Annotated in this window: 44 protein-coding genes (2 of these 44 cut by a window edge); 22 read left to right on the top strand and 22 right to left on the bottom strand. The window is 67.4% G+C overall.

Annotated features, from left to right (window positions below):
- The 7 genes from V9L21_RS06750 to V9L21_RS06720 form a co-directional block, all read right to left on the bottom strand.
- Positions 1 to 555 carry the start of an FxLYD domain-containing protein gene (locus V9L21_RS06750; protein ID WP_337310277.1) on the bottom strand. 1,128 nt of this gene lie to the left of the window's left edge, so only the first 555 of its 1,683 coding nucleotides appear in the window; its start codon is at positions 553 to 555; the stop codon falls past the left edge of the window.
- Entirely contained in the window at positions 552 to 3,158 is a 2,607-nt protein-coding gene (locus V9L21_RS06745) for a DUF5682 family protein (RefSeq protein ID WP_337310275.1), read from the bottom strand. Before V9L21_RS06745 ends, V9L21_RS06750 begins: the two co-directional genes overlap by 4 nt.
- Entirely contained in the window at positions 3,116 to 4,237 is a 1,122-nt protein-coding gene (locus tag V9L21_RS06740) for an ATP-binding protein (RefSeq protein WP_337310273.1), read from the bottom strand. Before V9L21_RS06740 ends, V9L21_RS06745 begins: the two co-directional genes overlap by 43 nt.
- Before the next feature lie 53 nt (positions 4,238 to 4,290).
- Positions 4,291 to 8,118, bottom strand: coding sequence for a DUF4132 domain-containing protein (locus tag V9L21_RS06735; protein ID WP_337310271.1), 3,828 nt, complete (start codon positions 8,116 to 8,118; stop codon positions 4,291 to 4,293).
- Between the two features lie 94 nt (positions 8,119 to 8,212).
- Entirely contained in the window at positions 8,213 to 10,282 is a 2,070-nt protein-coding gene (locus V9L21_RS06730) for an SWIM zinc finger family protein (RefSeq protein ID WP_337310269.1), read from the bottom strand.
- Positions 10,282 to 11,409, bottom strand: a complete 1,128-nt coding sequence (locus V9L21_RS06725) for a VWA domain-containing protein (RefSeq protein WP_337310267.1) — start codon at positions 11,407 to 11,409, stop codon at positions 10,282 to 10,284. The genes V9L21_RS06730 and V9L21_RS06725 overlap by 1 nt, the downstream gene beginning before the upstream one ends.
- A 299-nt stretch (positions 11,410 to 11,708) precedes the next feature.
- A complete protein-coding gene (locus V9L21_RS06720; protein WP_126748835.1) occupies positions 11,709 to 12,089 on the bottom strand; it encodes a helicase SNF2 in 381 nt (126 codons plus the stop codon).
- 374 nt (positions 12,090 to 12,463) lie between these two features.
- Between V9L21_RS06720 and V9L21_RS06715 the strand changes: the two genes are divergently transcribed.
- Entirely contained in the window at positions 12,464 to 13,177 is a 714-nt protein-coding gene (locus V9L21_RS06715; protein WP_157611670.1) for a YebC/PmpR family DNA-binding transcriptional regulator, read from the top strand.
- Here the strand turns inward: V9L21_RS06715 and V9L21_RS06710 are convergent.
- Positions 13,174 to 15,096: a sensor histidine kinase gene (locus V9L21_RS06710; protein WP_337310555.1), complete on the bottom strand. Its 1,923-nt coding sequence runs from the start codon at positions 15,094 to 15,096 to the stop codon at positions 13,174 to 13,176. The two genes, V9L21_RS06715 and V9L21_RS06710, sit on opposite strands and share 4 nt — an antisense overlap.
- A 363-nt stretch (positions 15,097 to 15,459) precedes the next feature.
- Here V9L21_RS06710 and V9L21_RS06705 point away from each other — a divergent pair, with 363 nt between their 5' ends.
- The 5 genes from V9L21_RS06705 to V9L21_RS06685 all read left to right on the top strand — a co-directional run bounded on the left by V9L21_RS06705 (position 15,460) and on the right by V9L21_RS06685 (position 20,722).
- Positions 15,460 to 15,966: a Csu type fimbrial protein gene (locus V9L21_RS06705; protein ID WP_337310264.1), complete on the top strand. Its 507-nt coding sequence runs from the start codon at positions 15,460 to 15,462 to the stop codon at positions 15,964 to 15,966.
- Positions 15,967 to 15,976: 10 nt separating this feature from the next.
- Positions 15,977 to 16,705: a fimbrial biogenesis chaperone gene (locus V9L21_RS06700; protein WP_337310262.1), complete on the top strand. Its 729-nt coding sequence runs from the start codon at positions 15,977 to 15,979 to the stop codon at positions 16,703 to 16,705.
- A 70-nt stretch (positions 16,706 to 16,775) separates the two neighbouring features.
- Positions 16,776 to 19,064: a fimbria/pilus outer membrane usher protein gene (locus V9L21_RS06695; protein ID WP_337310260.1), complete on the top strand. Its 2,289-nt coding sequence runs from the start codon at positions 16,776 to 16,778 to the stop codon at positions 19,062 to 19,064.
- Positions 19,061 to 20,089 (top strand): Csu type fimbrial protein, encoded by a 1,029-nt coding sequence (locus V9L21_RS06690; protein WP_337310258.1) that lies wholly within the window; start codon positions 19,061 to 19,063, stop codon positions 20,087 to 20,089. The genes V9L21_RS06695 and V9L21_RS06690 overlap by 4 nt, the downstream gene beginning before the upstream one ends.
- A 165-nt stretch (positions 20,090 to 20,254) precedes the next feature.
- A complete protein-coding gene (locus V9L21_RS06685; RefSeq protein WP_337310256.1) occupies positions 20,255 to 20,722 on the top strand; it encodes a hypothetical protein in 468 nt (155 codons plus the stop codon).
- Positions 20,723 to 20,797: 75 nt separating this feature from the next.
- Here V9L21_RS06685 and ssb read toward each other — a convergent pair whose 3' ends face one another.
- Positions 20,798 to 21,361, bottom strand: coding sequence for a single-stranded DNA-binding protein (gene ssb, locus V9L21_RS06680; protein ID WP_337310254.1), 564 nt, complete (start codon positions 21,359 to 21,361; stop codon positions 20,798 to 20,800).
- A 107-nt stretch (positions 21,362 to 21,468) separates the two neighbouring features.
- On the opposite strand from ssb, the gene V9L21_RS06675 reads away from it, so the two are divergent.
- From V9L21_RS06675 to V9L21_RS06665, 3 genes are read left to right on the top strand one after another with little or no spacing between them, the layout of a single operon-like run.
- On the top strand, positions 21,469 to 22,851 hold the full coding sequence (locus V9L21_RS06675) for a chloride channel protein (protein WP_337310252.1): 1,383 nt from the start codon (positions 21,469 to 21,471) through the stop codon (positions 22,849 to 22,851).
- Positions 22,852 to 22,869: 18 nt separating this feature from the next.
- Positions 22,870 to 25,950, top strand: a complete 3,081-nt coding sequence (uvrA, locus tag V9L21_RS06670; RefSeq protein ID WP_337310250.1) for an excinuclease ABC subunit UvrA — start codon at positions 22,870 to 22,872, stop codon at positions 25,948 to 25,950.
- A 50-nt stretch (positions 25,951 to 26,000) separates the two neighbouring features.
- Entirely contained in the window at positions 26,001 to 26,894 is an 894-nt protein-coding gene (locus V9L21_RS06665; protein WP_337310248.1) for a DMT family transporter, read from the top strand.
- A gap of 10 nt (positions 26,895 to 26,904) precedes the next feature.
- Here V9L21_RS06665 and V9L21_RS06660 read toward each other — a convergent pair whose 3' ends face one another.
- Genes V9L21_RS06660 through V9L21_RS06650 form a run of 3 tightly spaced genes read right to left on the bottom strand, consistent with a single transcriptional unit; the run spans position 26,905 to position 30,910 of the window.
- On the bottom strand, positions 26,905 to 27,642 hold the full coding sequence (locus V9L21_RS06660; protein WP_443304515.1) for a GntR family transcriptional regulator: 738 nt from the start codon (positions 27,640 to 27,642) through the stop codon (positions 26,905 to 26,907).
- Positions 27,643 to 27,662: 20 nt separating this feature from the next.
- Positions 27,663 to 29,426, bottom strand: coding sequence for a glycerol-3-phosphate dehydrogenase/oxidase (locus tag V9L21_RS06655; RefSeq protein ID WP_337310244.1), 1,764 nt, complete (start codon positions 29,424 to 29,426; stop codon positions 27,663 to 27,665).
- Complete coding sequence (locus tag V9L21_RS06650; protein WP_337310242.1) at positions 29,423 to 30,910, bottom strand: FGGY family carbohydrate kinase; 1,488 nt, start codon at positions 30,908 to 30,910, stop codon at positions 29,423 to 29,425. The genes V9L21_RS06655 and V9L21_RS06650 overlap by 4 nt, the downstream gene beginning before the upstream one ends.
- Before the next feature lie 180 nt (positions 30,911 to 31,090).
- Here V9L21_RS06650 and V9L21_RS06645 point away from each other — a divergent pair, with 180 nt between their 5' ends.
- The 12 genes from V9L21_RS06645 to V9L21_RS06590 all read left to right on the top strand — a co-directional run bounded on the left by V9L21_RS06645 (position 31,091) and on the right by V9L21_RS06590 (position 46,604).
- Complete coding sequence (locus V9L21_RS06645; protein ID WP_126747754.1) at positions 31,091 to 32,131, top strand: substrate-binding domain-containing protein; 1,041 nt, start codon at positions 31,091 to 31,093, stop codon at positions 32,129 to 32,131.
- Between the two features lie 61 nt (positions 32,132 to 32,192).
- Positions 32,193 to 33,704, top strand: a complete 1,512-nt coding sequence (locus tag V9L21_RS06640; RefSeq protein ID WP_337310240.1) for a sugar ABC transporter ATP-binding protein — start codon at positions 32,193 to 32,195, stop codon at positions 33,702 to 33,704.
- Complete coding sequence (locus tag V9L21_RS06635) at positions 33,701 to 34,717, top strand: ABC transporter permease (protein ID WP_337310238.1); 1,017 nt, start codon at positions 33,701 to 33,703, stop codon at positions 34,715 to 34,717. The genes V9L21_RS06640 and V9L21_RS06635 overlap by 4 nt, the downstream gene beginning before the upstream one ends.
- Positions 34,714 to 35,706 carry an aldo/keto reductase gene (locus tag V9L21_RS06630; RefSeq protein WP_337310236.1) on the top strand — a complete coding sequence of 331 codons (993 nt, stop codon included), beginning with the start codon at positions 34,714 to 34,716 and terminating at the stop codon, positions 35,704 to 35,706. Before V9L21_RS06635 ends, V9L21_RS06630 begins: the two co-directional genes overlap by 4 nt.
- Positions 35,707 to 35,747: 41 nt before the next feature.
- Positions 35,748 to 36,599, top strand: a complete 852-nt coding sequence (locus tag V9L21_RS06625; RefSeq protein ID WP_126747758.1) for a class I fructose-bisphosphate aldolase — start codon at positions 35,748 to 35,750, stop codon at positions 36,597 to 36,599.
- Positions 36,600 to 36,749: 150 nt separating this feature from the next.
- On the top strand, positions 36,750 to 41,471 hold the full coding sequence (locus V9L21_RS06620; protein ID WP_337310233.1) for a LamG-like jellyroll fold domain-containing protein: 4,722 nt from the start codon (positions 36,750 to 36,752) through the stop codon (positions 41,469 to 41,471).
- Between the two features lie 149 nt (positions 41,472 to 41,620).
- Positions 41,621 to 41,860 (top strand): F0F1 ATP synthase subunit C, encoded by a 240-nt coding sequence (gene atpE / locus V9L21_RS06615; RefSeq protein ID WP_157611649.1) that lies wholly within the window; start codon positions 41,621 to 41,623, stop codon positions 41,858 to 41,860.
- Positions 41,861 to 42,031: 171 nt separating this feature from the next.
- Entirely contained in the window at positions 42,032 to 43,237 is a 1,206-nt protein-coding gene (locus V9L21_RS06610; protein WP_337310231.1) for an ABC transporter substrate-binding protein, read from the top strand.
- Entirely contained in the window at positions 43,234 to 44,154 is a 921-nt protein-coding gene (locus V9L21_RS06605) for a branched-chain amino acid ABC transporter permease (RefSeq protein WP_258503584.1), read from the top strand. The genes V9L21_RS06610 and V9L21_RS06605 overlap by 4 nt, the downstream gene beginning before the upstream one ends.
- A 1-nt stretch (position 44,155) precedes the next feature.
- The gene (locus V9L21_RS06600; protein ID WP_337310228.1) at positions 44,156 to 45,136 is read left to right on the top strand and encodes a branched-chain amino acid ABC transporter permease; all 981 of its coding nucleotides are present in this window, start codon (positions 44,156 to 44,158) and stop codon (positions 45,134 to 45,136) included.
- The gene (locus V9L21_RS06595; protein WP_337310226.1) at positions 45,133 to 45,888 is read left to right on the top strand and encodes an ABC transporter ATP-binding protein; all 756 of its coding nucleotides are present in this window, start codon (positions 45,133 to 45,135) and stop codon (positions 45,886 to 45,888) included. Before V9L21_RS06600 ends, V9L21_RS06595 begins: the two co-directional genes overlap by 4 nt.
- Positions 45,885 to 46,604, top strand: coding sequence for an ABC transporter ATP-binding protein (locus V9L21_RS06590; protein WP_258503580.1), 720 nt, complete (start codon positions 45,885 to 45,887; stop codon positions 46,602 to 46,604). The genes V9L21_RS06595 and V9L21_RS06590 overlap by 4 nt, the downstream gene beginning before the upstream one ends.
- A gap of 11 nt (positions 46,605 to 46,615) precedes the next feature.
- On the opposite strand, the gene V9L21_RS06585 is transcribed toward V9L21_RS06590, so the two are convergent.
- The 10 genes from V9L21_RS06585 to gtdA all read right to left on the bottom strand — a co-directional run bounded on the left by V9L21_RS06585 (position 46,616) and on the right by gtdA (position 57,499).
- A complete protein-coding gene (locus tag V9L21_RS06585; RefSeq protein ID WP_337310222.1) occupies positions 46,616 to 47,224 on the bottom strand; it encodes a class I SAM-dependent methyltransferase in 609 nt (202 codons plus the stop codon).
- 28 nt (positions 47,225 to 47,252) lie between these two features.
- Positions 47,253 to 48,713, bottom strand: coding sequence for a SulP family inorganic anion transporter (locus tag V9L21_RS06580; RefSeq protein WP_337310220.1), 1,461 nt, complete (start codon positions 48,711 to 48,713; stop codon positions 47,253 to 47,255).
- A 105-nt stretch (positions 48,714 to 48,818) separates the two neighbouring features.
- Positions 48,819 to 49,532 carry an SDR family oxidoreductase gene (locus V9L21_RS06575; RefSeq protein ID WP_337310218.1) on the bottom strand — a complete coding sequence of 238 codons (714 nt, stop codon included), beginning with the start codon at positions 49,530 to 49,532 and terminating at the stop codon, positions 48,819 to 48,821.
- A gap of 361 nt (positions 49,533 to 49,893) precedes the next feature.
- The gene (locus tag V9L21_RS06570; protein ID WP_337310216.1) at positions 49,894 to 50,772 is read right to left on the bottom strand and encodes an acyl-CoA thioesterase; all 879 of its coding nucleotides are present in this window, start codon (positions 50,770 to 50,772) and stop codon (positions 49,894 to 49,896) included.
- 114 nt (positions 50,773 to 50,886) lie between these two features.
- Entirely contained in the window at positions 50,887 to 52,248 is a 1,362-nt protein-coding gene (locus tag V9L21_RS06565; protein ID WP_337310214.1) for an FAD-dependent oxidoreductase, read from the bottom strand.
- Positions 52,248 to 53,225, bottom strand: coding sequence for a Bug family tripartite tricarboxylate transporter substrate binding protein (locus V9L21_RS06560; protein ID WP_337310212.1), 978 nt, complete (start codon positions 53,223 to 53,225; stop codon positions 52,248 to 52,250). The genes V9L21_RS06565 and V9L21_RS06560 overlap by 1 nt, the downstream gene beginning before the upstream one ends.
- Positions 53,226 to 53,269: 44 nt before the next feature.
- Positions 53,270 to 54,259: a Bug family tripartite tricarboxylate transporter substrate binding protein gene (locus tag V9L21_RS06555; protein ID WP_337310210.1), complete on the bottom strand. Its 990-nt coding sequence runs from the start codon at positions 54,257 to 54,259 to the stop codon at positions 53,270 to 53,272.
- 74 nt (positions 54,260 to 54,333) lie between these two features.
- Positions 54,334 to 55,614 carry a 3-hydroxybenzoate 6-monooxygenase gene (locus tag V9L21_RS06550; protein ID WP_337310208.1) on the bottom strand — a complete coding sequence of 427 codons (1,281 nt, stop codon included), beginning with the start codon at positions 55,612 to 55,614 and terminating at the stop codon, positions 54,334 to 54,336.
- A 28-nt stretch (positions 55,615 to 55,642) separates the two neighbouring features.
- The gene (locus V9L21_RS06545) at positions 55,643 to 56,347 is read right to left on the bottom strand and encodes a fumarylacetoacetate hydrolase family protein (protein WP_337310206.1); all 705 of its coding nucleotides are present in this window, start codon (positions 56,345 to 56,347) and stop codon (positions 55,643 to 55,645) included.
- A 66-nt stretch (positions 56,348 to 56,413) separates the two neighbouring features.
- On the bottom strand, positions 56,414 to 57,499 hold the full coding sequence (gtdA, locus tag V9L21_RS06540; RefSeq protein ID WP_337310204.1) for a gentisate 1,2-dioxygenase: 1,086 nt from the start codon (positions 57,497 to 57,499) through the stop codon (positions 56,414 to 56,416).
- Between the two features lie 148 nt (positions 57,500 to 57,647).
- On the opposite strand from gtdA, the gene V9L21_RS06535 reads away from it, so the two are divergent.
- Positions 57,648 to 57,671, top strand: the start of a protein-coding gene (locus V9L21_RS06535; RefSeq protein WP_337310201.1) for a LysR family transcriptional regulator. 873 nt of this gene lie beyond the right edge of the window; the window shows 24 of its 897 coding nt (coding positions 1-24); it begins with the start codon at positions 57,648 to 57,650; its stop codon lies off the right edge, out of view.

The following is a 57,671-nucleotide window of genomic DNA, read 5'->3' as shown; positions in this document are numbered from 1 at the left end:
CTCGAGCACGGAAATCGGCAGCGTCTCGGTGCGCTCTTCAACGCGGCTGTCGCCGTCGTAGTACACGGCCCTGACGCCCGCGCGCGCGAGCGGCTTGCCGGTTTCGTTGCGCGCCACCACCAGCAGCTTGGGCACGGCCGAGCTGCCGCCGCCCACCAGCACCTGGCGCGGCTCGCCGAGCTTCAGGCCGTCCGTCGGAATGGTGCGGTCGACCGGCGGCGCAACCACGGGCCGCGCGACGGACGCGTTTGTCGATGGCCGCGGGCCGGCCAGTATTCCGATCACTGCGCTCACCAGCAGCACAACCGCCACAACGGCCACGCCGATGCCGGCATTGCGCAGCATGGCCTTGCGCCGCTGCGCCTCGTCGGCTGCGAGCCGGCGCCCAGCCTCGTTCTTGACCTGTTCGAGCACACGGTCGAGCCGGTCGGAAACGTTGTCCTCCACCAGCGTTACCGAGCCGCAATGCTGGCAGGCGTACTGGTTCAGCCCGGTGCGCTTGAGCGCGCTGCTGCCGCACTCACCGCACTTGAGCGTCTGCAGATCGATGGTCATGACGCGCTTTCGATGTTGTTGTTCTTCTTGTGCTCCGGGGCGCCCAGCCAGGCGGCAAGCCCGTCGCGGCGCATGCACTCGGCCAGCGCGAGCTGCAGCTGCGCGCCTTCATGCAGGTCTTGCTCTGTGGTTTCGTAGTGCATCTGGTAGAGCGCCTGGCCCTCTGTTTCGCCCATGCCGTGCAGCGCGGCAACGCGGCCGGCCAGGTCGGAGGTCTCCTGCGGCTTGAGGCGCGTGAAGGCCTGCCGCAGATCGGGCAGATGCGCCACGAAGGCTTCGGCATCCCAGCCCTGCACCAGGCCGTCGAGACCTTCGAGCAGCGCGGGCAGGCGCAGCAGCAGTTCAGGCGCCGCGGCCATCACCCCGTTGAGAAAACGCACCGCTTCGCGCGGCTCTGCGCCCGCACCGAAGCGCTGCCGCACGACGGTGTCGAGCGCGTTCTCGTCCCAGTGCCCGTCGAGGTACAGCAGGGCCGAAGCGGCGCCCGCCACGGCGGGCGCGACCGAGGCACCGGTCGCGAAGCGTTCGAGTTGCGTACGCAGCAGGTCGAGGTCGATGGCACTGTCGCCGGCCTCCCCCAGTCCGCCCTGCAGCGAGGCCAGCAGGCGCCCGAGCTCGCGCAGCGAAAGCAGCTGCTTCACCGCGCCTGCCTCGCCCTCTTCGGGGCATCCGCCCACATCGGGCAGCAGGAACAGCGCCGCGGGCCACACCCGCTCCAGCAGGCTCTGCAGCTGCGGATGCTGCTGCACGCCCAGCGGCTCCCGCGCACGCCAGAGCGTGACGAGCCGGTGCCCGCACTCGACCACCGAGCCGAGCGAGGCATCTTCGTCGAGGTGCGTGGACAGCATCGAGAGCAGCTGCGGCAGGCGCGACTGCAGACCGACCAGGCAGGCGCGCATCAACAGCGCCACGGCCGCGCTGGCGCTGCGGCCGCGGCCCTGGTCTGAGAGCGCGGCCTCTTCCTTGCGCAGCTTGGCCATGCAGACGGCCTCCACGCTTGCGCCTTCGGCCGCCAGCTCGATGAGCCGCGCCTCCACCAGCGGCGACCAGGCGGCGCGCCACTCTTCGAACAGCAGGTGCAAACGGCTGTTGCCAAGAAAATCCGGCCCCGCGAGCCAGGTGCCGAGCCCTGCGTCGAGGTACGCCATGGCATGGAAGAAGCGGCTGCGTTCGCGGTGCGAAGGCTTGCGGTAAAGGTCCAGCCGCGCCACGCGCGCGGTGCTGTCGTCCAGCCGCACGCCGGCCTGGCGGGCGAGCCTCCGCGCGTCTTCGATCAGCGGCGGCGAGCCTGCCGAAGGCGGCACGTCGCCGATGCGCGTGCCGCTCAAAAATTTGCGCAGGTCGGCGGTAAAGCCGCGCGTACCTTCGTCGATGGCGCTTTTGATGAAGCAGGAGCGGATCGCGTCGAGCAGGTCCTGCCGGCCGGGACCGGCATTGCCGCGCAATGCCGCAAGCCGCATGGCCTGTGCGGCGGCGGCCTGCACCAGTGCGGTGGACACCGCATCGGCATGGTCCTGCGCGCGGGTCTGGCGCGCAAAGCGGGTGAGGCTGTCGAGCGCCACCGCGGTGAAGGGGTCGGCGTCGCCGGCCTCGAGGCGTTCCCACACCTGCTGGTAGTAGCCGGGCGACGGCATGCCCGAGGCATAGCCGTTGAGCGCGTCGAGCCGCTCGAAGCTGTAGCGGATCAGCCATGCGTTGTCCGGTGCGTCCTTGCCGGCGGGCGCCTTCGAGGGCTTGGCGTTCTGCCACTGCTCGACCAGTTCGAGCGTGTGGAAGCCGCCGGTAACGACCACGATCGGCCCCTCGACCTCGTTGCGCCAGCGGCGGATGTGCGCCGCCATATGGCGCTCCCGCGGCAGGCTCAGCTCGGCCTCGAGCACCTCGGGCTCGTAGTCGAGCCGCGCCATCGCGCACCAGCTGAACACGTCCGCGAAGAAGGCGCGCCAGTCGCCGAGAGCGGCCGACGTGCGCAGTTCGAACAGCCGGTCCCACAGCTCCTGGTGGTCGACGCAGCCAAGCTGGGCGGCCATGGCGTTCAGGTAGCGGCTGTGCGCGAAATGGCGCTCTTCCATCAGGCTGCGCGCTGCGTCGCGTGCATCGCCCTCGCCCTGGTCGCCTTCCTCGCCTTCGTCGCGCTGCCAGGCCTTGTCACTCCACGGAAGATCGATCAGCCCCAGGCGCGCGCCGAGCGCCGCGCCTTCGCGCACCGCAATCCACTCGGGGCTGTAGTCGCAGAACGGAAAGAACGACGTGCGCGATTCCGTGCGCGTCTTCTCTTCCGAGTCGGGGTCGTCGGCCGGCACCTGCCGGGTGCTCTGGCACAGCCATGCGACGGGAGCGGTGGTTTGGGCATGCTGCAGCAGCGGCAGCAGTGCGTTCAGGTCGTCCGGCCCTTCGACCAGCACAGCCGCGGGCCTGACCTCGCGCAGCAGCGCCCTCAATGCGAATGCACAGGCGGGGCTGTGGTGCCTTACGGGCACGAAGAACACACCGTCCTCGCCGAACAGCCGGCCGCGCGCAGCTTCGAGCCCGGCAGGCAGAACGCTGCCGGCTTCCGCAGCTACTGCCACAGCGCGCGCGCCGCGTCGTGAAAGGTCTTCCATTGCGCGTCGCGCTTGCCGCGTTCGCGCACCACGGTGTCGAAGTAGTGGCGCACGCGCTTCACATCGTCGGTGCTGTCCTTCAGAACCACGCCCTGCAACTGGCCCGCGATCTCGCGCGCAGTGAGCTGGCCGCCATTGAAATGGCGCGCCTGCAGGGCCGCCGCATAAGCCACGTTCACGGCCTCCGCGGTGGACATGACGGCATCGAGGCCCTTGATGGCGGTGCCATCCTGCGTTTGCCCTGCGCGCAGTTCCTGGAAGGTGGTAACCAGCAGCGCCACCACGTCGCGCGGCACATCGACCGGCGATTCGCCGCCGCCGTCGAGTTCGCGCTTCAACTGGGCCATCACCAGCTCGACCTCGAACGCATGGTCGCGGATGGGCTTTACCGTTTCAAAGTTGAAGCGGCGCTTCAGCGCGGACGACATCTCGTGCACGCCACGGTCGCGCAGGTTGGCCGTGGCAATGATGTTGAAGCCGCGCTGTGCATAAAGCCGGGCATCGTCGCCCAGTTCCGGAATCATGAGCTGCTTGTCGCTCATGAGCGAAATCAGCACGTCCTGGATCTCGGGCGGGCAGCGCGTGATTTCCTCGAAGCGCACCAGCTTGCCCGCGCGCATGGCCTGGTAGAGCGGAGAAGGCACCAGCGCGCGTTGGCTCGGCCCCTCGGCCAGCAGCAGCGCGTAGTTCCAGCTGTACTTGATGTGGTCTTCGGTGGTGCCGGCCGTGCCCTGCACCGTAAGCCCCGAATCACCGCTGATGGCAGCCGCGAGCAACTCCGAGAGCAGCGACTTCGCAGTGCCCGGCTCGCCCACGAGCATCAGGCCCTGGTGGCCCATGAGCGTGACGATGGCACGGTCCACCAGCGGATCGTCGCCGTAGAACTTGCGACTCACCTGCAGCTTCTCGTCGCCGAGGATGAAGCGCCGCACCGCGCGCGGCGAGAGCTTCCATCCGGTGGGCCGCGCATCGGTGTCGGCCGCAAGCAGGCGCGCGAGCTCGTCTGCATAGCGCGCCTCGGGGGCGAGGCGCACGGCCTGCGTCGCTGGGGAAGAAGATGGTGGTGTGCCGGTGCTCATGATGGTGTTGCGGGGTCGAGTGTGAGGGCTATGCGTGCCTGGGTTGCCCGCGCCTACCACGGCATCTTCTTTTCCCAGCCCGCGTCGAACCCGGCGCACGCCTGGGCAATGGCCAGGTAGTCGGCATAGGCCTCGGCCAGGAGCACCGGCGGCACGCTCGACAGCGGCAGCGTACGGTCGCTGTAGCCGCGGGTCTTCATGTCCTCGAAGCCCAGTGTCTTGAGCGCTGCGGGCACGTTCTCCTCCGGCAGGGTGTTGCCCGAGAACTCGATGGCCACGCGCACGCCGGCCGACGAGAACTCCTTGGTGTACTGGTAGAAGAAGCCGCCGTCCTCGGCCTGCGCGCGCTGGTAGCCGAGCTTGGCAAAGCTGCCGCGCAGCGTGAAGGTGTCGCTGATCCAGCCCAGCCGGTCGTTGATCTCGCTCACCGGCTGGCCCTTGTCGTCGGTGAACGCCACAGCCGGCGGCTTGCGCGTCATCTGCGCGAAGAGCGGCACCAGCTTGTAGTCCTTGAAGTGCTTGTTCCACGCGGCGGCCGCGGCCTCGTCGACCAGCGAGGCGTGGCCCAGGCGCAGCTGGCTGCCGGGCGCGAGCTCGACCTCGTCGTCCTGCGTGTCGATCAGGCTGCCGTCCTCGGTGGGCCGGAAGCTGCCGCGCACCGCGCCTTCCGCGTCCAGCTCGAGCCACACGAGCCGCTGTATCAGCCGCCCGGCAATCGGGTGCCGGTGCAGGTATTCGCGCCACTCGGCCTGCGGCCAGACGCGGCCGGTGCACATGGCTTCGAACAGGCGCGCGGTCTGCAAATCGATGACCTGCTTGAGCTCTTTCTTGCTGGTCGAGAACTGCGCCTTCGCGTCCTTGATGAGCGCGGGGTCGTCGTTCTGGCGCGGCTCGGGCAGGGTCTTGACGATCTTGCCTTCGGGGTTGCGCAGTTCGGGCTTCATCGCGGCGTCGAGCACCATGGTGAAGATGCGGTCGCCGTACGCAAGTTCGAGCTTGCCGGTGTCGTCCAGTCCCGCGGTGGGAATGGTGCGGTCGGCGAGCTGGTCCTGCGTCCAGCTGTTGCGGTCGGCAATCTGCTGCACCAGGGCACGCGCCTTCTCCTGGACCGAGGCGGTGCGGTAACGGCGCGATATGCCCAGCAGCAGCTGGATCACCACCGGGTCGTTGCCCGGCGCCACGCCTTCGAGCATGGCTTCGATCTGCGAGCGGCGCTGGTAATGGTCGCGCATGTACTGCTGCAGCAGCGTGACGACCTCGTGCCCCGGCGTGTGGGCCGTCAGGGCCAGGATGCCTTTTTCGCCGATCGCGCTGCCGAGGTATTCGCTCATCTTCTCGCGCTTGCACTCCTCGAAGACCTGTTCCTGCGTCTTCTGGAAGTCGGCTTCGTAGTACTGCTTGTGCTCGGCCTTTGCGTTCTGGTAGCGCTGCTGGTTGCCCTGGTAGCGCTGCGGCGCATTGGCGTTTGCATGCGCAATGCCTTCGTCGAGCGTGGGGTGGCGCGTGTCCTGCGCGATGAACTGGCGCAGCACGAGGCTGCCGACGGCCTGGCGGCTGGCTGCGTCGAGCAGGCCGAGGTAGCGCGTGAGCAGCGCGTTGCCGCCCGGCTCCTTGAGCTTGCATGCGAGCACCACCCACCAGCGCACGATTTCGGGCTCTACCGCGCTGCCGTCCAGCCATTTGCAGGCGGGCAGCGCGTCCAGAGAAAACCACGCAAGGCCCGCCGGGGGCTTGGCCTTCAGGCCCTTCTTTGCTTCAGCAAGAAGAATGGCGGGCGCAAGGCGCGCGGAGATGTCGTCGCCCAGCGCCTCGAGCGCCGTGAGATAGGCCGCACGCACGGTCTCGCGGGTTTCCTTCTCGAGCGCCTTGGTAATCGCAGGCACGGCATCGGCGTACTTGAGCTCGGCCAGCCAGTTGGCGGCCTCGATGCGCACCTCGCTCTTGGTGGAGCCGAGCGACTCGACCACGCGCCGGCCGATGTCGGGCAGCATCGACAGCGCCTTCTGCGCGGCTGCGCGGTGCGTCTTGCCTTCGCCGAGCGCCAGTTCCATCACGCGCGGCAGCCAGCGCGCCTGCACGGTCGGAAAGATGGCCAGCGTGCGCAGCGTCGCGTTCAGGTCGAGCTGGGTCTGGCGGCCTTCGCGCTTTGGCGGCGCGACGAGGCCCAGGCCTTCGTCGATGTACTCGGGGTGCTCCGCAAAGAAGGGCCACACGCGGTCGGCCGGCAACACCTCGACCGCCGTGGGCTGGTTCCAGTACTGGTAGAGCGCGGTGTGGGCCACATCGTCGATCGGCATGCCTGAACGCTTGAGCAACTCGGCCAGCGCGCGCAGATCGACCGAGCCCACGGGCTGGCGCCCGAGCCACTTGTGAAAGCCGTCGTCGAACCAGAAGCTGCTCCAGTGGCGCGACACGGCCAGCCAGCGGATCAGGTGCGGCATGCCGAATCCGGGCATTGCCTGCAGGCGATTGCCGAAACCCACCACCTGGTGCAGCTGGCCGTTCTTCACGCGGTTCTGGTCGTGCTTGCTGCCCTGCCCGTTGAGCACGCGCACGGCCACGCGCATGTCCTCGTCGGTGAGCTTCTTGTGGGCGGCGTAGTTGTCCTGGCGCCACTTGTACCTGTAGGTCTGCTTGGAGGCCTTGTTCTCCTCGATCTCGGCCTCGGCCGCAACGCGGTTCTTCTCGAGCAGCTCGATGCGGTTGGCGATGAGCAGTTGCACCGCCTCTTCACCGAGCGGAATGTCCTCGAAGGGCTGCCAGGCCGGCGGCTCGGGCAATTCGAGCTCGCCCGCATCGCCCGCCGCGTCGAGCCGCGACATGGCCGATCGGATGGCCTGCTGCACGGCCTTGCTGGTCTCGGTCTCGGCGGCCGCGGCAAGCAGCGCGCGCGCCGCGTCGCCCGGCAAGCGCGCAAGCAGTTCGGCGGCCTGCGTGCGCTGGGTGGTGTCGCCGTCTTTCAGCAGCTGCCCGAGGAGTTCGAGCCGCTGCGTCTCGGCAATGCCCTCCAGGTGCGGCGTCGCCTCGGCGCGCACCGTCTTGCTGCCGTCGATCGCCAGGCGCACGAACAGCGGTGCAAAGTCGTTCAGCAGGGCCTTGTCCTTGCCGATGCGCCTGGCCAGCAGAACGCGGCCCGCGGCCGACAGCTTCGCGGGTAACGCCTCGGTGGCATCGCGCTGGCTGCGCATGTAGTCGGCCACGGCGGAGGCTTCGACCAAGCCATCGAGCCGGTCGTGGTACCAGCTGTCCAGGCCCTTGCGCTCGAAGACCTCTTGCAGCGCGAGATGCCGATCGAGCCCTTCGTGCGCCAGCAGGGCCGCAATGAGATGCACGTTCCACGCGGGCCGGTGCTTGACAAGATCGCGGTCGGCGGCGTTGCTGGAGCCGCTTTTGTTGAAGCTCGCGAACACCGCGTCGTTGACGAGGTACTGGAGCCAGTCGGGCACAGCCGCGCCCGGATGCTCGAGCGACTGCCCGCCATCGGCCGCCGCAAGCAGCTTGCCCAGCCGCACCAGCACATCGAGCGGTGGCGCGTCGGCGTTCACGCTGGCGTAGAAGCGGCCGCGCTGCTCGAGGCTCTGGTTGCCGATCTTCTCCAGCGGCTTGTTCTGGTAGTTGCTGTAACCCCAGCGCAGGCGGCCAGGGGCTCCGAGCAATTGCCCGGGCTCGAAGGACCTGGCAGCCTGCAGATCGAGCAGCACGGTTTCCTGCGTGCCATCGACCAGGAACGCGGCGGCCTTGTGGGGCAGCTCCTTGCCTGCTTTTTCGAGCGGTTCGAAGGCCTGCTTCAACAGCTGCGCCTGCTCGCGCGTCAGGCCGTTGGCGGCCGCGGGGCCGGCGCCGCCCGTGACGGCGCCCAAGATCTTGTCCAGAAATCCCATGCGTTCTCCTCGTTCTCCTGGGCGCTGATTTTGGCAGTTGGACGTGACGCTTTGGCCAACTCGCGGCCTGCGGAAACAACCGAAGCCAAAGGTTCTAAGCCGGCTGCGCTTTCCTGCTCGCCGGCAAACCGTCGAGCTCGCCGAGCAACTGGCACAGAAAGCCCAGCTTCAGCAGCGGCACCGCGGCGGGCGCAGCAAGGTGTGCGCGCAGCGCACCCGACAGCACCTCCAGGCCGACCGAACCCGCGCGGTCGAGTGCATCGTGCAGGCGCTGCCGCTGCGCCACGGTCAATGCCATGCGCCCGGTGGCGGCCTGTGTCTCGGCCACCTCTGTCACGGGCGCGAGCAGGCGCGCCGCCAGCGTGGGCGCACCCACGGGCGCCGCCTGCCGTTGCTGCTGCCGCGCCTCGAACATGCGCAGGATGCGGCTGGCCAGCGACGTCGTGCGCGCGGCCTCGTCGGCAAAGTCGAGCGACACCGCCTGCAGCGCCTTCTTCGCATTGCTGGTCAGCACGGCAATGGGCATGAGTTCGGTGCTCGCGGCGGAGCGCTCGATGCGCACCAGCACCCCGTGCACCGGTGCGCGGCGGGCGGTGAGGCGGTCCAGGTTGTCGACGCGCTGCCGATGCTCCGGACCGACGGGAATGCCCAGCCGCAGCCATTGGCCCGCGTCGTCCTGCACCAGCCAGTCGAGGCGCTGCTGTGCTTCGTCGAGCACCGGCGGACGCGTATCGGAAGGCCGCAGCAGCACTGCATCGAAAGGCTCGGCCGCAAGGCCGGTGGCGCCGCGCAGGCGCTCGCCGAGTTCGGACCAGTTGCCGCAGCCGATCGACTTCAGGCGCGGATCGTCGGCCGCCCACGCAGGCAAGGGCTGCGCACGCGTGGCGCCGCCGAGCGCCAGGCGGCCGTCTTCGGCAAGGCGGGGTTGCTCGAGACGCAGGGCAGCTTCGCACACGCTCTGCGCGGCGCCCACGCCGGACCACAGTGCGTTCGCGGACCATGCGCCGCTGCGCGTGAAGGCGGTGTCGCTGCCGTCGGGCCGGGCGAGCGAGGCCTGCAGCACGCGCGCGCCGGCCAGGTCCCAGAACGCCACGGTGAGCCCGCGCGCGCCGCCGCGCGTCTGCCACCAATGGGCACCGAGCGGCAGCAGGTCGAGGGCGGCGGATTCGTCGAAGTCGCGCTTCAGCCGGCCGCGCAAGGCCACGGCGAGGTCGCCCTCAGCACGCGCAAGCGCAGCGCACAGCGCATGGATGCGCGCCATGAGCGCGAAGGCATCGCGCTCCTCGGCGCGGTGGTCGCGCCGCACCAGCAGGTCGACCGTGCCGCCAAGATTGCGCAGCAAGGCCGCCAGGCGCGGCAAGCCCTCGCCGCGCGCGGACATGTTGAGTGCCAGAAGGCGCGCCGACGTCAGCTCGCTCACGTGCGAGAGGCCGCCCGTGAGCAGTTCTTCCAGCATCGACTCGACCTGCAGCAGGAACGCGCGCTCCCGCTCGCCGAGGCGCGCGGTGTCTTCGACCGGTGCGGGCCGCGCGCCCCCGGGCCATGCAAGGGGCTGCGCGTGCGCGCTGCGCAGCGCGGCAATGGCGATCAGGTGCACCGCCTTGCGCTCCGCGGCGGGTACCTCGGACACCATGCCTGCATAGCCCGCGCCCGCCACCCAGCGGCATGAGGCGCCGAGCTCGGGCAAGTCCATGACGAGCGCGCCGCCCTGCACCCGCCATTCGACGACGCTGCTGGCAGCCGCCGCGGCGCGCCGCACGGCCGCCGCGCCCGCGGCCTTGAAGAGTGCCGCGGCATCGAGCGCAAGGATTTCCGCGAGCGGGTCGGCAACGGCCGGCGCCTGCGTCTCTTGCGGCCCGGCCGAGGCCGCGCCGGCTGCGCTGCCCGATGCGGGCGGCTCCAACGCGCGCAGCCACAGCGCCGCGCCGAGTATGTGTTTGCAGATGCCCGGTGCCGGGCAATCGCAGCGCGCCTGCTGCGGGCCGCGCGCATCGAGCTGCACGCGCTGGCCGTCGGCCGCCACCACGCCGCTCTTGGCGCCCTGCTCCGCCCATGCGACCTTGCCCGCCTCCACATCCTTTGCGGCGCGCCGCAGCAGGCCGGGGTTGGCGAGCGTGGCCAGCGTGTCGTCGTCGTAGGCGCGGTAGCCGTCGTACCAGGCCATCAGTTCATCACTTCCGCGAGCCACTGCGCAAAATGCGTAGGCGTAAGGGCCGCCACGTGCATGCCCTTGTCGGCCAGGCGCTGCGCCATTTGCCGGTCGTACACGGGGTTGGCCGATTCGTCGAGCGCGGCCAGCCCTAGCAGCTTGACGCGCGCCTGTGCCATGCGTTGCACAGCGGCCAGGAGCGGTCCGGGCGCGGCGCCTTCCATGAAGTCGCTGATGAGCGCGAACACCGTGCGCTGCGGGTTGCCCACCAGCGACTCGCAATACGCCACCGCACGGCCGATGTCGGTGCCGCCGCCGAGCTGCACCGTGAGCAGCACCTCGACCGGATCGTGCGCCAGGTGCGTGAGATCGACCACGCTGGTGTCGAACACCACCAGCTTCACACGCACCGCGGGCAGCGAGCTCATGATGCCGGCGATGACGGCGCTGTAGATCACCGAATCCATCATCGAGCCGCTCTGGTCGACGCAAAGCACCACGTCCCAGGGCAGGTTGCGCTTCACGCGCGCGTTGAAGCGCGGATGCTCGATGACGAGTTGCTTGCGCTCCACGTCGTAGTGCTTCAGGTTGGCCGCGATGGTGGCGCGCGCATCGAAGTTCTGCGCGCTCTTGATGTGCGAGCGCCGCATGCGGTTGCGCCGGCCGACGAGCGCGTTGACGAAGTCGTTCCTGAGCTTGCGGGTGATCTCGTCGACGGTCTTCTGGATCACCTCGCGCACCGCGTCGCGCATCTGGCCCGACAGCCGCCCGCGCATGCCGAGCAGCGCCTTGGCAAGGCCGGGCGTGGCGTCGAGCGAGCGCAGCACCGCCGGGTCGGAGAGCAGATCGGTCAGCCGGTAACGATCGATCGCCTGCGTCTGCATGCGTTCGAATACTTCTTGCGGAAACAGGCTGCGCGAACGGTTGAGCCAGTCGACCGCTCGCAACTGGCTCGGGTCGAGCGAGCCCGGGCCGCCGCTGGATCTGGCGAGGCCGCGGCCTTCGTATTCGCGGCCGTAGAGGTATTCGAGGGCCTGGTCGAGCTTCCAGTCGCCCGCCGAGAACTGCGTCTGCGACAGGGGTTGCGCCGCATAGCGGCCGAGGATCAGGCGCCAGCGGCGCAGGGTTTCTTCGGACGACATGCGCAATGCGTTCGCAAGGACAGGTGGAAGGAACGGGTCGGGGGAGAAGAGCGCCGGCAGCTTATCAGACGCCTGTGCATGGCATGCTCGGCGCCTTGCTCGCCTCTTCTTCATGACCCAGCTTCATCCGTCTGTTGCACTGACCCTGGAAGACACGCCGGCGGACTTCTGGTCGCCCTGGCCCGACCCGATATTGGCCGAGCTGCGGCCGGCCGCCGAGCGCTGACGGCAAGACAGAAAAAGAAAAAGCCGGCCACGCTTTCGCATGGCCGGCTTCTGGAGCGAGCGCTCGCCGAGGATTACAGCGGCAGCGAGTCGCCGCGAGCGGCAGCGCGGGCTGCTGCGCGGACCGTGGCGCGGTCCACCGTGCTGGCGACGATAGGTGCGACGCCGGCGGAAGCGCCTTCAGCGTACGGATCAGCGCTGCGGGCGGCTGCAACGGCGTCGGCGCGCACTGCATCGCGGCTGGTCGACGAAACGAACACTTGGGCCGGGCCTGCGTTGGCGCCGGTGGCATAGGGGTTGGCGCTGTGCGCGGCAACCACGGCCTGACTGGCGACTTCGGCGCGGCTGGCGGCCGAGGTCAGTTGATGCACGCCTTCATAGGTTTCGGCGTGGGCGGCACCGGCAACGGCCATGAGGGCAACAGCAACGGCGGAGAGGATCTTCGAGGCGTTCATTTTGATTTCCTTCAATTCAGTTCAGTTTTGACTTTGGATGATTTCGAACCGGTCTTGGGTGGGTCACCGTCCCTTCGGGGGGCGGCCACCTCGCTCGGGGCCCTGTTCACCCAGATCGGCTTGGGGGCCGGTCTGTGAGATGAATTGTGCGCCGCTCTCTAAGTAAAAACCCTCATCAAAAGGAACCTCGGCGTTCACAGAACGGAAACAATGGCAATGCCAAGAGGCCGAAGACCTGAGCTACCTGGAAGAAAATCGCTGCCTGCGGGCTCCGGCTAAAGTAGTCGCCCCAAACCGGCTCTCCAGCCCCTCGGCCCTCCTCCAGGCAGGCCAGGCAAGGCAACGCCGTACACACAACACACAGGAACATCAGCATGGGCGCACAGTGGAAAGCAAAGCACAAGGACCTGGCCGCCAATGCCAAGGGCCGGCTGTTCGGAAAGCTGGCCAAGGAAATCATGATCGCCGCGCGCAGCGGCGCCGATCCGGCCTCGAATGCACGGCTGCGGCTGGTGGTCGAGCAGGCCCGCAAGGTCTCGATGCCCAAGGACACGCTGGACCGCGCCATCAAGAAGGGCGCCGGGCTCACGGGCGAGGCGGTGAATTTCGAGCACGTGATCTACGAAGGCTTTGCGCCGCATCAGGTGCCCGTGATGGTCGAGTGCCTCACCGACAACGTGAACCGTACCGCGCCTGAAATGCGCGTGCTGTTCCGCAAGGGCCAACTGGGCACCTCGGGCTCGGTGTCCTGGGATTTCGACCACCTGGGCATGATCGAGGCCGAGCCCTCGCGGCCGGACGCCGACGCCGAGGTGGCCGCGATCGAGGCCGGTGCGCAAGATTTCGAGCCGGCCGGCGAGAACGGTGCCACGGTGTTCCTGACCGACCCCACCGATCTCGACCTTGTGAGCCGCGCGCTGCCGGCCCAGGGCTTTACCGTGCTCTCGGCCAAGCTGGGCTACAAGCCCAAGAACCCGGTCGATCCCGCCAGCCTCAGCGCCGAACACCTGGAAGAGGTCGAAGTCTTTCTTGCGGCCATCGACGCGAACGACGACGTGCAGAACGTGTTCGTGGGCTTGGCCGGCTAGGCCCCGAGCGGGGCCGCGGACCCTGCGCCGGCCGGCTGCCCGCCGCGCTTGAGCGGCAGCCACAGCGTGAAAAGCGTGCCCTCTGCCCCCGAGCGCCAGGAGACGGCGCCTCCGACCACCAGGGCCCGGCGCTGCTGGTTCTGCATGCCGCGGCCTCCGGCCTCGCGCATTGCCTTTTCGACATCGAACCCGTGGCCGTTGTCTTCAATGGTGACCTGCACGCCTGAGGCATCCGCCGCGGTGCCCACTCGGATCTCGGTGGCGCGGGTGTGGCGCAGGATGTTGGCAATGCTCTCCTGGACGATGCGCAAGATGTGCAGCGCGCTGGTCGGGTCGAGCCATTCCAGCGCGGGGAGCTCCTGCACGTTCCACTGCAGGGCGACGCCCGAGCTCTCGAGCCGGGGGCCCAGCCGGTAGCGCAGCGTGGCCAGCAACAGCAGCAGGTCATCTTCGAGCGGCTCCATCGAGTCGATGGTCAGCTTCAGGTCGTCCAGGCAGCTCTTGAGTACCTGCGACACCTTGTCGTCGCTCATGCCGCCGCTCTCCACCGAGCGGATGGCGCTGATCAGCGACGAGCCCAGGCCGTCGTGCATGTCCTGCATCAGGCGCTGGCGCTCGTCGCTGATGGTCTGCAGCTTCTCGACCTCGCGCAGCCGCTGGTGGCTGAGCTCAAGCTCGGCTTCTCGCGCGCGCAGGCGCTCGGCCAGGCCGGCGTTGACCCGCTCCACCTCGGCAATGGCGTTGACGTAGCGCCGGTACATCAGCACTCCGAACACGCTGAACGTCACTGCGTTGGTGTATGCGCCGAGGTACCAGCCCTCGGGGCTGACGAAGTTGTTCTGCAGCAGCCAGTCGGACACGCCCAGCAGCACGCAAGCGCCGATGCCGACCGCCACCAGCCGCCCTTCGCTGGAACGCTTCCAGGCGCTGATGCCGCCCACCAGCGCCACGGTCACGCCCATCAATGCGGCCCCGATGTAGATCAGCGGCGTGACTTGCGGGGTGTTTCTCAATATGGCCGGCCCCGGCAGCGTCAGCACGCCGATCAGCACGGTCCACGCCACCACCGCAAAGGTCAGCCACCCGAGCCGCCGGCCGTGCAGCTGGCGCAACGCGAAGTGCACCACTGCCACCAGCCAGAACAGCGAATTGACGGTCAGCCAGGCGAACCAGTCGTTGGCAATCGGCACGGCAACGTAGAAATGCAGGCTTCGCAGGAACGATGTGATGGCCAGGTTGAAGAAGAGCAGGTAGCCGGTTTCGTGGCTGCGCTTGAACCACACGAACAGGGCGAACACGCCCACCGCCATGAAGGCGGCACTGAGCATGGCCGGCAGGTCTTGCTGGAGCCACTGCCGCATGCGATGCCGGACTTCCAGCGCCTCGACGGGGCCCAGCCACAGCGATGAAACCGCCACCTGCACGGATTGCCTGTGCTCGATTCGAAGCAGGATTTCCTCCAGCGGCGCGCCGTCGGGCGTCTTGCCCAGCAGCACCCATAGCGGCGTGCGGGTGCTGTTCCACAGCAGGCCTTGCACTTGCGCGCGGTAGGCCAGCCGCCCGTTGGCATACACCGCAATGGGACCGTCCGTCTTGATTCGCGCGCCATACAGCGCGAGCGGCGCCGACGTGGTGGGCAGTTCGCGCGCTGAAAGCCGCAGCCAGGTGATGCGGCTCGCGCCCGCGGATGCGCTGCCCTCGGCTTGGCGCAGCAAGGCAACTGGCAGCGCCCGGGGCAACTCGACGGGTTGCCAGGCGTGCGGAAGGGCCTTGCTGTCCACGGCGAGCGGCAACGGGCTGAAGCGCGGGGCGTCCGCGTCTTCTTCCTGCCAGTCGGCCCGCACCATGTGCAGGACCGCGGATTCGTGCTCGGCGTCGGTCGCGCTGAAGTAGGCCACCATCGCCACCAGCAGCGCCATGGAAACGACCAGCAGCGCGTTCGCCCAGAACGACGCGAAACGGTATCTGGAGAGATGCGCCAGCAGGCGCTCATGCAGCCGGCGCGCGAACGTGGAACTCATTTGCGCATGGCCTGCACGGTCCGGTTCTCAGAGTCGTATTCGCAACATTTTCTCTTTGTTTGAGATTGTTGTTTACGTTTTTCGGACTGGATCTCTTAGCCGCCACCCGCCGTACAGGTGTAACTGCGAATGTTAATAGCTTCGATCCCATTGCAACAAAATGTGCAATTGTGTGAACTATTCTACTATTCAGACAGGGTGATTGTTGGCACTATCGGCGCCGTTCTTTCACCGTTTTCTTTACAACTGTTGGCATTTGACATGAAAAAACCCTCTTTCCTCCTCGCGGCCGTTCTTGCAGTCACCGCAACCAGCGCCGCCATGGCCGACATCAAGACCTCGACGTTCCAAGTCCTGATCAATGTCGCCAAGGCCTGCTCGGTCACCGCAGGCAACGCCTCCAACATCAACTTCGGCACGGTTGAATCGTCTGCCACCGGCCTGATTGCCTCCAGCAACATCAGCGTTACGTGTTCCAAGACGACGCCCTACAACGTCGGCCTGACGCCTTCGAACAGCGACACCACCGGCGCCGGCGTGATGAAACCAGATGCGGCAGGTCCTGACACCGTTCCCTACCAACTCCGGTCGGTGAGCGCCACGGGTCCAATCTGGGGCAACACCGCCACCCCCACCGCGGTGGGCAACGGCGTGGCCGGCACGGGTACGGGCGCGGCTCAAACAATCCCGGTGTTCGCCACGGTCGCGAGTGCCAACGTGACCCCTGGTGTATACCGCGACACCGTGACGGTCACGGTCAACTACTGATCGACTGCCCGTGCGCCACTTGCTTCGTTACACCGCCGTCCTCGCGCTCGCCTTGGCGCATGCGCTCGCATCGGCGAGCGGACTGCAGGTTTCCCCGGTCACGCTGACACTCCAGGCCTCGCAAAACGCCGATGGCCTGTGGCTCAGCAACACCGGCGACACAGTGGTGCACGCCCAGGTGCGGGTCTATCAATGGAGCCAGGAGAACGGCACCGAAAAACTGACGCCTTCGCGCGAGCTCCTCGTGAGTCCGCCGATGGTGCAGCTGGGCACCTCCGAGCGGCAGTTGATCCGCGTCATCCGCACCGGCGTTCCCGCCGGGACGGTCGAAGGCTCGTACCGGGTCATCATCGATGAGCTGCCGGTCGAGATGAAGGAAAAGAAGGGCCTGCAGCTGGTGCTGCGCTACTCGGTGCCTATCTTCATCGCAACCGCAGGCGCCCAGTCGCCCGCACCCCAACTCACATGGTCCCTTCGCAGGGAAGAAGGCCAGGCCGTGCTCGAAGTCGCCAACACCGGCGGCATGCACGCCCAACTGGCCGATCTGGATTTTGTAGATACCGTCGGCCGCCGCACGCCGGTGCACGCCGGCCTGATGGGCTACGTCTTGCCCGGCGCGCGCATGCGTTGGCCACTGAAGACATCCGCAGAAACATTCGCCCTCGGGGGCGTTCTGGAAACGAAGATCAATGGCAACGCGACGCAGGAAAACATCCCGCCGCTCCCACGCGTCCGCTAAGCGCCTGCTGCCACTGTTGCTTCTTTCCAGTCTGACGTCCTTGGCCGCTCAGGCCCAGAACGTTGCAGCCGTGTCCAGTTCGCTGGTGGCCGCGTCCGCGGAGGAAAACCTCGCCGGAAACGGCGGCAGCGACCTTTACCTGGAACTGAGCCTCAACGGCAATCCCCAGGGACTGGTTCACTTTGGCCTGCGCGGCAAAGAGCTCTGGGCCGCCGCCGCAACGCTGCGGCAGCTGGGCTTCGTGCTGCCGCCGGACGTGGCCGACCCCGTGCCGCTCAAGAGCCTCCCGGGCGTAAAGGTCGACTACGACGCCGCCAGCCAGCGTGTCTCGATCAACGCCTCGGCCGACGTGCTGCGCCTGCCCACGACCGTGGTCGACACGTCGACCCTCGTCGCACAAAAGGCCAGTGCTTCGCCCGGCTTGCTGCTCAACTACGATCTTTACGGCACCCAGGGCCGGGGCAACACGTCCAGCTTCAACGCGCTGACCGAACTGCGCGCATTCAGCGGCAGCGCCGTGTTCAGCAACACCCTGATGTCGCGCGCAGCCCGCCTCGACGGCGAGGGCTGGCAGCATGACTCCGTGCGGCTCGACACCACCTGGAGCAAGTCGTTCCCCGATGAGATGCTGACGCTTCGCGTGGGCGACACCACCACGGCTTCGCTGCCGTGGTCGCGCTCCACCCGCATCGGCGGCATCCAGCTTTCGCGCAACTTTGCACTGCAACCCTATCGCACCACCACGCCGCTGCCGGCGTTCCTGGGGTCGGCCACGCTGCCGTCGCAGGTGGAGCTCTATATCAATGGCCTGCGCCAGTACTCGGGCCAGGTGCCGGCGGGGCCTTTCCAGCTCAAGACGGTGCCGAGCATCAACGGCGCCGGCAATGCCCAGGTGGTGCTCACCGACGCGTTCGGCCGGGCCACGACACTCGATTTTTCGCTGTACGACACCCAGCGGCTGCTGCAGGCCGGCCTGTCCGACTGGTCCGTCGACCTCGGCATGGTGCGCAAGAGCTACGGCCTGCGTTCTTTCGACTACGGCAGCGATGCCGCCGCAACCGGCACCTGGCGCTACGGTGTGAGCAACAGCTTCACGCTCGAGGCGCATGGCGAGGCGACCCGGGGCCTGGTCAAGGGCGGCGTCGGCGGTGCATGGCTGCTCGGCCAAAGCGGCGTGGTGTCGGGCGCCGTGGCGCACAGCACCTACGGCGGAGAGCAAGGTTCGCTGGTCAACCTGGGCTACAGCTGGCGCGACAACCGTTTCAACTTCCTGGTCGAAGGCACGCGAACGCGCGGCGAGTACCGCGACATCCCTTCGCTCTACGGCAGCCCGCCGCCGCGCGGCTCGGGCCGGGCCTCCATCGGCTACAGCACCGACAACTTCGGCAGCTTCGGCCTCAGCTACCTTTACCTGCGCTACCCCGCGCAACAAGCGACACGCCTGGCGAGCGTCTATTGGTTCAGGTCGATCGGGCGCAGCGCTTCGGTGAATGTGAGCGTCAACCAGAATCTCGACGACCGCCGGGAACGCAGTCTCTTCGTCGGCTTTACCTGGGCGCTGGACGGCAATGTCACGGCGACCGCGGGGCTCCAGCGCGAACGCGACCGCACCGTCTACACCGCCGACGCGCAGAGCTCCACGCCGGGCGACGGCGGCATCGGCTGGCGCGCCGGCTTGCGCCAGGGCGCAGGCCAGAACGGCGGGCAGGCCGAGATCGACTACCTGGGCCGCTACGGCCGCGCCATGGCCGGCATCAGCGTGCTCGGCGACAGCCGCTACGCCTATGCGGGCGCCACCGGCTCGGTCGTGTTCATGGGCGGCCAGCCGTTCGCAGCCCGGCGCATCGACGATGCGTTCGCGGTGGTCTCGACCGACGGCATCGCCGGCGTGCCGGTGAAGCTGGAGAACCGCGACATCGGCACCACCGACGGCAACGGCATGTTGCTGGTGGCACCGCTCAGTGCCTACCAGAACAACCAGCTTTCGATCGACCCGATGCAATTGCCCGCCGACGTGAGGATCGAACGCGTGAAGACCGTGGCCACGCCGAGCGACCGCGCCGGCACGCTGGTGCGCTTCGGCATCACGCCGGTCAGCGCGGCCGCGCTGCTCCTGGTGGACGAGGCGGGCAAGCCCCTGCCGCTGGGCAGCCGCGTGCGCGCCAACGCGCAGGGCGGCGAGCCCACCCTGGTCGGCTTCGACGGTGCTGTGTACCTCGAGGCGCTGCAGCCCCGCAACACGCTCGACGTGCAGACGCCCTCCGGCCGCTGCCGCGCCAGCTTCGACTATCGCAAGGACGGCACCGGGATTCCGCAGATCGGCCCGCTGCGCTGCGCCAAGGAAACCAAGACGCCATGAGCCTTCTGACCCGCTCCTTGAAGGCCCTCGGCCTGCCCCTGCTCTTTGCGCTGCTCTGGTGGCTGCCGGCCGGCCCCGCCCAGGCGGCGGTCAGCTGCACCGCGACGATGACGAACCTGGCCTTCGGCACGGTCGAGCTGGTCAACGGGGGCACGCCGACGCCCGCGACAGCGACCCTGAACTACACCTGCACCAATGACGGCAACGCCACGGAGAACGCCAGGGTCTGCTTCAACATCGGCGACGGCAACGAAGGCCTCGGGAACTTCAATCCGCGCGTGATGGAGACCACCGCCGGCACTCAATTGAGGTTCCAGCTCTATCAGGCAACGGGCGGCACGATCTGGGGCTCGAATGGCAACGCGCAGGTACCGAACCCCTTCGTCGCCACGATGAGCATTCCCCGCCGTACGACGGCGGGCGGCCTGGGACGCGTGACCGGAAGCGCCACCATGCGCGGAGAACTGCTCCCGCTGCAGGGCACAGTGCCTCCAGGTTCGTACCAGGACAACTTCGTCGGGGACCACACCTCGATCACGCTGTCGAGGAGCACTTCCGGCATGCCGGCGACCTGCGACACCATACAGCCGGGCAGGTTCGCCTTCCTGGTCACCGCAACCGTCGCCAAGAGTTGCCTGGTCACCGCCGATCCGCTGAACTTCGGCACCGTCAACGGCCTGCCGGGCCAGGCCGACAGGGACCAGACCAGCACGATCAACGTTACCTGCACGACGCCCACGCCGTACACGGTTGCGCTGACGCCATCCAACGGCGCGACCACCGGCGCAGGAACGATGACGCCGACAGGCGGCGTGCCCGGCAACGCCGACACGGTGCCCTACCGTCTTTATCGCAACGCGGCCCGCACCAACGTCTGGGGCAGCGTCACCGGCACCAACACCGTTGCCGGCACCGGCAACGGCGCGGCCCAGGCCCTGACCTTGTATGGCCGCGTTCTCGGCGCCAGCGCCAACGTGCGGCCGGACAGCTACCGCGACGTCGTGACGGTCAGCGTGACCTACTGAACTCCGCCGGCACGCAAGCCGGCGCGGAAAAACCTGCTAGCCAATAGCAGGTTATGGGTAAAGAATGGCGCGACGGCCTTCATTTTCCCGCGACTCTGCCGATAAACCAGGACGGGGCGTCAAAGCGATGCCCTCCACCCGGTTGCGACGAGAGGAGGAGTTCCAATGTCCGGAAGCATGTCCGCTGCAGGTGCTGCTACTGCCCTGCGTCCGACGCGAATAGCGCCGCCGCTGGCTGCCGCCGGCATGCTGCTGCTCTTGCTGCCGCTGCGGCTCAGTTCCGCGGAGCCCACGCACGGCATCAACAGTTCCACGGCCCGGTTCACCGTCTCGATGGTCGTTCTGCCGACCTTCAAGGTGCTCGAGGTCACGCCGGTCAAGGGTGGGCATGAATACCGCGTCTGGACCAACATGAAGTCGGTGGCCATCAAGGGCCGCGAGTACCGGTTCGACAAGATCGGCGAGACGACGCTCATGGTGGCCGGAAACGATGCCGATGGCCGCGACAGCCTCGGGTCCGCTTGGCAAGGCGTCATCGGTGCCATGGCGGCGACCACAGGCTCCGCCCCGTCGCAAGCCGCCGCGCCGGCAGGCGACGGCAGCAATGCGATGCGGGTGACGGTGACCTACTGACTGACCGTGCTCCAGAAAAAAAGCCTGCAGCGGTGAGCTGCAGGCTTTCGATCGGCAGATTCCGGCGGATCGATTTCAGAACGGAATATCGTCGTCCATGTCGTCGAAGCCCGACGAAGACTTGGCCGGAGCCTGGCGCGGCGCCGCCGCCGGAGCGCGCGGTGCCGCGGCGGGTGCACGGGGGGCGTAACCGCCGCCACCGCCACCGCCACCACCGCCGCCGCCTTGCGAGTAGCCGCCACCGCCGCCACCCTGCGAATAACCGCCGTCGTCCTCCGGACCGCCCGACGGGCCGCCCTGGCCCTGGCGGCTGCCCAGCATCTGCATCTGGTCGGCGCGGATCTCGGTGGTGTACTTTTCGATGCCGTCCTTGTCGGTCCACTTGCGCGTGCGCAGGCTGCCTTCGACATACACCTGCGAGCCCTTGCGCAGGTATTGGCCGGCAATTTCGGCCAGGCGGCCGTTGAAAACGATGCGGTGCCACTCGGTGGCTTCGCGCATTTCGCCGCTTTGCTTGTCTTTCCAGCGATCGGTGGTGGCCACGGTGACGTTCGCGACCTGGTCGCCGCTTGGGAAGGTACGCATTTCGGGGTCGCGCCCCAGGTTGCCGACGACGATGACTTTATTGACCGATGCCATATGCACTGCCCCTGATAAGTAGATGGAGGAGGAGGTTGAAAGGAACCCTCGATTGTGCCCCAGGCGGCCGCCGGCATCCCCGCCGGATGCCAGAATGAGCGTTCCGCATGAACAGAGAACCCGACTTCCTCGAGCACCTGCGCGCCGAACTGCGCGGTGGCCGCGTCTGGCTCGACCGGGCCGTCGTGCTCGGCTACGCCATTGCAGCCGGGCTCTTCGTGGTGGGCTTCACGGTCGCCAGCGACTGGGTCTTCGACCAGTTTCACCGCTTCTACCGGGCCTGGCCCTGGGCGGTGCTGCTGACCACGCCGCTCATCACCGCTGCCATCGTGTGGTTCACGTTGCGTTTTTTCCCCGGTGCGGGCGGTTCGGGCATTCCGCAGATCAAGGCCGCGCTGCATCCGGCGCTGCCGGAAGAGCGGCGCTTCGTCTTCGCATCGCTGCGGCTGACCATCGCCAAGATCGGGCTGGGCGTCGCGGGCTTTGCGGCCGGGCTGTCGATCGGGCGCGAAGGCCCCTCGGTGCAGGTTGCGGCGGGCGTGATGCAGCATGCGCGGCGCTGGCTGTCGCCCAACACCACCATCGACTCCCGTGCGCTGCTGGTGGCGGGCGGGGCGGCCGGCATTGCGGCGGCCTTCAATGCGCCGCTGGCGGGCGTGGTGTTCGCCATCGAAGAACTTTCGGGCCGGCTGGAGGCGCGCTCCAGCGGCCTGATCATCACGGCCATCGTGCTGGCGGGCCTGGTGGCGGTTTCGGCGTTCGGCAATACCAGTTACTTCGGCGTGATCCGCGTGCCACGGCTGGGCTGGGACGCGCTCGGGCCCGGGCTGCTGGTCGCGCTGCTGAGCGGCGTGGCGGGCGGGCTGTTCGCGCGCCTGCTGATTGCCTCGCTGACCGGCACGGCCGGGCGCCTCAACCGCTGGCGGGCGCGCTTTCCGGTGCGCTTCGCGGCCGGCGGCGGGCTGGCGGTGGCCGTCATCGGGCTGGTGACGGGCGGGGTCACCTTCGGCGCCGGGTCCGAAGCGGTCAAGCAGATGCTGCAGGGCCATGACGAACTGACACCGCTCTACACCGCGCTCAAGTTCATTGCCACTTGGCTCACCGCCTGGTGCGGCGTGCCCGGCGGCATCTTCGCGCCGTCGCTGTCCATTGGCGCGGGCATCGGCGATGCGGTGGCCGAGCTGGCGGGCAGTGACCTCGGGCCCGCACTCATCGCCATGGGCATGGCGGGCTTCCTGGCCGCGGTCACGCAGGCGCCGCTCACCGCCTTCATCATCGTGATGGAAATGGTCGACGGCCATTCCATGGTGCTGAGCCTCATGGCTTCGGCCATGCTGGCCAGCCTGGTCTCCCGCATGATCAGCCGGCCGCTCTACGAAACACTGGCCGAGCACATGGTCGGCCGGGCCATCGGCAGCACCGCGCCGGTGCACCGGCCAGAGCCCGAAGCCCCCGCCGAGAAACCTTCTCAACCCGCCCCCTCGCCATGAAATGCAGGGCGGACTATCATGCTCGGTTGCCCTCGGACGATCGAACCCTTGAAATCCCCCGCCACTGACAACCCGGAACGCGACGCCTACCTGGGCGCCGTACTCGCGCAGCAGCGCATCAGCATCCGCGGTGCGCGCACCCACAACCTGAAAAACGTCGACCTCGACATTCCGCGCAACAAGCTCGTGGTCATCACCGGCCTGTCGGGCTCGGGCAAGTCGAGCCTGGCGTTCGACACACTGTATGCCGAAGGGCAGCGGCGCTACGTGGAAAGCCTCTCGGCCTATGCGCGGCAGTTTCTGCAGCTCATGGACAAGCCCGACGTCGACGTGATCGAGGGCCTCTCGCCCGCCATCAGCATCGAGCAGAAGGCCACCAGCCACAACCCGCGCTCCACCGTGGGCACGGTGACCGAGATCCACGACTACCTGCGCCTGCTCTATGCACGCGCCGGCACGCCCTACTGCCCCGAGCACCACCTGCCGCTGCAGGCGCAGACGGTGTCGCAAATGGTCGACGCCACGCTCGCCATTCCCAATGAGCCGCGCCTGATGATCCTCGCGCCCGTGGCGCGCGAGAAGAAAGGCGAGTTCCTCGAACTCTTCGCCGAGATGCAGGCCGCCGGCTACGTGCGCTTCCGCGTCGACGGGCAGACCTACGAATACAACGACCTGCCCAAGCTCAAGAAGACCGAGAAGCACGACATCGACGTGGTTATCGACCGGCTGCGCGCGCGCCCCGACATGCAGCAGCGCCTGGCCGAGAGTTTCGAGGCCGCGCTGCGCCTTGCAGAAGGCCGCGCCATTGCGCTGGAGCTGGGCGCCGAGGGAGCGCCCGACAAGGAGCACCTGTTCAATGCCAAGTTCGCCTGCCCCATCTGCCATTACTCGCTGTCGGAGCTGGAGCCGCGGCTTTTCTCGTTCAATTCGCCCGTAGGCGCCTGCCCGAGCTGCGACGGCCTCGGCCACCGCGAGGTGTTCGACCCGGCGCGCGTGGTGGCCTTCCCTTCGCTCTCGCTGGCCAGTGGCGCCATCAAGGGTTGGGACCGCCGCAACAGCTACTACTTCAGCATGATCGAGAGCGTCGCCAAGCACTACAAGTTCGACGTCGACGCGCCCTTTGAGTCCTTGCCCGCCTCGGTGCAGCAGGTGCTGCTGCACGGCTCGGCGGCCGAAGAGATCAAGTTCAACTACACCGTGGAATCGGGCAACTTCGCGGGCAAGAAGCTCACGAAGAAGCACCCCTTCGAGGGCATCATTCCGAACATGACGCGGCGCTACCGCGAGACCGACTCGGTGATGGTGCGCGAAGACCTTGCGCGCTTTCGCAACCTGCAGCCCTGCCCCGACTGCGGCGGCTCGCGCCTCAGGCCCGAGGCGCGCAATGTGTTTTTGGTGGACGAGGCCAATCGACCGGCCGACGGTGGCGAGCCGCCGCGCATGGCGATCTTCGAACTGAGCCACCTCACGCTGCGCGATTCGTTCGCCTGGTTCCAGAACCTGAAGCTGCGCGGCGCCAAGGCCGAGATTGCCGACAAGGTGGTGCGCGAGATCGGCCTGCGCCTCAAGTTCCTGAACGACGTGGGCCTGAACTACCTGAGCCTGGACCGCAGCGCCGAGACGCTTTCGGGCGGCGAGGCGCAGCGCATTCGCCTGGCCTCGCAAATCGGCTCCGGCCTTACGGGCGTGATGTACGTGCTCGACGAGCCCAGCATCGGCCTGCACCAGCGCGACAACGATCGCCTTATCGGCACGCTGAAGCACCTGCGCGATATCGGCAACAGCGTGATCGTGGTCGAGCACGACGAAGACATGATCCATGCCGCCGACCACGTGATCGACATGGGCCCCGGTGCGGGCGTGCACGGCGGCCGCGTGATGGCGCAGGGCACCTATGCAGAGGTGTCGGCCAACCCCGATTCGCTCACCGGCCAGTACCTTTCGGGCACGAAGAAGATCGAAGTGCCCAAGCACCGCACCGCCTGGCTGCCTGTCGTGAAGAAACCCGCCTTCAACGAAGGCAAGAAGGCCTCGCGCTTTCCGCCGAGCCCCGCGGCCGAACGGCGCGCGGCGCGCGAAGCGGCGCACCTTGCCTCGCAGACCGACCTTCAGGAAATCCGCGTGGTCGGTGCCACCGGCAACAACCTGAAGAACGTGAGCGTGGCCTTTCCGGTCGGCCTGCTCACCTGCGTTACAGGCGTTTCGGGCTCGGGCAAGTCGACGCTGGTGAACGACACGCTCTACACCGCGGTGGCGCGCACGCTGTACCGCGCGCACGAAGAGCCGGCCGCGCATGAATCGATCGAGGGCATCGAGTATTTCGACAAGGTCATCAACGTCGACCAATCGCCCATCGGCCGCACGCCGCGCAGCAACCCGGCCACCTACACGGGCCTGTTCACGCCCATTCGCGAGCTGATGGCCGAGACCAACACCGCGCGCGAACGCGGCTACGGCCCGGGCCGATTCAGCTTCAACGTGGCGGGCGGCCGCTGCGAAGCTTGCCAGGGCGACGGCGTGGTGAAGGTCGAGATGCACTTTCTGCCTGACGTGTACGTGCCCTGCGAGGTGTGCCACGGCCAGCGCTACAACCGCGAGACGCTCGAGGTCCAGTACAAGGGCAAGAACATCGCGCAGATCCTCGAGATGACGGTCGAGGTGGCGCACGAGTTTTTGAAGGCCGTGCCGACCATCGAGCGCAAGCTGCGCACGCTGCTCGACGTGGGCCTGTCGTACATCAAGCTCGGCCAGTCGGCCACCACGCTCTCGGGCGGCGAGGCGCAGCGCGTGAAGCTTGCGCTGGAGCTCAGCAAGCGCGACACCGGCCGCACGCTCTACATCCTGGACGAGCCGACGACCGGCCTGCACTTTGCCGACATCGAACTGCTGCTGAAGGTGCTGCACCAACTGCGCGACGCGGGCAACACCATCGTGGTGATCGAGCACAACCTGGACGTCATCAAGACGGCCGACTGGCTCATCGACATGGGCCCGGAGGGCGGCGCGGGCGGCGGCACGGTGGTGGGCGAAGGCACGCCTGAAGACATCGCGGCCAATGAGGCCAGCCACACGGGGCGCTACCTCAAGCGGCTGCTGTAGCCGCGCGAGCGTTCTGCACGAATGCGCAAGCCGCGCCACAATCGCGGCCCATGCCTTCCTTCACGCCGCGCCAGTTCGTCCTGCTTGTTCTCCTCACCCTTGCATGGGGCCTCAACTGGCCCGTGATGAAGCTCGGCGTGGCGGACTATCCGCCGCTCGCGTTCCGCGCCATCTCCATCTGGCTCGGGCTGCCGGTGCTGGGCCTGGCGCTGGTGTGGATGAAGGTGCCCTTTCGCGTGCCGCGAAGCGCATGGCCCGAGCTGGTGTGGCTGGGCGCCACCAACATGTTCGTCTGGCATGCCTGCATTATTCTTGCGGTGAAGGCGCTCTCGGGCGGGCGCGCGGCAATCCTCGGCTACACGATGCCGGTGTTCTCGGCGGTGATCGGCGCCGTGCTGTTCTCTGCCGTGCTCACGCGGCGCGCGTGGATCGGCGTGGGTGCCTGCGCGGTGGGCGTGGGCCTGCTGCTCTGGCACGAGCTCACCGACTTTGCGGGGCGGCCCGGCTACGTCGCGCTCGCGCTGGCGGCCGCCGCAACATGGGCGCTGGGCACGCAGTTGCTGCGGCACACGCGCATCGGGCTCCCCACGCTCACGCTCTCGTTCTGGATGACGGCGATGACGGCCGTCGTGATGACGGTGCTCACGCTGCTCTTCGAGCGCGACCAGTGGCGCTGGCCGGGCTCCGTGACCTGGGGTTCGATTCTCTACAACGCGGTGCTGATCTTCGGCTTTGCGCACGCGGCGTGGTTCTACCTGGCGCGCGGCCTTCCGCCGGTGGCGTCGACGCTGAGCGTGATGTTCATTCCAGTGCTGGGCGTGTTCAGCGGCGCGGTGTGGCTCGGCGAGGTCGTGCACTGGCAGGACTGGGTGGCCGTCGCGCTGATGATGGTGGCCATTGCCTCGGTGCTCTGGCCTTCGCGCAGCGCCGCCGCCACGGGCTGACGAGGAAGACTCAGGTCGTCGTCTGCACGTGCAGGCGGCTCGTCTTGCAGCGGTGCAGCGCGCGGTAGTGCTCCAGCGGCCGGCCGTTGGCGCCGTAGGCAATCGACTCGATGCGCAGCAGCGGCTCGGGCTGCGGCAGGTCGAGCAGCTTGCAGGTTTCAGCATCGGGCAGCACCGCATCGATCCAGCGCTCGGCGCGCACCAGGCGCAGGCCGTATTGCCGGCGCAGCACGTCGTACAGCGACCGGTCTTCCAGGCGTGCACGGTGCAGCCCGGGTGCCAGGTCGGCCGGCACCACGGTCTCGACCAGCAGGCGCAGTTCGCCGTCCACGCTGCGCAGGCGCTTGAGCGCCACCACCTGCGTGTCGTCGGCCAGGCCCAGCGACGCGGCCTCTTGCGCAGTGGGCGCGCGCAGTTCCTGCGTGAGGATTTGCGTGCGCACCGAGCGGCCCTTGCGCTCCATCTCGTCGGAGAAGCCCAGCACGGTGGAAACAAAGTCTTCGTCGCGCTCGCGCGCCGACACAAAGGCGCCGCGCCCCTTGATCTTGTAGATGAGGTTGTTGCGCACCAGGTCGGCCAAGGCCTCGCGCACCACGATGCGCGAAATGCCGAACTGCTCGCCCAGCTCCGCCTCTGAGGGCAGCTTGGCGCCGATGGGCAGCACGCCTTGCAGGATCTGCAGGCGAATGGTGTCGCGGAACTGCGCCCACAGCGGCGATTCGGAATTGCGGTCGAGCACGGTCGACATGTCGTTGGGACTGTTCACTTTTAGGCTTGGCCAAGCACTGGGTTGGCCATCAATGATGCATCGAAAGAAGGTTGTTCGCCTGCCGGCACGGCATGAAGGCGTACGTTGTGCCGCTCGCGCAGCGCCGTGGCGCAGGCGCACAGCTCGTTATGGGCATGCACGGCGTCCCAGCCCAGCGCCTCGGCCGCAACACCCGCAATCTCGGCCAGGGCTGCGTCGGTGACCAGGCCGCGAATGGCCAGCAGCGTGCGGCGAATCACCAGGTCGTCCAGGTGCACCACGCCGGTTTCAAGGCACAGGTACGACAGCTCGGCGGCCGAATAATCCGGAGCGTGTTGCAGCGGCACATCGCCCGACGCCGCAAGGCGCTGCGCCAGCGGCAGCGCCTTGGAGCCGTAGCGCGCCAACAGGTTCAGCGCGCGCGTGCGGCCCATGCCGGAGGCCGCCATCATCTTCTCGATGAAACGGTCGGTCGCCGCTGCATCGGTTGGCAGTTCCGCACCGCCGCCGATGGGCAGCAGCTCGGTCGATGCGGTGCGCGAGCGGCCCAGCAGCTGCAGCACCTCGTTGGTGGCTTCTTCGGCCAACGAGCGAAAGGTGGTCCACTTGCCGCCGACCAGGCCGACGATGGCAATGTCGCGCGTTGCATTGGGCGGATCGACCACCACCGAATGGTCGCGCGAAATCTGGCCCGGCTTGTCGGCATCGGAGCGCGCGAGCGGTCGCACGCCAACGTAGGTGTAGACCACGTCGCCGCGGCCGAAGGCCATGTTCGGAAAAACCTCGCGCAGCACTTCGATCAGGTAGTCGACCTCGGCAGGCTCGGTCACGATCTGGTCCGGGTCTTCCACCGGGATGTCGGTGGAGCCCACCAGCACGCGGTCCAGAAACGGGTAGACGATGCACACGCGCCCATCCACCGCCTCGAAGTAGGCCATGCGGCCGTCGAGTGCATCGCGCAGCGCCGGGTGGTCGAGCACCAGGTGCGAGCCCTTGGTGCCCATCACGCGCGGGCCGGCACCGCCGAGCACCGCCGCGCTGCGGTCGAGCCACGCGCCGGTGGCGTTCACCACGGTATCGGCCGTCACGCGCACCAGCTCGCCGGTGATCTCGTCGCGCAGCGTGAGGATGTTGCCCGCGCAGCCCATCACGCGGCAGTAGTTCGCGGCCGCGGAGCGCGGCTGGTCGCGGCAGGCATCGCCGATGAGTTCGAGGATGAGCCATTCGGGATGGCTGATCCACGCATCGAAAAAAGTCGCGGTCCAGCGGATGGCCGCACGGAACAGGCCGCGGTCTGCCGAGGGCACGCGGCTGATGCGGTGCCCCGGCATCACGCGCTGGCGGCGCCCCAGCAGGTCATAGAGCCGCAGGCCCAGCGCCACGGCCAGGAGCCCGCGGGTGCGCTGCGGCGGTGTGCGGCCGAAGAACTTGAGCGCGCTGCTCATCAGCCCGCCGAAGAAGTTGGCAAGTGGCACCACCGTCTTGAGCGGCCGCACCAGGTGCGGCGCATTGCGCAGCAGCAGGTTGCGCTCGCGCGTGGCTTCGGCCACCAGAGAGAAGCTGCCGCTCTCCAGGTAACGCAAGCCGCCGTGGATCATGCGCGAAGGCGCGCTGCTGGCGCCGGCGCCGAAGTCGCCCTTGTCGACAATGAGGCAATCGACGCGCTGCAGCGACAGGTCGCGAAACACGCCGACGCCGTTGATGCCGGCGCCCACGATCACGGTGGAGAAATGCCGCCCCGCCAGCGAGGCCGGGCGTACGAAGGGAAGTTGCCAGGCGCTCATCTCTCGCTTCCCGAGATGTGGGTGAATACAGGTGACATGCTGTCGATCAGTTCGTTGAAACCGGCGTTGAAATCCGCATGAGCGCTGGCGTCCCGTGCATCGGGTTCGACCACTTCGCAGGGCGCGAGCAATGGGCTGCCTTGGCGCGCGTCGTCGAGACCTTGCGACATGGCCGCGTAGATTGCGGCGCCGCGCGCGCCGGTCTCGTCGTCGGCGCAGCGCTCGACCGGGCGGCCAAGAAAAGACGCCAGCAGGCGCACCAGGCGCGCATCGCCCGCGCCGCCGCCGAGCACCGTCGTCTCGCCAACCGCGAGGCCGGCCGCGGCAAGGCGCGCCGTGTGCCGCGCATGCAGGGCCGCAACGGCATCGACCACGGCGCGCGCCATGTCGGCGCGTGTGTGATGGCTCTTGAGGCCCACGAAGCCGGCGGTCACGCCGCCTCCGCCGTTGACGAAAGGAAGAAAGCGCAAGCCGCCGGCGCCCAGCGGCACCGTCATGGCCAAGTCGACCACCGCGCGCGAATCGGGCAGTGCGAGCACGCCGGCCAGCCAGGCAATATTGGCCATCGAAGAGGGGCTGTTCTCCATGTAGAGCCGCTCGTTGGTGCGGCCGAAATTCACGATGGCTGCGACGGCGGGCCTGGGCTCCAGCACCGGCCCGACCACGGCGTTGACGCACCAGGTGCCGAACACCGATACCGCGCGGCCGCGCGCTTCCGCGCCAATCGCCGTCATCGAGGCGAGCAGGTCGATGGCGCCCATTGCCACCGGAATGCCCGCCGGCAACCCGCACAGCGCCGCCTCCGAAGGCCACAGTTTTCCGATGACAGTGCCGCTCGGCACGACGGGGCCGAAGGCATGTGCGCCAAGCTCCGCAATGCCCGATGCATCGAAGGCCGCCCGCGACCAGCTGCCGGTGGCGAGCGACACCAGCCCGGCGGTGCTCGCATCGCTCGCATCGGTGGCAATTTCGCCGGTGAGCAGAAAGCCGAGGTAGTCCTTGGCGAACAGCAAACGGCGCAGTTCGCCGCGCAGCACGGCGTCCGTGCCCAGCAACTCGGCGGCGATCACCGTCGGCTGCCCGGGCCAGGGGCTGCAGCCCACCTCTTCGAACAACTGCGCACCGTGGCTTGCCGCCAGGGCGCGCGCTCGCGCATCGGCGCGCTGGTCGGTGGAGGCGACGGCGCGCCCGCCGACGAGCTGGCCCTCGGCATCGAGCGCATAGAGGCCGGCGCCGTGGCCGGTGCAGGCCATGGCGCGAACCTCGGCCGTGCGCGGGCCGAGTTGCTGGGCGACATCTCGCAGCACGTGCGTCAGTGCCGCGCGTATCGCCGCAGCACCCACCTCGCAGCCGCCGCCGGCCAGCCGGTCGTGCGGCAGGGGCATGCGGGACAACGCAACGGTGCGGCCGCTCGCAGCTTCGAGGGCCAGCGCCTTCAGGCTGCTCGAGCCCATGTCGACGCCGATCAATATATTTGGCTTCATGTCATAACAGCTTCTGCGACTTGAAAGCGGCTTGCCAGTAGCGTTTCCCCTAGTTATCGCGGCAAACAACCCGCGATTACATTCTACCTGTCATAACAACTGTCGTGACAACGAGGTCCCAAAGATCTGCTCTCCAAAGGCAGGTCGCAAGCTCTGCCAGTCAACGCGAGGAGACACAAGATGAGGCGAAATTTCCTGAAGTCCGCTGCGGCCGCCGGTATCGGCCTGGCCGGCACCAGCGCATTTGCGCAGTCCACCCCCACGGCCGCCGCCACCGGTTTGCGCGGCAACGCCAGCGACGTCTACGTGATGAACGTGATGGTGTCGGGCGTCGAATACTGGTTTCCGGTCTACGAAATGATGAAGCAGCTCGGCCGCACGCTGGGCGTGCGCACGCGCTACACCGGCACGCCCGAGTACGACGTGAACAAGCAGCTGGCCTCGTTCGAGCAGGAACTGGCGCGCAAGCCCGCGGGCATCCTGCTGCACCCGATGAACCCCGACCCGTTCATCGAGCCGATCAACCGGGCGGTGGCCATGGGCATCCCGGTCGTGACCTTCGCGGCCGACTCGCCCAACTCCAAGCGCGCATCGTTCGTCACCTCGGACAACGACCGCGAAGGCACGCAGGCGGCCGACGCGATTGCCGCAGCGTTGGGCGGCAAGGGCGAGTACGCGGTGCTCGAGAACCCCGGCCAGGACAACCACGACCGCCGCATCGCGGCCTTCATCAACCGCATGAAGACCAAGCACGCGGGCATGAAGCTGGTGGGCCGCGCCGCCAGCAACCAGGACCCGAGCAAGGCCTACCAGGCGGTGCTGAGCCTGGCGCAGGCCAACCCGAACCTGGGTGCGCTGTTCATGCCCGAAGCCAACTCGGCATTGGGCGCGGCTCAGGCCAAGATCGAATCGAAGAAGAACATCCGCGTGATGTGCTGCGACGTGAACGCCAAGATCCTCGACATGATCAAGGCCGGCGACGTGTTCGGTGCCATCAACCCCAACCAGGGCATGCAGGGCTACATGGGCATGATGATGCTGTTCCTGGCCAAGAACCCCTCGCTCATCGACCCGATGAACGACGCCAAGCGCAACGGCACCAACCCGATGTCGGTGCCGTTCCTGGACAACGGCCTGTCGGTGGTCAGCAAGGCCAATGCTGACGACTTCTACTGGGACAAATACCTCGCTCGCCGCGGCACCAAGGGAATCGGCGAATGAGCGCAGCGCCGGGCCGCCCCAAGCAAGCTCGCACCGCAGCGCATGGCGCGGAGGTTGCCGAGTGACCACGTTGCTCGAACTGCGCGGCATCAGCAAGCGCTTCGGCGCCTCGCGCGCGCTCTCGGGCGTGGACTTCTCGCTGCACGCGGGCGAGATCCACGCCCTGTGCGGCGAAAACGGCGCGGGCAAGTCGACGCTGATGAACATCATCGACGGCATTCACCGCCCCGACGAAGGCGACATCGTTCTCAACGGCGAGAAGGTGGCCATCGACGGCCCGGCGCATGCCATGCGCCTGGGCATCGGCCTGGTGCACCAGGAGATCGCGCTGTGCGGCGACGCCACCGTGGCCGAGAACATCTTCATGCCCGAGATCAACGCGGGCAAGCAGGCCTGGATGAACTACGCCAGCCTGAACGCGCGCGCCGCCGAAGTGCTGGCGCGGCTCGGGCAAGACATCGACCCTGCCGCGCCGGTAAGCGAACTCAGCATTTCAAGCCAGCAGCTGGTGGAGATTGCCAAGGCGCTCACGCTCGACTGCAAGGTGCTGATCCTCGACGAACCCACGGCCGCGCTCACCGACAACGAATCGGCCGCGCTCTTTCGTGTGCTGCACGACCTGAAGGCGCAGGGCATCGGCATCATCTACATCAGCCACCGCATGGCTGAAATATTCACGCACTGCGACCGCGTCACGGTGCTGCGCGACGGGCGCAACGTGCATTGCGGGCCGCTGGCCGGGCTGACGGCCGACGAGCTGGTGCGCCGCATGGTCGGCCGCGAGCTCGGCAACTACTACCCGCCCAAGCAAGCCGGCGTCGAGCCCTCAGGCCCCGTACTGGAGGTGGCCAACATCGGCGACGGTGAGCGCGTACACGGCATTTCGTTTGCACTGAAGCGCGGCGAGATCCTCGGCATTGCAGGCCTGATGGGCGCCGGCCGCAGCGAACTGGCCGAAACGCTGTGCGGCCTGCGCGCCGCCACGCAAGGCACGGTGCGCCTGAACGGCAAGGCGCTTGCAATCCGCAAGTACAGCGACGCGCTGCGCGAAGGCATTGCCTACCTCAGCGAAGACCGCAAGGCGGCGGGCGTGTACCTCGACCTGCCGATTGCGCAGAACATCTCCTCGATGGCGCTGCGGCGCGTGAGCTCCGCCTGGGGCCTCTTGCAGCGTTCGGCCGAACACCGCCTGGCACGCGAGCTGGGCGCCAAGCTCAACCTCAAGTCGGACGGCGTGGCCATCGAGGTGTCGAGCCTTTCGGGCGGCAACCAGCAGAAGGTGGCCATTGCCAAGCTGCTGGCCACCAACCCGTCGGTGCTGCTGATGGACGAGCCCACGCGCGGCGTGGACGTGGGCGCGAAATCCGAGATTCACCACATCCTGCGCGAGCTCGCGAACCAGGGTGTGGGCGTGATCGTGATTTCTTCCGAGCTGCCCGAGATCATCGGCCTGTGCGACCGGGCGCTGGTGATCCGCGACGGTCGATTGGCCGGCGAATTGAATTCCAACGAAATGACGGAGGAAGCCCTGCTGCGGCTCGCCTCCGGACTCTGCGAACAGGAGATGGCATGAACTACCCGGCACAACTCGATTCGGGCATCGCACCCAGGCAGTCAGGGGGCGGGCCCGCAAAACCCACCAACAAGCTCACCAGCATGCGCGAGATGGGCCTGCTGCTGATCATTGCGGTGCTGTGCGTGGCAATGAGCTTTGCGTCGCCCTACTTCCTTACCTGGGAGAACGTGCGCGCGATGCTGCTGTCGTTTTCCATCGAAGGCATCGTGGTGGTCGGCATGACCATTTTGCTGATCGTCGGGGGCATCGATCTTTCGGTGGGCTCGGTGGTCTGCTTTGCGATGGTGGTCACGGGCAAGCTCTTCCTGATGGGCGTGGACCCTTGGCTCGCGAGCCTGGTGGCCATCGGCGCAAGCGGGCTCATCGGCGCGATGATCGGCGGCTGCGTCACGCGCATCGGGCTCAACCACTTCATCGCATCGCTGGCCTTCATGGTCATCGTGCGCGGGCTGTGCCTTGCGCTCACGCAGGGCACGCCGCAGTCGCTGTTCTCGCTGCCGGCCGAATTCAAGTTCATCGGGCAGGGCACGCTGTTCGGAGTTCCCGCGGTCATCCTGATCTTCATTGCCATCGTCGTCGTGAGCGACTTCGTGCTGCGCCGTTCGACCCTGCTGCGCCGCGTGTTCTACACCGGCAGCAACGAGAAGGCGGCGCTGTATTCGGGCATTCGCGTGGGGCGCGTGAAGTTCTGGGTCACGGTGCTGTGCGCTGCTTCGGCGGGCCTTGCGGGCGTGATCTACACGGCGCGCTTCGGCGCGGCCACGCCCACCTTCGGCGTGGGCATGGAGCTCAACGTGATCGCCGCCGCGGTGATCGGCGGGGCCAGCCTCAAGGGCGGCTCCGGCACGGTGCTGGGCGCGGTGCTGGGCTTGGCGCTGCTGTCGGTGGTGACCAGCTCGCTGATCCTGCTGGATGTTTCGCCTTACTGGCAAGACGTGATCAAGGGCCTGATCCTGCTCGCGGCCGTGACCATCGACCACCTGTTGAACACGAGAAAGAAGACCAGATGAAGAGCGAAATGAAGCAGACCACGCTGGGCCCGTCGGGCATCGAATGCTCGGCCATCGGCCTGGGCACCTGGGCCATGGGCGGATGGATGTGGGGCGGCGGCGACAACGCGGCGGCCATGGTGGCCATCCAGGCTTCGCTGGATGCGGGCGTGAACCTGATCGACACCGCACCGGCCTACGGGCTCGGGCGCTCGGAAAGCATCGTGGGCACCGCGCTCAAGGGGCGCCGCCACGAAGCCGTCATTGCGACCAAGTGCGGTTTGGTCTGGCACACCCAGCAGGGCACACACTTCTTCGAGGAAGACGGCCACCCGGTGTATCGCTTCCTCGGTCGCGAATCGATCTTCCATGAATGCGAAGAGAGCCTGAAGCGCCTGCAGACCGACTACATCGACCTGTACATCACGCACTGGCAGGACAGCACCACGCCCGTGGCCGAGACCATGGACGCGCTGCTCGAGCTCAAGAAGCAGGGAAAGATCCGCGCCATCGGCGTGAGCAACGTGAGCCCCGAGACGCTTGCCGAGTACCTGCGCCATGGCCCGGTCGATGCGGCGCAGGAGCGTTACAGCCTGATCGACCGCGAGATCGAAACCACGCTCGCACCCTTGTGCAGCGAGCACAACGTGGCGGTGCTGGGCTATTCGTCGCTCGCGCTCGGCCTGCTTGCCGGCCCGATCGATCCGGCGCGCGAGTTCAAGGGCGACGACCAGCGTGCAAGCAATCCGCGCTTCAGCGAAGCCAACCGTTCGAAGCTCAAGGCATTCTTCGAAGAACTCGAGCCCGCGCGTGCAAGGCTCGGCTGCTCGTTCGGCCAGATGATGATCGCGTGGACCGTCGCGCGAGGCACCGTGGCCGTCGCGCTGTGCGGTGCGCGCGTGCGCCAGCAGGCCATCGAGAACGCCGGCGCCGGCGCGGTCGAGCTGGGCGACGACGCCCTGCGGCTCATCGACGCCGCGGCGAAGCGCCACCTGGGCGCGCTCGCCTGACCTTTCCCTTCTTTTTCCGACCCCCACAAGGAGTTCTTTCCATGTCGAAAGACAAGACAGCGCGGCTCAACCGGCTGCTGACCAACGGTCGATGCCTGGACATTGCCCTGGACCACGGCGTGTGCAACGAGCCCTCGTTCCTCGACGGCCTGGAAGACATGCCCCAGGTCATGGACAAGCTCCTGGCCGCCGGGCCCGACGCGATCCAGCTCAACTACGGCCAATCCGACCTGCTGCAGGACCGCCCGGGCCGCAACAAGCCCGCACTGGTGATGCGCATCGACATGGGCAACCCCTACAACGCCACGTTGCACCGCGTGATGTGGGCCCAGCTGCAGAACGAGCATGACCCGGTGCTGCCGGCTGTGCAGCGCGATGCGGCCTGCGTGGTGGTCAACCTCTTCATGCTGCCGAACGAGCCCGACCTGTTTCGCCAGTGCGTGCAGAACATCGCACGCGTGCGCGCCGACTGCGACCGCTACGGCATGCCGCTGATGATCGAGCCGCTGGTGATGCAGTCGCCCACGCCGGGCAGCCGCTACCAGGTCGATGGCGACGCCGAGAAGATCGTCACGCTGGTGCGCCTTGCGCGCGAGATGGGTGCCGACATCGTCAAGGCCGACCCGACCAGCGACCCTGCCGACTTCCATCGCGTGGTGCAGGCGGCGCGCTGCCCTGTGCTCGTGCGCGGCGGCGGCCGCGAAGACCTGCAGCAGGTGTTCGCGCGCTCGCGCGCACTGCTGGATCAGGGCGCCGTCGGCATGGTGTACGGGCGCAATGTGTACCAGCACGCCAACCCCTCCGCGGTGGTGAGCGCGCTGATGGCCATGATCCACCGCGGCGCGAGCGCCAAGGAGGCCTGGGCTCTCTACGAGTCGGGCGGCGCCAAGTAAGACAAAGAGCGAGCGCCGGCGCAAGAACCAAGAAGAAATCAGCACGGCAGGCGATGCACCCGTCGCCTGCCGGGGTGCGTCCTGCGCGCGCACTGGAGAGGGGTCGAGCAACGGGTTGCCCTGCGAACTTCTAACAATCTGGAGGCGACGATGAAGATCCGGTATTTCTTGATGGCGTTCCTGGCCCCGCTCGTCACATTGCTGACGCATGCGGCCATCACCGGGGTCAACCCGATGACCACCCTCGACAACATGGCGACGGCCGTCGCCGAAGCCATGGCCGATCCGCTCCCGCTGCAGGGGCCGGGCCTCGGCAATCTCACCTACACGTCGGCCGAGCTGTTCAAGCCGGTGTCGGTGATCACCAGCCCCAACCACCCGCTCGATCCGGCGCACAGCAGCGCCTACGAATCGCGCGAGGTGCCCGCCACGTACCCGGGCCGCAAGGACTACGGCATGAACGCGGGCATCATGATCAACGGCTACTTCCTCACCTCGTTCGCGCCGGACAGCGGCCTCGGCCCGGGCGGCTTCCTGCTGTACGACGTGTCGAATCCGCGCCAGATCCAGCTGGTCAAGAAGATCTACGAGCCCGAGGCCCGCACCAAGGAGTTCCGCGAAACGCATTCCTTCGGCACCGCGAAGATCGGCGGCAAGACCTACGTGGTGCTGCCCAGCATCAACGGTGTGGAGTTCTGGGACTTCACCGACATCAATGACATCAAGCAGGTGAAGAAGCTGGCGCTGCCCGGCGTCAACTCCGGCGACTATGAGAACGTCGCCTGGCAGCTCTGGTGGCAGGCGCCCTACCTGTACGTGGCCTCGGCGGGCCGCGGCATGTTCATCGTCGACGCCACCGACCCCGCGAACGCCGTGGTTGCGAACCGCGGCGCCGGCAAGCCCAACCCGGTGCCCACGGGCGAACTCGGCAACTTCCGGATCGGCCCGATTTTCACCATGGGCAACCACATGGTGCTGACGGCGATGGAAAGCAACGGCGGGTTCGCGAGCCTGGACATTTCCGACCCGCTCAACCCCAAGGTGCTCGATTCCATCGTGGGCACCACGCCGTTCTACTACGCCACCTGTTTCGACGGCAAGAGCCTGCACGTCTCGACGCGCGGCGGCGGCGCCAAGATGTACAGCTACGACCTGGGCGACCGCTCGCGCTTCGTGGCCGAGGACAACCGGCTGGTCATCGACGAGCAGCTGTACTGCGCCACGCAGGACAACTACGTCATCCAGGGCGCGCAGACGCGCATCCACAAGGTCGACGTGAGCAACCCGCTGAACCACGTGGAGGTGGGCCGCGGCAGCATCCTTCGCGAGGACGACCCGAACTTCTCGCATTCGGACAACGGCCAGGTCGCGATGTTCGGCAACCTCGTCTTCGTGGGCAACGACCACGGCTCGGGCAGCGGCTTCATCGTGCATGCGGTGGACCCCGACATCACCAAGCCTGAAGTGAAACAGGTGTCGCCGGCCAACGGCGCGAAGCAGCAGGCGCTCACCTCGCGCATCGGCGTCGGCATGACCGACAGCATCCGCCCCGAGAGCGTCAACGCCAACACCTTCGTCGTGCGCGCGGTGGGCGGCAACACGCTCGCGGGCACCTACAGCGTGCAGCTTGGCATCATCAACTTCCACCCCGAGCAGCCGCTGCAACCGGGCACCAGCTACGAGGTGTTCCTGCCCGCCAATGGCGTGAAGGACTATGCGGGCAACGCCATCGGCGTCGACTTCAAGTCGGTCTTCAACACCGGCAACGCGACCGACATCAACCTGCAGCACTACTGGACGCTGGCCGGCAACCTCTCCGACCAGATCGGCAGCAACAACGGCACGCCGGCCTCGGGCGATGCGTTCGAGAGCATCGGCATGAACTTTGCGGCGCGCACCGCCGGCGTGCCGCTGAAGAACGACACCGTGGCCACCGTGCTCGGCGGCACCGCCTCGCTGAGCTTCTACATGAAGACCACGCAGGCCGGCAGTGCCAACCCGTGGACCGCGCCCGGCATCTTCGGGCGCGACCAGGCCAGCGGTGCGGACGACGTGTTCTGGGGCTGGATCGACGGCAGCGGCTTCATGAACCTCTCGGTGGCCAACAAGGCCACCAACAACCCCGGCACCCGCTCGCAGGCGGCCGTGAACGACGGCAACTGGCATCACGTGGTGATGACCCGCGACGCGGCATCGGGCGCGCAGACCATGTACGTGGACGGCGTGAAGACCACCTCCACCGGCCTCACCGGCACCAAGGGGCTCGCGAACAAGTTCCAGGTCATGGGCCAGATCCAGGGCAACACCGATCTGTTCAAGGGCACGCTGGCGGAGGTGCGCGTGTACAGCCGCGTGCTCACCGACAGCGAGGTGACCACGCTGCGCGGCCAGGCCGTCATCGGCGACCCGGGCATCGGCGGCGGGCCGAAGATCGTCAACGGCCAGTTGGTGTTCGACCCCGCCACGCTCGGCAGCAGCGGTGCGCAGTTCCGCTGGAACTTCGGCGACGGCACGCAGACGGCCTACTCCACCCAGCCGCGCTACACCTACACCTACACGCGGCCGGGCCACTACACCGTGACGCTGACGGTGCGCGACGCGAGCGGACGCGAGACCTTCTACACCTACAACCTCACGGTGATCGTCCCGGTCACGGCGCGGGCGCCCACGCACACCACCAACATCGCGGGCGATGCGAATTCGGTCTACTCGGTCAACCCCGACAGCGGAACGGTCGCCGCCATCGACGCGCAGACCCTGGCCAAGCGCTGGGAAGTGCGCGTGGGCGACGAGCCGAAGACGCTGGCCGTGGGCCCCGATGGGCGCATCTGGGTCACGGTGCAGGGCGAGGACAAGCTGGTGGCGCTCAGCGCGGCCGACGGCAGCCTCGCGGCCACCGTGCCGCTGGCCTACGGCAGCGGCCCCTACGGCGTGGCCTTCACGCCCGACGGCACGAAGGGCCTGCTGACGCTGGAGAGCAAGTCGGTGCTGATGAGCTTCGACCCGAGCAACGGCGCCACCACCGGCGCGGTTGCGCTCGAAGGCAGCCTGCGCGGCATCGCGGTGAGTTCGGACGCACAGGTGGCGTATGTCACGCGCTTCAAGTCGAAGATGACCGGCGGCCAGCTGCACAAGGTGAACCTGCAGAGCATGAGCGCCATGACCGCCATCGCGCTGCCGGTGGACACCACCACGGTGGACACCGAGAGCCGTGCGCGCGGCGTGGCCAACTACCTGAGCCAGGTGGTGATCTCGCCCGACGGCCGACGCGCGGTGCTGCCTTCGAAGAAGGACAACATCGTGCGCGGCAAGTTCAGGGACGGCAACAACCTGCTGCACGACCAGACGGTGCGCTCCATCCTCTCGCAGGTCAACTTGCAGAGCGCCGCGGAAGTGTTCGACGAGCAGATCGACTTCGACGACCGCGCACCCGCGCGCGCCGCGCTGTTCTCTCCATCGGGCGACTACCTGTTCGTGGCGCAGATGGAAGGCAACCGCGTGGCCATCGTCGACCCCTACAGCCGCGCGGTTCGCGGCGAGATCAACGCCAGCAGCGCGCCGCACGGCCTGTACCTGGACGCGGCACGCAAGCGGCTGTTCGTCAACAACTTCCTGGCGCGCTCGGTGTCGGTGCACGACGTGGCCCTGGTGCTGAGCTCGGAGACCAATGCCGCAACCTTCCTGCAGAACGTGTCGACCGTGGCGCAGGAGCCGATGGCGGCCGCGGCCTTGCGCGGCAAGCAGGTGTTCTACAACGCCTCCGACCGGCGCATGAGCAAGGACAACTACATCTCGTGCGCGAGCTGCCATGCCGATGGCGGCGACGACGGCATGGTGTGGGACTTCACGCAGCGCGGCGAAGGCCTCCGACGCACCATCAGCCTCATGGGCAAGCGCGGCGCGGGCCACGGCAAGATGCACTGGACCGCCAACTTCGACGAGGTGCAGGATTTCGAGAACGACATCCGCAACGAGTTCGGCGGAACGGGCTTCCTGAGCAATGCCGACTTCGCGGCCACGTCCGATCCGTTGGGCACGCCCAAGGCCGGCAAGAACGCGCAGCTGGACGACCTTGCGGCCTACCTGAGTTCGCTGAACAAGTACATGCGCAGCCCGGCGCGCGCGGCGGACGGCAGCCTGAGCGTGGAGGCGGTGCGGGGCCAGACCGTGTTCAACACGGCGCAGTGCGCCACCTGCCACACCGGCGGCACCTTCCGCGACGGGCTCAGGCATGACGTGGGCACGATCCAGCTTTCCTCCGGCAAGGGCATCAACCAGCCGCTGGCAGGCCTGGGGTTCGACACGCCCACGCTCTCGGGCACCTGGAACACCACGGCTTTCTTCCACAACGGGCAGGCGGCCACCTTGCAGGACGTGCTGAGCGGCGGCCACGGCAACGCGTCGAGCTTGCCGGCAACGGATGTGGTGGCGCTGCGCGAGTACGTGCGATCGCTGGACACGGCCCCGGCCGTGGTCACGCGCCTGCGCTCGGACCTGAACCCCACGATGTGCGTGAACATCAAGGGAGCGCTCACTACCAGCGGCACCACGGCTGTGCAGTGGCCCTGCGGCAACGCGGCCAACGAGAAGTTCACGGTGAACAGCGTCACCGGCGGCTACGTGCAGTTCGTGGCCGAGCACAGCGGGCTGTGCCTGGCGCAGAACGGCACGGCGACCACCAATGCGCCCGTGGTGCAGGTGGCCTGCTCGGCCGGCAACACGGCGCAGTGGAGCCTGGTGGGCGGAAGCATCCGCAACCGCGCCTCGGGCTCGTGCCTGGACGTGCCGGGCGGCGCGACGGCGCAGGACACCGCGCTCATCACCTGGACCTGCAACGGCGGCACGAACCAGAACTGGACCCAACTCCCCTGACGCCCTGACGCGCTGACGCTCCCCTGAAAAGCCGGCCGCCTTTCGCGGCCGGCTTTTTTTCGCTTTGCCGATGACCTCCGGCGTCATGGACCGCACGCACCCGCTTTGAGAAAGTACCTCCATCGATCAACCAACCAGGAGAAAACACCATGACCGGCTTCAACATTCTTCCGCTTGCAGTGGCCCTGCTGATCGGCATCGCGGCGCTCGGTTCCTGCCTGGGCATTGCGCTCGTCGGCCAGAAGTTTCTCGAAAGCAGTGCGCGCCAGCCCGAGATGATCGACGCGCTGCAGACCAAGTTCTTTCTGGTGGCGGGCGTGACCGACGGCGCGTTCATCATTGCAACCGGCATCGGCCTGTGGTTTGCCACGGCCAGCCCCTTCGGCTGAGGCGAGCCGCGCACCAGGAAGTGACACGATTCACTGGCACCATTCGTGCTAGCACCGTTGACACCGAATTGTTTATGGTTAAAGTATTTAGCTATCAACGGTTCGATGTTCCTGGCACCGCATGGCGCGGTGCCGGTGCATCGTTTCACCCTTCCTTTGCCCGGAGAACCCATGAGCCACCCGTCCCCGAAGTTGCCCGCGCTGCCGCGCACCCTGCTTTCGTTGCTGCTCTGCGGTGCAGCCCTTGGCGGTGCGGCCTCCGCCATGGCCGCGCCCGTCAAGGTGGGCCTGGCACTCGACATTTCGGGCCCCTTTGCGGCGTTGGGCGCCGAGGCGCGCGACGGCTTTGCGCTCGGCATCAAGCAACTGGGCGGCAAGCTCGGCGGACAAGACGTGGAGTTTGTGCAGGCCGACATGGCCGGCAGCCCCGACCAGGCCAAGCAGCTGGTCGACCGCATGGTCCAGCGCGACAAGATCGATATTTTCAGCGGTCCCATCGGCTCGAACGTGGCGCTGGCCGTCGGCCCGACGCTGTTCAACGCCAAGGTGCCGTACCTTTCGGCCAATGCCGGCCCGAGCCAGTTTGCGGGCGCCCAGTGCAATGCGTTCTTCTTCGGCACCGCCTACCAGAACGACCAGTTCCATGAGGCTGCCGGCAAGTTCGCGCAGGACCGCGGCTTCAAGAAGACGGTGCTGATTGCGCCGAACTATCCCGCCGGCAAGGACGCACTCGGCGGCTTCAAGCGCCAGTTCAAGGGCCAGGTGGCCGACGAGCTCTACACCAAGCTCGGCCAGATCGACTACGCGGCCGAGCTCGCGCAGCTGCGCGCGGCCAAGCCCGACTCCATCTACTTCTTCCTGCCCGGCGCAATGGGCATCAACTTCATCAAGCAGTTCGTGGGCGCGGGCCTTTCGAAGGACATCACGCTCGTGACCAGCGGCTTCTCGGCCGACGAAGATGTGATCGGCGCCGTGGGCGAACCGATGCTCGGCCTGTTCAACACCTCGCACTGGGCGCACGACCTGGACAACGCGGCCAACAAGGCCTTCGTGGCCGCCTTCCGCAAGGAATACAACGGCCGCTATCCGTCGGTGTATGCGGCGCAGGCGTATGACGCCATTCTTGCAATGGACGCCGCCGTGAAGCAGGCCGGCGGCAACGCGCAGAACCGCGAAGCCGTGGTGGCCGCACTGAAGAAGGCCAACTACGCCTCGACGCGCGGCAACTTCAAATATGCGAACAATCACTTTCCGATCGAGAACTTCTATCTGCGCGTGATCGGCAAGGATGCACAGGGCAAGATCACGAACAAGCTGATCAACACCGTTCTCACGAACTACGGCGACTCGTACGCCGACAAGTGCCCCCTCAAGTGAGCGGCATTCTTGTTCTCGAGCAGCTGCTCAATGGCCTCGGCTATGGGCTGATGCTGTTCCTGCTGGCGGCGGGGCTCACGCTGGTGTTCGGCATCATGGACGTGCTGAACCTGGCGCACGGCTCGCTCTTCATGTCGGGCGCGTATGTGGCGGCAGAGGCGCACACGCGCACCGGTTCGTTCACCGCGGCCATCGTCATTGCGGTGGCGGTGACGGTGGTGGTGGCGCTGCTGCTCGAAGTGCTGCTGATGCGGCGCCTCTACACACGCGACCACCTGGCGCAAGTGCTCGCGACCTTCGGCGTGATCCTGGTGGCGGACGACATCGTCAAGATGGCGTGGGGGCCGTCTCCCGTGATGGCACCGACGCCGGCCGCGCTGTCGGGGCCGATCGAGCTGGTAGACGGCCTGCCCTACCCCGCGTATCGCCTCGTGATCCTGGCCGGCGGGCTGCTGGTGGCGCTCGCGCTCTATCTGCTGGTCAACCACACGCGCATCGGCATGCGGGTGCGCGCGGGCGCTTCCGACCGGCCGATGGCCGAGTTGATGGGCGTGCGCGTGGGCCGCATCTTCAACGGCGTGTTCCTGCTCGGCGCGGCGTTGGCTGCACTGGCCGGCGCGCTGATGGGCCCCATCGTCGCGGTGCAGGTGGGCATGGGCGAAGCCATCCTGATTCCGGCGCTGGTGGTGCTGGTGATCGGCGGCATCGGCTCGGTGCGCGGCGCCTTCGTGGCCGCATTGCTGGTGGGCGTGGTCGACACCATCGGCCGCGCCTTCGTGCCGATGCTTCTGCGCGCCACGCTGCCGCCAGCCACCGCGGCCGACCTGGGGCCGCTGTTCGCCGAAGTCGCGATGTACGCGCTGATGGTGGTCGTCCTCATCTTCCGGCCCTCCGGCCTTTTCTCGGCGCGGTCGTGAAATGAAGTCTTCCTCACGCTATATCGGACTCGGGCTGCTCTTTGTGCTGCTCGCGGCGTTTCCGCTGGTCGCACCGCTGCTCGGGCTCGACTTCTACATCGGCTTTGTGCGGCGCGTGCTCGTGGTGGCGCTCGCGGCCGCGAGCCTCAATTTCATCCTCGGCTTCGGCGGCATGGTGGCGCTCGGGCATGCGGGCTTCATCGGCATGGGCGCATACACGGTGGTGGCGCTCAGCGATGCGGGCGTGATGTCGGCCTGGGTGATGTGGCCGCTGGCAGCGCTGGTCGCCGGTGTGGTTGCGGCGCTGATCGGCACGGTCGCGCTGCGCACGCGCGGCGTGTACTTCATCATGACCACGCTGGCCTTTGCGCAGATGCTGTACTTCGTGGTGGTGTCGCTGCGGCGCTATGGCGGCGACGACGGCTACACGCTGATGAGCCGGCCTACGCTGCTGCCCGGGCTCGACCTGGGCAACGAGTCGAACTTCTATTGGGTGGTGCTGGTCATCGTGGCGCTGGCGCTCTGGTGGCTGCAGCGCGCAACGCAGTCGCGCTTCGGCCATGCGCTCATGGGCATTCGCGACAACGAGACGCGCATGCGGGCGCTGGGCTACCCGGTGTTCCGGCTGCAGCTGGTGGCCTTCACGATTGCCGGCGCCATTGCGGGGCTGGCGGGCGCGCTGCTTGCGGGCGGCAACGGGTTCGTGAGCCCGGCGACGATGCACTGGACGCAGTCGGCCACGCTGCTCGTCATGGTGGTGATCGGCGGGCTGGGGCGCAGCTGGGGCGGGCCCGTGGGTGCCATCGTGTGGCTGCTGCTCGAAGAATTTTTGAAGCAGCACACGGAGCATTGGCACATGCCGCTTGGGTTGCTGTTGATTGCTGTTGCGCTGTGGGCGCCTAAAGGGCTTGCTGCACTCTACAAGCGCCGCTTGCCCCTCACCCCAACCCTCTCCCCAGAGGGGCGAGGGAGTAAAGCATGAGCCTTTTCAGAATCGAAGGGTTGGTCAAGCGCTTTGGCGGCTTGCTCGCAACCGACCATGTGAACCTGACCGTAGAGCGCGGCGAAGTGCATGCGCTCATCGGGCCCAACGGCGCCGGCAAGACCACGCTGGTCAACCTGATCACCGGACTGCTCAAGGCCGATGCCGGGCGCATCCTGCTCGACGAGAAGGACATCACCGGCTTCAAGGACCACCAGCGCGTGGCGGCCGGCATGTCGCGCTGCTTCCAGGTAACGCGGGTGTTTGCCAAGGAAACCGTGCACGACAACCTGATGCTCGCGGCGCAGGCCCATGCGGGCAGCAGCCTGCGCTTCATGGCACCGCGTGCGAACGAGCGCGCCCTGGTGGAACGCGCCGTAACGCTTGCCGAACGCGTCGGCCTTGGCGCCGAACGCCAACGCATCGCGGGCACCCTGCCGCACGGCGCGCAGCGCGCGCTCGACGTGGCGCTGGCGCTTGCGGCCGAGCCCAAGCTGCTGCTGCTCGACGAGCCGATGGCCGGCATGGGCCCTGACGAATCGGCACGCATGGTGGAGCTGATCGAATCGCTTCGCGAGTCGATGGCCATCCTGCTGATCGAGCACGACATGGATGCGGTGTTCCGCCTGGCCGACCGGCTCACGGTGCTGGTGCAAGGCCGGGTGCTGATGAGCGGCACCGCCGACGAAGTGCGCGGGCACCCCGACGTGCAGGCGGTGTATCTCGGTACGGAAGCGGAGGGACACGCATGAACGCGGCCACCACATTGCTCGACGCGAAATCCGTCGAGGCCGGCTACGGTGCCAGCCAGGTGCTGTTCGGTATCGACCTGAAGATCGGCGCGGGCGAAGTGCTCGCGCTGCTCGGCCGCAACGGCATGGGCAAGAGCACGCTGCTGAAGGTGCTGACGGGCACGCTCGCGCCGATGCGCGGCAGCGTGCACTTCGGCGGCGATGCCATCGGCGGCCACAAGCCAGACGCCATCGCCCGGCGCGGCGTGGCCATCGTGCCCGAGGGGCGGCATGTGTTTCCGAACCTCAGCGTCGACGAGCACCTGCGCGCCTTCGCACGCCCCCGGCCGGGCAGCGCACCGCGCTGGACGGTCGATGCGCTGTACGCCCTGTTTCCGCGTCTCGCGGAGCGCAAGGCCAATGCGGGCAACCAGCTTTCGGGCGGCGAGCAGCAGATGCTGGCAATTGCCCGCGCGCTCTCCACGCATCCGCGCCTGTTGATCCTCGACGAGGCCACCGAGGGCCTTGCACCGGTGATCCGCGAGGAAATCTGGCACTGCATTGCCACGCTCAAGGCCGAAGGCGAGGCGATCCTGGTGGTCGACAAGTACGTGCAGCGCCTGCTGCCGCTGGCCGACCGCCATGTGATCCTGGAGCGCGGACGCGTGGTGTGGCAGGGCGACTCGGCCGCGCTCGACGCCGACCGTTCGCTCTGGACGCGCTACCTGGGCGTGTAGATTTCGGTTCGCTACAGCGGACGGCGCGCCAGGAAGTTGGCCCACGTCACGTTGTCGCGGCCGATCCACTGGCTGCTCCACTGCGTGTGCAAGCCCGCCGCTGCAAGCGCTTCGGCGAACCGGTCCTTCGCCCAGTACACGGTGTGATAGTCGTCGTTCGTCTCGCCTTCGCCGATGCGCATGGCCACCAGGAAGACGCCGCCGGGCTCGAGTGCGTTGAACACCTTGCGCAGGACTGGCGCGATCTGCTCGCGATCGACATGGATCAGCACGCACATCGCGACGACTGCGCTATACGGCCCGCCCAGCGCATCCGTGACGACATTTAGCAGCTCGCCCTTCTTGCCGCGTTCCGCCTGCAGGTCGAGAAACGCCTGGACCGCATCGGTGCGCCTGACGACACCGCCCAGTGCCTCGACGAAGTCGGCGTCCTGCCCCGATCCGGAACCGATCTCGAGCACGGCGCCGCCGGCGGGTATGAGCTGCATCATCCGGCGGAGCGCATCCTCGATTTCGGGCGGCCGGTGGCCTGCCACGATCGCGTTGTATTCGCGGGCCGCCCCTTCGTAGGACTCGATGGTGCGGCGCATGTTCTTCAGCGCAGGGTCGGGAATGGTCATGGGAGCCTTTCCGCGCGGCGGTTGCTGCTCATTCGGGCGCCGCGTCGAGCCTCAGGATAAGGTCTCGGCTGGCCTGGTTGAGCCCGGTCACGTTCACCACGCTGCCATGCTTGCGCAGTCGCTCGACCACCTTGTTGAGCGCGGCCACAGCGGTCACGTCCCAGAAGTGCGCTTGCGACACATCGATGTGCACGGGTGCGCCGTCGATCTCGCGCACGTCGAAGGCATCGACCAGCATGTCGGCCGAGGCAAAGAACACCTGGCCGCTCACGCGATAGACGCGCGGGCCGCCTTCATCGACGTCTTCTGCATGCACGTGCAGCAGGCGCGCGACCTTGAAGGTGAAGAACACGCCGCTCAGCATCACGCCGGTGGCCACGCCCGCGGCCAGGTTGTCGGTGGCGACAGTGACCGCCACCGTCGCGAGCATGACGGCGCTGGACATGCGCGGGTGGCGCACCAGCGTGCGCAGAGAACCCCAATCGAAGGTGGAGGCCGACACCATGACCATGATGGCCACCAGCGCCGCCACCGGCACTTGCGACACCCAGGGCTTGAGCAGCACCATGAGGATCAGCAGGAAGACGCCCGCGAACAGCGTGGACAACCGGCCGCGCCCACCGTAGCGCACGTTGCTCACGGTCTGGCCGATCATTCCGCAGCCTGCGATGCCGCCGAAGAAGCTTGCCGCGACATTGGCAACGCCCAGGCCGCTGCATTCGCGGTTCTTGGAGCTCGGCGTGTCGGTAAGGTCGTCCACCACGCTGGCGGTCATCATCGATTCGAGCAGCCCGACCATCGCGATAGCAAAGGCCGGCAGCGCGATGATGCGCAGCGTATCGAGCGACATGGGCACCGAGAGCCACGCAAAGGCGGGCAGCGCGTCGGGCAACTGGCCGAGGTCCGCCACGGTCTTGAGCGGCAAACCCAGCCAGTGGCCCACGAGCGTGACCACCACGATGCACACCAGCGGCGAGGGCACGGCGGTGGTGATACGCGGCAGCAGGTAGATGATGGCAAGCCCCAGCCCCACCATGGCCCAGGTGGCCGTGTTGGCGCCGATGAAGTGCGGCATTTGCGCCGCGAAGATCAGGATGGCCAACGCGTTGACGAAGCCCGTGCGCACCGACGTGGAAACGAAGCGCATCAGCACGCCGAGCCGCAGCAGGCCGAACACGATCTGCATGGCCCCGGCCAGCACGCCGGCGGCCAGCAGGTAGGGCAGGCCGTGCGCATGCACCAGCGGTGCGGCCACAAGCGCCACCGACCCTGCCGCAGCAGAGACCATGGCGGGCCGGCCTCCGGTAAAGGCAATGACGATGCTGATGATGAACGAAGCAAACAGCCCGACGGCCGGATCGACCCCGGCAACGAACGAAAAAGCGATGACTTCGGGAATGAGGGCGAAGGTGGCGACGGCACCGGCCATCAGTTCGCGCGGAATGCTCGGGAACCATTCGGCTCGCAAGCGGCTGTGTGGAGAAGACATGAGTGGAGAGCGGCCCGCGCGCGGCGACAAGAAAGGCCGCGCCACGCCTCACGGGCAGATGCTCTCGATTGTAGGTAGCGCCTCGGGCGCCCGCCCCCAGGGCGCTTACACCGAGCGCGTGATGCCGCCGTCTACGCGCAGGTTCTGCCCGGTGATGTAGCCCGCACCTTCCGATGCGAGAAAGCCGATGACGGCGGCAATCTCGCTGCTCTTGCCGTAGCGGCCCATTGGAATGCGCGAGCGGAACTCGGGCTTCTCGGGCAAGCTGTCGATGAAGCCCGGCAGCACGTTGTTCATGCGCACATTTTGTGCGGCGTATTTATCGGCAAAGAGCTTGGTAAAGGCCGCGAGGCCCGCGCGGAACACGCCCGAGGTCGGAAACACGGGGTCGGGCTCGAAGGCGGCGAAGGTCGAGATGTTGATGATGGTGCCGCCGCCCTGCTTGACCATGAGCGGCGCGACAAGGCGGCTCGGGCGCACCGCGCTCAGCAGGTAGACATCCATTCCCCTGTGCCAGTCTTCATCGGTGATGTCGAGAATGGGCGCGCGGGGACCGTGGCCCGCGCTGTTGACCAGCACATCGACGCGGCCCCATTCTTCAGTGACCTTGTCGACCAATCGCTTCAGGTCGTCGTTCGACTGGTTGGAGCCAGTCACGCCAATGCCACCAAGCTCTGCGGCAAGCGCCTCGCCCTTTCCCGATGATGAGAGGATGGCGACGCGAAAGCCGTCGTCCGCAAGTTTGCGCGCTGCGGCGGCGCCCATGCCGCTGCCGCCGGCGGTGACTATGGCTACTTTTTTGAGTGCTTCGGGAGACATGCTGGGTCCTTGGTTCGTTTCTTTTGAGAGGCGTATTTAGCCAAGGATTCGGGGCATTTGCATGGGCTGGGTTCTTTGTTCAGGACGCTGTTGTTCAGGGCTTGTGCAAAGGCCACCGGGTACTCCCCTCCGCGAATGTCCCCCGGGCTTCGCCCTCCTCCTTTATTTCGCTGCGCGGAGCACCCGATGCCCTGTGCACTTGGGCACGCTCGTGGTGTACCGCTGATCAACCACCGCTCTGGATGACGCACCCGCTGGCGGGGTGCCTTGCGCAGCGAAATAAAGGAGGAGGCCGCAGGCCGGGGGACATTCGCGGAGAAAGGTACCCCGTCGGCGGGTGCGCGCCCTGAACAACAGCGTCTCAGCGCTTGACCCGCAGCATCCCCTCTTGCGCCGTAGAAGCCACAAGCCGTCCGTCCCGGGAATACAAGCTGCCGCGGCACAAGCCCCGCGCGCCGCTGGCGCTCGGCGAGTCGAGTACGTAGAGCAGCCAGTCGTCCATGCGGAAATCGCGGTGGAACCACATGGCGTGGTCGAGGCTTGCGGGGCGTACCTGGCCGCTCATGAAACTCAGGCCGTGCGGCAGCATGGCGGCGCGCAGCAGGCCGTGGTCGGAGGCATAGGCGAGCAGCGCGCGGTGCACCACGGGGTTGTCGGGCAGCGGTGCAATGGCGCGCATCCAGATCGCGCTTTCGGACGGGCGAACTTCCGGCGTCAGCAGGTCGTCGGCCTCCACGCGGCGGTATTCGATGCCGTGCGGCTCCAGGCCCTTGATGCGCCAGCGCTCGGGCAACCGGTCGCCGAGCGCGATGCGCCGGTCGAGCTCGCTCACCAGGCCTTCGGGGCCTTGCACCGTTGGCATGGTGAACTGGTGTTCGACGCCGTCGTCCACCGTCTGGAATGACGCCGACATCTCGAAAATGATGCGCTCCTGCTGTCGCGCCACCACGTGCCGCGTGGTGAAGCTGCGGCCGTCGCGCACACGGTCCACGCTGTATTCGATGGGCGCATGCTCGCCGGGCAGCAGGAAGTAGGCGTGCATCGAATGCACCGGCCGGTCGGCGCCGACCGTGAGGCTTGCGGCTGCCAGCGATTGGCCGAGCACCTGGCCGCCGAACACAGCGGGCGTGCCGATGTCTTCGCTCTGGGCCAGGAATTTGTCGCCGCCCAGCGGCTCTAGCTGCATGAGCGCGACGAGTTCGTCGACAAGGCGGGCGGCGGTGGCGGGGTCGGTGGTCATCGGAAGAAAAGGCTGCAAGCGTCAGCAAAAAGAATCAACCCGCAACCATAGCAAAGGCCGGGCCCGCGGGCTGTCGCGGGCCGGTCAGCGCCAGCCGGCCCGGCCCCCGCAGGCTCAGCGGTCGAGATCGACGCCGTCGGCCGCCAGCTTGTCTTGCAGCGCCGGCACATCGACGTCCGCAAACCGGGCGCCGCTGCCCAGCGAAGCCGCCGCCGTTCCCGCGGCTTGCCCCATCACAAAGCAACCGCCGCTCGCACGTGCGGCCGACTGGCCCTCGTGCGTCATGGCGGCGCAGCGGCCGGCCACCAGCAGGTTGTCGACAGTGCGCGGCACCAGCATGCGCCAGGGCAGCTGGTTGTAGGTGCGATTTTCGTCGCGCGGAAAGGCCCAATCGATGCGGCCGTCGGCGTGCATTTCCATCGGCCAGGCATTGATGCCGATGGTGTCGTCGAACGTGGCCGACGAGAGGATGTCCTCGCCGGTGAGCGCATAGAGACCTTCGATCCGGCGCGTTTCGCGGATGCCGACCTGCGGCGCGATCTCGACGATGGCCGACTTTGCAAAACCCGGCACCTCGGCCTTCATGAACTTGAAGTACTCGGCAATCTGCCGCCGGCCTTCGAGCTCGCCTTCGGTGAGCTCGCGCGCATCCACGCCGTTCATCGCGCGGCCCGCGGCATTGCGGATCTGCGTGACGTTGGCGCGCCACTCGCGCGGATCGATGTTGGGCCGGAGGATCGCGCCTTCGCGCGGAAACTTGTACTTGCCGGGCTTCTGCTGCTGCACCGCGGCCATCAGGTCGTTGATGGCCTTGAACTCGCCGACGGCCGCAAGGGCCGGCTCTGCATCGACCTGGCCGACGCGGAACATCGTGGTGGGGAACAGGCCGCTGCCGTGGCCGTCGCCCACTTCGAAGGGCACGCCCGCAAAGGCCGCCACATCGGCGTCGCCGCTCGCGTCGATGAATGCATTGGCGCGAATGGCCTGCCGGCCCGACTTGGTTTCGACCACGAGCGCCGCGATGCGGTTGCCGTCGCGCACCACCGCCGCCGCCCAGGCATGGAACAGCAGGTTCACGCCGGCACCTGCCAGCAACTGGTCGGCCGCGATCTTGTAGGCCGAGGTGTCGTAGGAGCGCACGCGAATGCGGCCCTGCATGCCGTCCTGCGGCTTGTTGAGGCCGCCCAGCGCGTCGATGCGCGCGAGCAGGTCGTCGACCACGCCGCGCACCAGCAGCGTCATCTCGCCGTTGCGCTTGCCATACAGGCCCGCGAAGTTGGTCACGCCGCCCGCGGTGCCCATGCCGCCCAGAAAGCCGTAGCGTTCCACCAGCAGCGTGTTGGCACCGTGGCGCGCGGCGCTCACGGCGGCGGCAATGCCGGCGGGGCCGCCGCCGACCACCACCACGTCGTACTCGCCGAAGACCGGCAGCTCGCGCGCCGGTTCGGTCAGGGTGTTCTGGCTGGCTGCTGTCATCACTGGATCTTGATGCCGCGGGCCGAAATGATCTTGGTCATGATCGCGGCTTCTTCCTTCACGCGCAGGCGCATGCCGTCCGGCGAGGTGCCGACCGCCTGCCAGCCCTGCTCGAAGAGCTTCTGGCGCACTTCGGGCTGCTTCATGATGGTTTCGACCTCGCGGCTGAGGCGAGCCTGGGCGGTCTTGGAGAGGTTGGCGGGGCCGAGCAGCGCCACCCACACTTCCAGCGAAAAGTCGCGCACGCCGGCATCGGCCAGCGGCGGCAGCTCGGGCACCAGCGTGCTGCGTCCGCCCGTGAGGCCGATGGCCTTGAGCTTGCCGGCGCGCACCTGGGGCATGGCCACGCCCGGGGGAATGAGGGCCATCTGCACCTGGTCGCCCAGCATGGCGGTCACGACCTGCGGATTGCCCTGGTAGGGCACGTGTTCGGCGTTGAAGCCGGGTACGCGGCTCTTGAGGAGCTCCATGCCCAGGTGACCGACCGAGCCGACGCCCACCGAACCGTAGTTCCACTTGTCGCCGCCCTTGCGGGCCGCATCGAAGAAGGCGGTGCCCGAAGGCAGGCTGTTCTGCGCCACCAGCACCAGCGGCGCCGTGGCAATCAGCGAGAGATAGGTGAAGTCCTTTGCCGGGTCGTAGGGCAGCCGCGGATACAGCATCTTCGACGAGGTGAGATTGCCGTTGATGACGATGCCCAGCGTGTGGTCGTCATTGGCCTTGGCCACGATGTCGGCCGCGATGTTGCCGGAAGCGCCGGGCTTGTTGTCCACCACCACGGGCTGGCCGAGCGCCTTGGCCAGCGGCTCGGCGATGGTGCGGGCGGCGATGTCGGGCGTGGAGCCGCCCGGAAAGCCCACGAGCAGGCGAATCGGCTTGGTCGGCCAGGCGTTGTTCTGTGCATGGGCCGCCAGCGGCAGCGCGGCGGCGGCAGCCAGGCCGCAGGCGATCAGGAGGGCTCTCTTGGTTGCTTGCATGGAAGATGAAAAAGAAGAACTGTGAAAAAACGTAATGATGACAGCTACTCAAGGCTGATGTTGCCCCGGCGCACCAGGTCGCCGTACACCTTGGACTTGGCCTCGGCGTTGCGCTCGATTTCTTCGGGCGACCACGCCAGCGGCTCGAAGGCGAAGGTGTCGAAGCGGGCGCGGATCTCGGGGTCGGCAATCACCTTGGCCACGTCGGCGTTGATTTTGGCCTTGACCGCGGCCGGCACGCCCTTGGGCGCGAGCAGCGAGACAAATGAGTTCACCTCGAGCGATGCGGGCCCGCCCGCCTCGGCCATGGTGGGCACGTCGGACATCTGGGGAATGCGCTTCGGCGCCGCCACGGCGATGTAGCGCAGCTTGCCGGCCTTGTAGATGCCCTGGCTCGACGGAATGCTCGCGAAGGCCCACGGCACTTCGCCGGTGCCCACGTTCGAATACAACTGCGACACCTCGCGGTATGGCGCATGCCGCATGCGAATGCCCGTGAGCGCCTCGAGTTGCTGCGCACCCAGGTGGCCCGGGCTGCCCACGCCCCACGAACCGTAGACCATCGCCTCCGGGTTGGCCTTGGCTTCGGCGATCAGGTCGCCCATGTTCTTCAGCTTCGATTCGCTGGAAACCGCCACAAAAAACGGCGTGCGGAACAGCGAAGCGACCGGGTCGAAATGCTGCAGCGTGACGAAGTTGCGTGACTTGTACAGGTGCGGCAGCGCGGCCACGTGCTCGCTGTCGAGCTGCAGCAGTGTGTAGCCGTCGGGCGCGGCGCGGCGTGCCTGGTCGATGGCGATGAAGCCGCCGCCGCCCGGCCGGTTGTCGACCACCACGCGCTGGTTCCACAGGCGCGAGAGCTTGTCCGAGACGAGGCGCAGCACCGCGTCGGGCCCGCTGCCGGCGGCAAAGGGCGTGACCAGCGTCACCGGCTTGCTCGGATAGTCGCTGGCCTGCGCCAGGGCGTTGGAGCCGAGGACGGCGGTGGCCGCGGCAAGCACGCCTGCCAGCAATGCGCGTGAAGAAAAGTTCATGGTCGGTTGTCTCCTGGGCCTGTGGCCTCGAATAGTGATGGCGCGGAAAAAAATCGGTTGGTCGGCGGTGTCGGTCAGTGCGGCGAAAGCACGGCCGCGGCGTCGGCGCCCGCTATCGCCACCGGTCGCAGCCGCTCCGGCGCATCGTCCAGGCAATGCTCCGGCCGCCAGGCGTAAAGCCATTCGACCGCATCGTAGAAGCGTTCGGGCGTGCGGCCTACCCAAAGGCTGTTGCGCACCAGCCGCTCCACGCCCTTGGCGTGATACAGGCGCCCCATTTCGCGCACCGAGAGCACCACGCGGGCGGTGCGCGGAATGCGCGCGGCCTCGTAGAGCTTGAAGGCGGCGGGCATGTCGAAATTGCAGGCCTGCACCGCGGCGCCGAGCGTGACGGCGTCTTCGATTGCCATGCAGGCGCCTTGCGCAAGGTACTGCATCATCGGATGCGCGGCGTCGCCGAGTAGCGTGGCCGGCCCTTCGCTCCAGCGCTCCACGGGGTCGCGGTCGGCCGTGCTCCAGCGCCGCCACGAGGTCGGCCGGTCGAGCAGCTGGCGCGGTCGCGCATGCACGCCCTCGAAGTACGAAAGCACTTCTTCCTTGCTGCCGTCGGAAACGCCCCACTCTTCCTGCTCGCGGCTGTGAAAAGTGACGACCAGGTTGTATTGCTCGCCATGGCGCAGCGGATAGTGCACCAGGTGGCAGTTGGGCCCGGCCCAGACCACGGGCGCGTTCCAGCGCAGGTCGGCCGGCATGTCGGCCACCGGCACCACGGCGCGGTACACCACGTGGCCCGAAACGCGCGGCTCGTCGCCGACGAGCTTTGCCCGCACCACCGATTTCACGCCGTCGCAACCCACGATGGCGTCGGCCTTGAAGCGCCGGCCGTCGCGCGTGACGGCGACCACGCCCTGCGCCTTGCCGCCTCCGATGTCGATCGACTCGACCTGCGCCGACGTGTGAAAGCGAATGAGCGGATGCTGCTTCACCGCCTCGTGGATGGCGCCGTGCAGGTCGGCGCGGTGGCTCACCGCATACGGATTTTTGAAGCGCGCGCGGAAGGCCTCGCCCACGGGCACCGAGGCGACCTCGCCGCAATCGACGGCATCCATCATCACGAGACGGTCGGTGAATACCGAGTTGCGGCGCACCGCTTCGCCCACGCCCAGCGCGTCGAGCGCCGCAAAAGCGTTGGGCCCGAGCTGCAGGCCGGCGCCGATCTCGCCGATGGTGGCGCTCTGCTCGAGCAGGTCGATGGAAACACCGAGGCGCGCCAGCGCCAGCGCGGCCGCCATGCCGCCGATGCCGCCGCCGACGAGCAGCACGCGGGGTGGGTTCTTCGTGGGAGATGTGCTCATTGCGGGACCTCTTCTGCGCGGCGTTCCGTCAATCGATGCGCACGGTGAGCGAGGGCAGCTTGTCGATGCTCACCTTGAGCGTCTGGCCCGGCTTGACCGCGCCCACGCCTTCGGGCGTGCCCGTGAAGATCAGGTCGCCGGGCTGCAGCGCGAAGAGCGTCGAGAGATTGGCGATCACCTCGTTCACCGACCAGATCAGGTGCGTGATGTCGCTGTTCTGGCGCACCTGGCCGTCGACTTCGAGCGTGATGGCGCCGGCATTGATCTCGCCCACGTCGGCCAGCGTGCGAAGCGGCGCAATGGGCGCCGAGAAGTCGAAGGCCTTGCCGATTTCCCACGGCCGGCCGGCTTCGCGCATCTTCATCTGCAGGTCGCGTCGGGTCATGTCCAGGCCCACGGCGTAGCTGTGGATATGGCCGGCCGCCTGTTCCGCCGCAATGTTCTTGCCGCCCTTGCCGATGGCCACGACGAGCTCGGCTTCGTAGTGGTAGTTGCTGGTGAGCGGCGGATACGGAATGGCGCCGGTTTCGCCTTCGGCCACGGGCACCACCGAGGCGTCGTCATTGGGCTTGCAGAAGAAGAACGGCGGTTCGCGGTCAGGGTCGAAGCCCATTTCGCGCGCATGCGCCGCATAGTTGCGGCCCACGCAGTAGACGCGGCGCACCGGGAACAAGTCGCTCGAACCCACGATGGGCAGGCCGACGATGGAAGGAGGCGTGAAGACGAAGGACATGAGGGCTCCTGCCGCGCGCGGCGGCACAGGGTCAAGACAAGAGAAAGAAAAAAATGCGGACGGCTTTCAGGCGTCTTCGAGAAAGGCTTCGCGCAACACGCCCATGGCCTGCTGCACGGGACGGTCCGAGAAACTGAAGAGCACCACGTCTTCGCCGGCGGCCGAGAGGCGCAGCGGTGCCCACGACGGCACGACGAAGGTGTCGCGCGGGCCGAATTCGAAGCGCTGGCCGGCGATGTGTGCCGTGCCGCGGCCTTCGACCACGCTGTAGACGGCGCCGTCGGTGGCGCGGTGCGTCTTGCCGGCAAAGCCCTTGGGCAGCAGTTGCAGGTGGGTGCCGATGGTGGGCATCGGTGCGCCGCCGGTCAGCGGGTTGATGTAGCGCAGCTTGTGGCCGAGCCAGGCATCGGGCGCCTCCTGCTTTTGCAGCAGGGCCAGCGCCTCGCGGCTGCGGGCATAGGGGTAGTTGAAGATCGGCGAGGTGGGGGACACGTGGTCGTGGCGCACCGGCACCATGTTGTGGCCGAAGCGCGCAAGGCTGTTGCCCTCGGGGCGCGCCACGTGCTGCACCTTGGCGTCGTCGTTCTCGGCAAAGCCGGCGTCGAAGAAGCGCAGCATCGGAATGTCGAGTCCGTCGAGCCATACCACCGGCTCCACCGTGCCGCCGATGCCCTCGTTGCCGTGGTCGTGCCAGGCCCAAGAGGGCGTGATGATGAAGTCGCCCGGGTACATGGTGGTGCGTTCGCCGCCCACTGTGGTGTAGGCGCCCTTGCCGTCGACGATGAAGCGCAGCGCCGATTGCACGTGGCGGTGCGAAGGCGCCACCTCGCCCGGCATGATGAGCTGCAGGCCGGCGTAGATCGATTGGGTGATGGACGAGTTGCCGGGCAGCGCGGGGTTTTCGAGCACGAGCACGCGGCGCACTGCTTCTTCGGCGGTGATGAGGTCGGCCGACTCCATCAGCAGCGGGCGGATTTCGTCGTAGCGCCACAGCGCCGGCACGCACGGGGTGGTGGGCTCGCGCGGCACCAGGGCGTGCAGCGACTCCCACAGCGGCGTGAGGTTCAGCGGGCGGATGCGCTCGTAGTAGTTGCGGCGCTCCGCGGCATTGGCGGGGGCCACGGCGGCTGGTTTCTGGGCTGATGGATTCATGGCGGTTCGGCCCTTGGCGCGGCCTTTTGTCTCCGGGGAAGCGGCTATCTTCCGCCGGCACTACTATTGGCGCAATGCAGCCACGGCGATAGCTGCGATCCTGTTTTTCGATAGTGGTGGCTTCATTTGGCCGCCGAGGAGAAGCTTCATGGCCCAGCTCGATCTCGAATGG

Source organism: Variovorax sp. CCNWLW235 (assembly GCF_037204085.1).
Lineage (GTDB): Bacteria > Pseudomonadota > Gammaproteobacteria > Burkholderiales > Burkholderiaceae_C > Variovorax.
This window is presented reverse-complemented; position numbering and strand designations above follow the sequence as displayed.

Bases quoted from the DNA above. Each gene is read 5' to 3' on its own strand.
- atpE (WP_157611649.1), top strand. From the start codon at position 41,621: ATGACCGGCTTCAACATTCTTCCGCTTGCAGTGGCCCTGCTGATCGGC.
- V9L21_RS06585 (WP_337310222.1), bottom strand. From the start codon at position 47,224: ATGACCATTCCCGACCCTGCGCTGAAGAACATGCGCCGCACCATCGAG.
- ssb (WP_337310254.1), bottom strand. From the start codon at position 21,361: ATGGCATCGGTCAATAAAGTCATCGTCGTCGGCAACCTGGGGCGCGAC.
- V9L21_RS06620 (WP_337310233.1), top strand. From the start codon at position 36,750: ATGAAGATCCGGTATTTCTTGATGGCGTTCCTGGCCCCGCTCGTCACA.
- V9L21_RS06660 (WP_443304515.1), bottom strand. From the start codon at position 27,642: ATGTCGACCGTGCTCGACCGCAATTCCGAATCGCCGCTGTGGGCGCAG.
- V9L21_RS06665 (WP_337310248.1), top strand. From the start codon at position 26,001: ATGCCTTCCTTCACGCCGCGCCAGTTCGTCCTGCTTGTTCTCCTCACC.
- V9L21_RS06625 (WP_126747758.1), top strand. From the start codon at position 35,748: ATGTCGAAAGACAAGACAGCGCGGCTCAACCGGCTGCTGACCAACGGT.
- V9L21_RS06575 (WP_337310218.1), bottom strand. From the start codon at position 49,532: ATGTCTCCCGAAGCACTCAAAAAAGTAGCCATAGTCACCGCCGGCGGC.
- V9L21_RS06740 (WP_337310273.1), bottom strand. From the start codon at position 4,237: ATGAGCACCGGCACACCACCATCTTCTTCCCCAGCGACGCAGGCCGTG.
- gtdA (WP_337310204.1), bottom strand. From the start codon at position 57,499: ATGAATCCATCAGCCCAGAAACCAGCCGCCGTGGCCCCCGCCAATGCC.
- V9L21_RS06745 (WP_337310275.1), bottom strand. From the start codon at position 3,158: ATGGAAGACCTTTCACGACGCGGCGCGCGCGCTGTGGCAGTAGCTGCG.
- V9L21_RS06580 (WP_337310220.1), bottom strand. From the start codon at position 48,713: ATGTCTTCTCCACACAGCCGCTTGCGAGCCGAATGGTTCCCGAGCATT.
- uvrA (WP_337310250.1), top strand. From the start codon at position 22,870: ATGCTCGGTTGCCCTCGGACGATCGAACCCTTGAAATCCCCCGCCACT.
- V9L21_RS06570 (WP_337310216.1), bottom strand. From the start codon at position 50,772: ATGACCACCGACCCCGCCACCGCCGCCCGCCTTGTCGACGAACTCGTC.
- V9L21_RS06650 (WP_337310242.1), bottom strand. From the start codon at position 30,910: ATGAAGCCAAATATATTGATCGGCGTCGACATGGGCTCGAGCAGCCTG.
- V9L21_RS06655 (WP_337310244.1), bottom strand. From the start codon at position 29,426: ATGAGCGCCTGGCAACTTCCCTTCGTACGCCCGGCCTCGCTGGCGGGG.
- V9L21_RS06635 (WP_337310238.1), top strand. From the start codon at position 33,701: ATGAACTACCCGGCACAACTCGATTCGGGCATCGCACCCAGGCAGTCA.
- V9L21_RS06600 (WP_337310228.1), top strand. From the start codon at position 44,156: ATGAAGTCTTCCTCACGCTATATCGGACTCGGGCTGCTCTTTGTGCTG.
- V9L21_RS06685 (WP_337310256.1), top strand. From the start codon at position 20,255: ATGTCCGGAAGCATGTCCGCTGCAGGTGCTGCTACTGCCCTGCGTCCG.
- V9L21_RS06590 (WP_258503580.1), top strand. From the start codon at position 45,885: ATGAACGCGGCCACCACATTGCTCGACGCGAAATCCGTCGAGGCCGGC.
- V9L21_RS06550 (WP_337310208.1), bottom strand. From the start codon at position 55,614: ATGAGCACATCTCCCACGAAGAACCCACCCCGCGTGCTGCTCGTCGGC.
- V9L21_RS06720 (WP_126748835.1), bottom strand. From the start codon at position 12,089: ATGAACGCCTCGAAGATCCTCTCCGCCGTTGCTGTTGCCCTCATGGCC.
- V9L21_RS06690 (WP_337310258.1), top strand. From the start codon at position 19,061: ATGAGCCTTCTGACCCGCTCCTTGAAGGCCCTCGGCCTGCCCCTGCTC.
- V9L21_RS06555 (WP_337310210.1), bottom strand. From the start codon at position 54,259: ATGAACTTTTCTTCACGCGCATTGCTGGCAGGCGTGCTTGCCGCGGCC.
- V9L21_RS06560 (WP_337310212.1), bottom strand. From the start codon at position 53,225: ATGCAAGCAACCAAGAGAGCCCTCCTGATCGCCTGCGGCCTGGCTGCC.
- V9L21_RS06675 (WP_337310252.1), top strand. From the start codon at position 21,469: ATGAACAGAGAACCCGACTTCCTCGAGCACCTGCGCGCCGAACTGCGC.
- V9L21_RS06735 (WP_337310271.1), bottom strand. From the start codon at position 8,118: ATGGGATTTCTGGACAAGATCTTGGGCGCCGTCACGGGCGGCGCCGGC.
- V9L21_RS06610 (WP_337310231.1), top strand. From the start codon at position 42,032: ATGAGCCACCCGTCCCCGAAGTTGCCCGCGCTGCCGCGCACCCTGCTT.
- V9L21_RS06630 (WP_337310236.1), top strand. From the start codon at position 34,714: ATGAAGAGCGAAATGAAGCAGACCACGCTGGGCCCGTCGGGCATCGAA.
- V9L21_RS06705 (WP_337310264.1), top strand. From the start codon at position 15,460: ATGAAAAAACCCTCTTTCCTCCTCGCGGCCGTTCTTGCAGTCACCGCA.
- V9L21_RS06730 (WP_337310269.1), bottom strand. From the start codon at position 10,282: ATGGCCTGGTACGACGGCTACCGCGCCTACGACGACGACACGCTGGCC.
- V9L21_RS06715 (WP_157611670.1), top strand. From the start codon at position 12,464: ATGGGCGCACAGTGGAAAGCAAAGCACAAGGACCTGGCCGCCAATGCC.
- V9L21_RS06595 (WP_337310226.1), top strand. From the start codon at position 45,133: ATGAGCCTTTTCAGAATCGAAGGGTTGGTCAAGCGCTTTGGCGGCTTG.
- V9L21_RS06645 (WP_126747754.1), top strand. From the start codon at position 31,091: ATGAGGCGAAATTTCCTGAAGTCCGCTGCGGCCGCCGGTATCGGCCTG.
- V9L21_RS06565 (WP_337310214.1), bottom strand. From the start codon at position 52,248: ATGACAGCAGCCAGCCAGAACACCCTGACCGAACCGGCGCGCGAGCTG.
- V9L21_RS06545 (WP_337310206.1), bottom strand. From the start codon at position 56,347: ATGTCCTTCGTCTTCACGCCTCCTTCCATCGTCGGCCTGCCCATCGTG.
- V9L21_RS06710 (WP_337310555.1), bottom strand. From the start codon at position 15,096: ATGGCGCTGCTGGTGGCGATGGTGGCCTACTTCAGCGCGACCGACGCC.
- V9L21_RS06725 (WP_337310267.1), bottom strand. From the start codon at position 11,409: ATGTCGTCCGAAGAAACCCTGCGCCGCTGGCGCCTGATCCTCGGCCGC.